Source organism: Nonomuraea sp. NPDC051941 (assembly GCF_044593615.1).
Genome location: NZ_JBIUCF010000002.1, coordinates 1 through 57,420, shown reverse-complemented (window position 1 = coordinate 57,420; position 57,420 = coordinate 1). Strand labels below are relative to the sequence as shown.

51 protein-coding genes and 2 pseudogenes (1 of these 53 only partly in view) are annotated in these 57,420 nt (G+C 68.2%); 32 read left to right on the top strand and 21 right to left on the bottom strand.

Translation table 11 applies throughout. The features are described from left to right. The 4 genes from ACIHFD_RS04235 to ACIHFD_RS04220 form a co-directional block, all read right to left on the bottom strand. Window positions 1–1,423, bottom strand: partial view of a TIGR02677 family protein gene (locus ACIHFD_RS04235; RefSeq protein ID WP_397365527.1) — the 5' portion only. It extends 86 nt beyond the left edge of the window; 1,423 of the gene's 1,509 nt are visible here — the first part of the coding sequence; its start codon is at window positions 1,421–1,423; its stop codon lies off the left edge, out of view. A gap of 20 nt (window positions 1,424–1,443) precedes the next feature. Then, on the bottom strand, window positions 1,444–5,940 hold the full coding sequence (locus ACIHFD_RS04230) for a DEAD/DEAH box helicase (protein ID WP_397365526.1): 4,497 nt from the start codon (window positions 5,938–5,940) through the stop codon (window positions 1,444–1,446). 15 nt (window positions 5,941–5,955) lie between these two features. Further along, window positions 5,956–7,992: a hypothetical protein gene (locus ACIHFD_RS04225; RefSeq protein ID WP_397365525.1), complete on the bottom strand. Its 2,037-nt coding sequence runs from the start codon at window positions 7,990–7,992 to the stop codon at window positions 5,956–5,958. A gap of 1,601 nt (window positions 7,993–9,593) precedes the next feature. Then, window positions 9,594–10,115, bottom strand: a complete 522-nt coding sequence (locus ACIHFD_RS04220) for a TetR/AcrR family transcriptional regulator (RefSeq protein WP_397365524.1) — start codon at window positions 10,113–10,115, stop codon at window positions 9,594–9,596. 174 nt (window positions 10,116–10,289) lie between these two features. On the opposite strand from ACIHFD_RS04220, the gene ACIHFD_RS04215 reads away from it, so the two are divergent. Together ACIHFD_RS04215 and ACIHFD_RS04210 are read left to right on the top strand one after the other, a co-directional pair. Beyond that, entirely contained in the window at window positions 10,290–10,478 is a 189-nt protein-coding gene (locus ACIHFD_RS04215) for an ATP-binding cassette domain-containing protein (RefSeq protein ID WP_397365523.1), read from the top strand. Between the two features lie 148 nt (window positions 10,479–10,626). Continuing rightward, complete coding sequence (locus ACIHFD_RS04210; RefSeq protein ID WP_397365522.1) at window positions 10,627–11,844, top strand: FAD-dependent monooxygenase; 1,218 nt, start codon at window positions 10,627–10,629, stop codon at window positions 11,842–11,844. 592 nt (window positions 11,845–12,436) lie between these two features. Here ACIHFD_RS04210 and ACIHFD_RS04205 read toward each other — a convergent pair. Continuing rightward, a complete protein-coding gene (locus ACIHFD_RS04205) occupies window positions 12,437–13,741 on the bottom strand; it encodes a hypothetical protein (protein ID WP_397365521.1) in 1,305 nt (434 codons plus the stop codon). Between the two features lie 613 nt (window positions 13,742–14,354). Continuing rightward, window positions 14,355–15,389, bottom strand: coding sequence for a PucR family transcriptional regulator (locus ACIHFD_RS04200; RefSeq protein WP_397365520.1), 1,035 nt, complete (start codon window positions 15,387–15,389; stop codon window positions 14,355–14,357). A 96-nt stretch (window positions 15,390–15,485) separates the two neighbouring features. On the opposite strand from ACIHFD_RS04200, the gene ACIHFD_RS04195 reads away from it, so the two are divergent. The 8 genes from ACIHFD_RS04195 (at window position 15,486) to ACIHFD_RS04160 (ending at window position 23,387) form a co-directional block, all read left to right on the top strand. Further along, window positions 15,486–16,382, top strand: a complete 897-nt coding sequence (locus ACIHFD_RS04195; RefSeq protein ID WP_397365519.1) for an alpha/beta hydrolase — start codon at window positions 15,486–15,488, stop codon at window positions 16,380–16,382. Window positions 16,383–16,703: 321 nt separating this feature from the next. Further along, the gene (locus ACIHFD_RS04190) at window positions 16,704–17,582 is read left to right on the top strand and encodes a VOC family protein (RefSeq protein WP_397365518.1); all 879 of its coding nucleotides are present in this window, start codon (window positions 16,704–16,706) and stop codon (window positions 17,580–17,582) included. Window positions 17,583–17,585: 3 nt separating this feature from the next. Further along, a complete protein-coding gene (locus ACIHFD_RS04185; RefSeq protein WP_397365517.1) occupies window positions 17,586–18,818 on the top strand; it encodes a carboxylesterase/lipase family protein in 1,233 nt (410 codons plus the stop codon). Between the two features lie 21 nt (window positions 18,819–18,839). Further along, on the top strand, window positions 18,840–19,820 hold the full coding sequence (locus ACIHFD_RS04180; RefSeq protein WP_397365516.1) for an Lrp/AsnC family transcriptional regulator: 981 nt from the start codon (window positions 18,840–18,842) through the stop codon (window positions 19,818–19,820). A 495-nt stretch (window positions 19,821–20,315) separates the two neighbouring features. Next, window positions 20,316–20,924, top strand: a complete 609-nt coding sequence (locus ACIHFD_RS04175) for a TetR family transcriptional regulator (RefSeq protein ID WP_397365515.1) — start codon at window positions 20,316–20,318, stop codon at window positions 20,922–20,924. Between the two features lie 92 nt (window positions 20,925–21,016). Beyond that, complete coding sequence (locus ACIHFD_RS04170; RefSeq protein WP_397365514.1) at window positions 21,017–21,145, top strand: hypothetical protein; 129 nt, start codon at window positions 21,017–21,019, stop codon at window positions 21,143–21,145. Next, complete coding sequence (locus tag ACIHFD_RS04165; protein ID WP_397365513.1) at window positions 21,142–22,563, top strand: MDR family MFS transporter; 1,422 nt, start codon at window positions 21,142–21,144, stop codon at window positions 22,561–22,563. Before ACIHFD_RS04170 ends, ACIHFD_RS04165 begins: the two co-directional genes overlap by 4 nt. Before the next feature lie 20 nt (window positions 22,564–22,583). Continuing rightward, window positions 22,584–23,387 (top strand): alpha/beta fold hydrolase, encoded by an 804-nt coding sequence (locus ACIHFD_RS04160; RefSeq protein ID WP_397365512.1) that lies wholly within the window; start codon window positions 22,584–22,586, stop codon window positions 23,385–23,387. Between the two features lie 292 nt (window positions 23,388–23,679). Here the strand turns inward: ACIHFD_RS04160 and ACIHFD_RS04155 are convergent, their stop codons facing one another. From ACIHFD_RS04155 to ACIHFD_RS04145, 3 genes are all read right to left on the bottom strand, one after another. Next, window positions 23,680–24,585 (bottom strand): sterol desaturase family protein, encoded by a 906-nt coding sequence (locus ACIHFD_RS04155; RefSeq protein WP_397365511.1) that lies wholly within the window; start codon window positions 24,583–24,585, stop codon window positions 23,680–23,682. A gap of 53 nt (window positions 24,586–24,638) precedes the next feature. After that, window positions 24,639–25,367, bottom strand: coding sequence for a helix-turn-helix transcriptional regulator (locus ACIHFD_RS04150; protein WP_397365510.1), 729 nt, complete (start codon window positions 25,365–25,367; stop codon window positions 24,639–24,641). Window positions 25,368–25,493: 126 nt separating this feature from the next. Next, on the bottom strand, window positions 25,494–26,069 hold the full coding sequence (locus ACIHFD_RS04145; protein ID WP_397365509.1) for a TetR/AcrR family transcriptional regulator: 576 nt from the start codon (window positions 26,067–26,069) through the stop codon (window positions 25,494–25,496). 75 nt (window positions 26,070–26,144) lie between these two features. Here ACIHFD_RS04145 and ACIHFD_RS04140 point away from each other — a divergent pair, with 75 nt between their 5' ends. The 6 genes from ACIHFD_RS04140 to ACIHFD_RS04115 all read left to right on the top strand — a co-directional run bounded on the left by ACIHFD_RS04140 (window position 26,145) and on the right by ACIHFD_RS04115 (window position 33,474). Then, complete coding sequence (locus ACIHFD_RS04140) at window positions 26,145–27,098, top strand: alpha/beta hydrolase (RefSeq protein WP_397365508.1); 954 nt, start codon at window positions 26,145–26,147, stop codon at window positions 27,096–27,098. A gap of 175 nt (window positions 27,099–27,273) precedes the next feature. Next, complete coding sequence (locus ACIHFD_RS04135; protein ID WP_397365507.1) at window positions 27,274–27,759, top strand: hemerythrin domain-containing protein; 486 nt, start codon at window positions 27,274–27,276, stop codon at window positions 27,757–27,759. Window positions 27,760–28,098: 339 nt separating this feature from the next. After that, window positions 28,099–29,325 (top strand): thiolase family protein, encoded by a 1,227-nt coding sequence (locus ACIHFD_RS04130; protein WP_397365506.1) that lies wholly within the window; start codon window positions 28,099–28,101, stop codon window positions 29,323–29,325. 3 nt (window positions 29,326–29,328) lie between these two features. Continuing rightward, entirely contained in the window at window positions 29,329–30,882 is a 1,554-nt protein-coding gene (locus ACIHFD_RS04125; RefSeq protein ID WP_397365505.1) for a class I adenylate-forming enzyme family protein, read from the top strand. Window positions 30,883–30,909: 27 nt separating this feature from the next. Then, a complete protein-coding gene (locus ACIHFD_RS04120) occupies window positions 30,910–31,710 on the top strand; it encodes an SDR family NAD(P)-dependent oxidoreductase (RefSeq protein ID WP_397365504.1) in 801 nt (266 codons plus the stop codon). Window positions 31,711–32,082: 372 nt separating this feature from the next. Beyond that, window positions 32,083–33,474, top strand: coding sequence for an LCP family protein (locus tag ACIHFD_RS04115; protein WP_397365503.1), 1,392 nt, complete (start codon window positions 32,083–32,085; stop codon window positions 33,472–33,474). Window positions 33,475–33,774: 300 nt separating this feature from the next. On the opposite strand, the pseudogene ACIHFD_RS04110 reads toward ACIHFD_RS04115, so the two are convergent. Then, window positions 33,775–33,916, bottom strand: a pseudogene (locus tag ACIHFD_RS04110) (transposase); the annotation flags it as partial. Between the two features lie 203 nt (window positions 33,917–34,119). On the opposite strand from ACIHFD_RS04110, the pseudogene ACIHFD_RS04105 reads away from it, so the two are divergent. The 5 genes and pseudogenes from ACIHFD_RS04105 to ACIHFD_RS04085 all read left to right on the top strand — a co-directional run bounded on the left by ACIHFD_RS04105 (window position 34,120) and on the right by ACIHFD_RS04085 (window position 36,546). Next, window positions 34,120–34,879 (top strand): annotated as a pseudogene (locus tag ACIHFD_RS04105) (transposase family protein). A gap of 16 nt (window positions 34,880–34,895) precedes the next feature. Then, window positions 34,896–35,273: a hypothetical protein gene (locus ACIHFD_RS04100; protein WP_397365502.1), complete on the top strand. Its 378-nt coding sequence runs from the start codon at window positions 34,896–34,898 to the stop codon at window positions 35,271–35,273. Window positions 35,274–35,438: 165 nt separating this feature from the next. Continuing rightward, on the top strand, window positions 35,439–35,858 hold the full coding sequence (locus ACIHFD_RS04095) for an RNA polymerase sigma factor (protein WP_397365501.1): 420 nt from the start codon (window positions 35,439–35,441) through the stop codon (window positions 35,856–35,858). Then, window positions 35,846–35,998: a sigma factor-like helix-turn-helix DNA-binding protein gene (locus ACIHFD_RS04090; protein WP_397365500.1), complete on the top strand. Its 153-nt coding sequence runs from the start codon at window positions 35,846–35,848 to the stop codon at window positions 35,996–35,998. The genes ACIHFD_RS04095 and ACIHFD_RS04090 overlap by 13 nt, the downstream gene beginning before the upstream one ends. Window positions 35,999–36,198: 200 nt before the next feature. Then, complete coding sequence (locus ACIHFD_RS04085; RefSeq protein WP_397365499.1) at window positions 36,199–36,546, top strand: hypothetical protein; 348 nt, start codon at window positions 36,199–36,201, stop codon at window positions 36,544–36,546. Window positions 36,547–36,803: 257 nt separating this feature from the next. On the opposite strand, the gene ACIHFD_RS04080 is transcribed toward ACIHFD_RS04085, so the two are convergent. Further along, window positions 36,804–37,322 carry a GNAT family N-acetyltransferase gene (locus ACIHFD_RS04080; RefSeq protein WP_397365498.1) on the bottom strand — a complete coding sequence of 173 codons (519 nt, stop codon included), beginning with the start codon at window positions 37,320–37,322 and terminating at the stop codon, window positions 36,804–36,806. A 272-nt stretch (window positions 37,323–37,594) separates the two neighbouring features. Beyond that, on the bottom strand, window positions 37,595–38,518 hold the full coding sequence (locus ACIHFD_RS04075) for a LysR substrate-binding domain-containing protein (protein WP_397365497.1): 924 nt from the start codon (window positions 38,516–38,518) through the stop codon (window positions 37,595–37,597). An 84-nt stretch (window positions 38,519–38,602) separates the two neighbouring features. Between ACIHFD_RS04075 and ACIHFD_RS04070 the strand changes: the two genes are divergently transcribed. From ACIHFD_RS04070 to ACIHFD_RS04035, 8 genes are read left to right on the top strand one after another with little or no spacing between them, the layout of a single operon-like run. Further along, window positions 38,603–40,072 carry a 2-hydroxymuconic semialdehyde dehydrogenase gene (locus ACIHFD_RS04070; protein ID WP_397365496.1) on the top strand — a complete coding sequence of 490 codons (1,470 nt, stop codon included), beginning with the start codon at window positions 38,603–38,605 and terminating at the stop codon, window positions 40,070–40,072. Then, on the top strand, window positions 40,069–40,860 hold the full coding sequence (locus ACIHFD_RS04065) for a 2-keto-4-pentenoate hydratase (RefSeq protein ID WP_397365495.1): 792 nt from the start codon (window positions 40,069–40,071) through the stop codon (window positions 40,858–40,860). The genes ACIHFD_RS04070 and ACIHFD_RS04065 overlap by 4 nt, the downstream gene beginning before the upstream one ends. After that, window positions 40,857–41,786, top strand: a complete 930-nt coding sequence (locus tag ACIHFD_RS04060) for an acetaldehyde dehydrogenase (acetylating) (RefSeq protein ID WP_397365494.1) — start codon at window positions 40,857–40,859, stop codon at window positions 41,784–41,786. Before ACIHFD_RS04065 ends, ACIHFD_RS04060 begins: the two co-directional genes overlap by 4 nt. Continuing rightward, entirely contained in the window at window positions 41,780–42,808 is a 1,029-nt protein-coding gene (gene dmpG / locus ACIHFD_RS04055) for a 4-hydroxy-2-oxovalerate aldolase (RefSeq protein ID WP_397365493.1), read from the top strand. The genes ACIHFD_RS04060 and dmpG overlap by 7 nt, the downstream gene beginning before the upstream one ends. Beyond that, on the top strand, window positions 42,805–43,593 hold the full coding sequence (locus ACIHFD_RS04050) for a 2-keto-4-pentenoate hydratase (protein ID WP_397365492.1): 789 nt from the start codon (window positions 42,805–42,807) through the stop codon (window positions 43,591–43,593). Before dmpG ends, ACIHFD_RS04050 begins: the two co-directional genes overlap by 4 nt. Window positions 43,594–43,612: 19 nt before the next feature. Then, entirely contained in the window at window positions 43,613–44,023 is a 411-nt protein-coding gene (locus ACIHFD_RS04045; RefSeq protein ID WP_397365491.1) for a RidA family protein, read from the top strand. Then, window positions 44,020–44,541: a 3-hydroxyanthranilate 3,4-dioxygenase gene (locus tag ACIHFD_RS04040; RefSeq protein ID WP_397365490.1), complete on the top strand. Its 522-nt coding sequence runs from the start codon at window positions 44,020–44,022 to the stop codon at window positions 44,539–44,541. The genes ACIHFD_RS04045 and ACIHFD_RS04040 overlap by 4 nt, the downstream gene beginning before the upstream one ends. A 4-nt stretch (window positions 44,542–44,545) precedes the next feature. Beyond that, complete coding sequence (locus tag ACIHFD_RS04035; protein WP_397365489.1) at window positions 44,546–45,601, top strand: amidohydrolase family protein; 1,056 nt, start codon at window positions 44,546–44,548, stop codon at window positions 45,599–45,601. 523 nt (window positions 45,602–46,124) lie between these two features. Here ACIHFD_RS04035 and ACIHFD_RS04030 read toward each other — a convergent pair. The 3 genes from ACIHFD_RS04030 to ACIHFD_RS04020 all read right to left on the bottom strand — a co-directional run bounded on the left by ACIHFD_RS04030 (window position 46,125) and on the right by ACIHFD_RS04020 (window position 48,672). Then, entirely contained in the window at window positions 46,125–47,096 is a 972-nt protein-coding gene (locus ACIHFD_RS04030) for a CU044_5270 family protein (protein ID WP_397365488.1), read from the bottom strand. Next, the gene (locus ACIHFD_RS04025; protein ID WP_397365487.1) at window positions 47,093–47,683 is read right to left on the bottom strand and encodes an RNA polymerase sigma factor; all 591 of its coding nucleotides are present in this window, start codon (window positions 47,681–47,683) and stop codon (window positions 47,093–47,095) included. Before ACIHFD_RS04025 ends, ACIHFD_RS04030 begins: the two co-directional genes overlap by 4 nt. A gap of 320 nt (window positions 47,684–48,003) precedes the next feature. Further along, window positions 48,004–48,672: a GNAT family N-acetyltransferase gene (locus tag ACIHFD_RS04020; RefSeq protein ID WP_397365486.1), complete on the bottom strand. Its 669-nt coding sequence runs from the start codon at window positions 48,670–48,672 to the stop codon at window positions 48,004–48,006. Between the two features lie 447 nt (window positions 48,673–49,119). Between ACIHFD_RS04020 and ACIHFD_RS04015 the strand changes: the two genes are divergently transcribed. From ACIHFD_RS04015 to ACIHFD_RS04005, 3 genes are all read left to right on the top strand, one after another. Beyond that, complete coding sequence (locus ACIHFD_RS04015; protein ID WP_397365485.1) at window positions 49,120–49,782, top strand: DUF4097 family beta strand repeat-containing protein; 663 nt, start codon at window positions 49,120–49,122, stop codon at window positions 49,780–49,782. 327 nt (window positions 49,783–50,109) lie between these two features. After that, complete coding sequence (locus ACIHFD_RS04010) at window positions 50,110–50,292, top strand: hypothetical protein (RefSeq protein WP_397365484.1); 183 nt, start codon at window positions 50,110–50,112, stop codon at window positions 50,290–50,292. Between the two features lie 153 nt (window positions 50,293–50,445). Further along, the gene (locus ACIHFD_RS04005) at window positions 50,446–51,549 is read left to right on the top strand and encodes a tyrosine-type recombinase/integrase (RefSeq protein WP_397365483.1); all 1,104 of its coding nucleotides are present in this window, start codon (window positions 50,446–50,448) and stop codon (window positions 51,547–51,549) included. A 374-nt stretch (window positions 51,550–51,923) separates the two neighbouring features. Here the strand turns inward: ACIHFD_RS04005 and ACIHFD_RS04000 are convergent, their stop codons facing one another. From ACIHFD_RS04000 to ACIHFD_RS03975, 6 genes are all read right to left on the bottom strand, one after another. After that, window positions 51,924–52,160, bottom strand: coding sequence for a hypothetical protein (locus ACIHFD_RS04000; RefSeq protein ID WP_397365482.1), 237 nt, complete (start codon window positions 52,158–52,160; stop codon window positions 51,924–51,926). A 113-nt stretch (window positions 52,161–52,273) separates the two neighbouring features. Further along, entirely contained in the window at window positions 52,274–52,969 is a 696-nt protein-coding gene (locus ACIHFD_RS03995; protein WP_397365481.1) for a hypothetical protein, read from the bottom strand. Beyond that, the gene (locus ACIHFD_RS03990; RefSeq protein ID WP_397365480.1) at window positions 52,966–53,871 is read right to left on the bottom strand and encodes an ABC transporter ATP-binding protein; all 906 of its coding nucleotides are present in this window, start codon (window positions 53,869–53,871) and stop codon (window positions 52,966–52,968) included. The genes ACIHFD_RS03995 and ACIHFD_RS03990 overlap by 4 nt, the downstream gene beginning before the upstream one ends. Further along, a complete protein-coding gene (locus ACIHFD_RS03985; protein WP_397365479.1) occupies window positions 53,868–54,242 on the bottom strand; it encodes a GntR family transcriptional regulator in 375 nt (124 codons plus the stop codon). The genes ACIHFD_RS03990 and ACIHFD_RS03985 overlap by 4 nt, the downstream gene beginning before the upstream one ends. A 199-nt stretch (window positions 54,243–54,441) precedes the next feature. Next, on the bottom strand, window positions 54,442–56,820 hold the full coding sequence (locus tag ACIHFD_RS03980) for a Tn3 family transposase (protein ID WP_397365478.1): 2,379 nt from the start codon (window positions 56,818–56,820) through the stop codon (window positions 54,442–54,444). Between the two features lie 211 nt (window positions 56,821–57,031). Next, window positions 57,032–57,420 (bottom strand): transposase (locus tag ACIHFD_RS03975; RefSeq protein ID WP_397365477.1); only part of this gene is annotated, 389 nt, incomplete at its 5' end.

Sequence of the window (57,420 nt, the reverse complement as noted above, 5' to 3'; positions counted from 1 at the left end):
GCAGGGTGAGCCGCACGCCGTGCGCCGACCCGCTGGCGGTGACACTCCTGCTCGCCGGGACGCGGGCCGACAGCGCCAGATCGAGCAGGCCCAGCAAGGCCTGCGTCTCCGGCTCGTCCAGCACCCGGTCGTACACGCCGTCGCCGGCCAGCGCGCCGGCGGCGGAGCGGCGCTGCGCCTGAGCCTTGAGCTGCTCGGCCCGCAGCCGCTGGCGCTGGGCGTGGTTGCGCTCGATGCGGCCCACCCCGTGCAGGCCCGGCGTCCGGCCTGACTGCACGAGCGTGCGCGCCACCCGGACCGGCTCGGCGTCCCACCACGACAGCCTGCTGGGGATCAGCTCCGGCTCGTCGTACGGCACCGCCACGTGACGAGGCGAACCCAGATCGAAGGTGACCTGGAACAGCGCGTGCGCGTCGTCGTCGCTCGGGCAGGAGACGAACCACTGGGCCAGATGACGCAACTGGCTCTCCCTGCTCACTCCGCCCCGTCTGGCCTCGGTCACCCGGCGCAGCAGCGCCAGAACCCCGGCGATGGCGGTGACGGTCGCGCCCTGCAACCGCTCGGCCTCGCTCGCGGCGCCGTCGGCGAACCAGTGGGTCAGGCCCGACCAGCGCTGCCGCCAGTCCTCCTCCCGCTCGGCCGGTGTGCGGAACAGCCGCTCGTCCGCCCCGGCCGCGAGAGCGATCAGCCGCTCGACGCCGGTCGCGGCGACCTCCTGGACGGCGGCGGCCAGCAGCGGCTGGTAGCGGGCCAGCTCGGCGGTGAACTCGCGCATGTGGGTCAGCAGCCCGTCCTTGTGCGCCAGGAACACCTCGGGGCTGGTGTCATTGGTGCGGGCCAGGTCACCGAGCATGAGGTAGAAACGGGCGGCCCGCATCGCCATGTCGGACAGCACCCCGTCCAGGCGGCCCAGCTTGCGGTAGATCTCGTCGCCGTCGCCGGTGCGGCCGGCCTCGGCCAGGGCCTTCAGGTCGGCCAGGATGTCGGGGAAGACCAGCCTGGACAGCTGCGCATCCTCCAACCCCGCGCCCAGCACGTCCTCCACCGCGTGGTAGGCCCGGTATCCCGCCTGGGTGAACTGGTAGACGTAGTGACGGTTGCGGTATTCGGCCAGGTTGGCCGCGCGGGTGCCGTCATAGCTGCGGTCGAGCAGCCGCCAGTCGGCCAGCGAGTCGAGCAGCGGCTGCACGTCCTCGATCGCGGGGCAGGACGGATGCTCCTCGCGCAGGGCCTGGAGCAGCTCCCGGGTCTGCGAGGCGTGCAGCAGCACCTGATAGTTGGCGCGGCCGCGGTCGAAGGCGCGCAGCACCCACAGGTATTCGTGCCGCTTCTCGGCCGCCGCGAAATGGAACAGCCGCATCCGGTCGTCGAGCGTGAACGCGTCGATCCCGAACGCCGCAGCCTGCCCGGTGCTCTCATCCATCACGTCTAGCATGCCGTACGTCACCGATGGTTCTCTCCGGAAAGTCCGGAAAGGCGGCGCAGGACGGTCAGGGCGGCGGCCCGGCTGAGCTGGTCGTGATGCGACTCGTTGCGACGGGTGCGCAGACAGCCGTAGCAGGAGGTCTCCTCGCCGCAGTCGCACGAGCCGACCCGGCGCACGGCCGCGTCCACGACGGCGTCCAGCCGGTCGGCGACGCGCAGCACGCTGCCGGCCCCACCCGGCACGGTGTCGAACAGCACGAGCGCGCCGCCGGTCATCGTGCCGTCGACGTCATCCCTGTTGATCTCCAGCCCGTCGGCGGCGCCCTCCAGCAGCGCGTACAGCACGGACCGGGACAGGTTCGGCACGTCGAAACGCAGCTCCAGAATGTCGGTCTCGTAGCCGTGCGCCAGCGAGCGCCAGCGCAACGGGCCTTCGCACGGGCTGCGCCGCAGCGGGTGGGCGTGCGTCTTCGGCGTCCTGCCCAGGTTGGACGCGCCCCAGCCGCACCAGTCGCAGATGAGGAAGCCACTGCCCGCGGGCCCCTCCGAGATCGCCACCAGCCTGCCGCGCGAGCCCGACCGGCACCAGGCCACCGCCTCCGAGGAGGACCGCCAGCGGCGCTCGGCCAGCTCGATCCCGAGCGAGACCACGTGCGTGGCGCCGCCCCAGACGGTCTTCGGCGGGGCCACGGCGGGTTTGGCCGTGCGGTGGTCGGCGACGAAGCCGAACTCCGGCACGTAGTACTGCCTCAGCGGTCCCTGGGCGGCTGCGCCGCAGGCCGGGCAGGCGGCCTCGAGCGACTCATCGCCCTCCCTGTAGTGGTGGCAGGCGCGGCAGACGGTGTAGTGGCGGCTGATCAGCTCACGTCCGGGCAGGCGGTAGAGGCCCGCGGAACGCCAGAGCACGCCGCCCGCGACCACCTCCGCGCCTGGCGCGTACTCGTAGATCGCGGTCGACAGGTCGCGCGACAATTCGAGACGCGCGCCGACCTGGCTGTCGCAGTGCGCGGTACGCAGCTCGACGGTGTCCACGGGGAAGCCGTATTTGGGCAGCACGTTGCGGTTGGCCAGATGGCCGATCAGGGACCGTCTGGTCAGCGTGTTGACCGTGCGCTCGAAACGGGCGGCCAGATCGCTGCGGCGTTGCTCGAAGGCGGCCGTCCTGCGCTCCTCGAACGTCGCCACGTCCTGGGCGAGCTCCAGCCGTACCTTTTCCAGGTGGTCGCAGAGCACCTGCGCCCAGGCGCCGGACTCCACGCCGAGTTCGGCCTGGGCCTGCGGCGGCAGCACTGCCCGCAGCGAGGCCGTGACCTGCGGTGGGACGGGGGAGAGGAAGCGCCGCACCCGCTCGGGACCATCGCCGAGGAAGAAGTCGCCGGCCGTTTTCCACACCGTGCCGGACGTCTCCTTCGCCTGGCGGAAGAAGGCGGCCAGCGCCACCGAGTGCGCGTGCCTGCGATCGATCCGCGCGTTGCCCAGCGGCACGTACGGCGCGCGCACCCGGCCCGCGATCATGGTCTCCGGCTCGGCGTAGCGGGACAGGTCGTGGGAGCGGCGCTGGGCGTAGGTGACCACCAGAGCGGCGGAGTCGGCGCGCCGCCCCGCCCGCCCGGCCCGCTGGATGTAGTTGGCGGTGGTGGGCGGCATGTTGCGCAGCAGCACGGCGCGCAGCTCGCCGACGTCCACGCCGAGCTCGAACGTGGTCGAGCACGACAGCACGTTCACCTCGCCCCTGACGAAGCGTTGCTGGATGTCGGCCGCCTCCAGGCTGGTCCACTGCGCCGTGTGCTCCTTGGCGAGCAACGGAACAGGTGATATTTCCTGATAAAGCCGCCGATAGTGATCGTCTTCCTCGGGTATGGCTGGCCGCAGCCGCCCTGTGCACCCCATGGTCGGGCACACCCCGCGCACCGAAGCGGTGGCCACCCGGCGGCACAGCTCACACCTCAGCAGCGGCGCGTCGGCGGAAAGCGCCAGCCAGGTGTGATCGACCTGGTACACCTGCCCTACCCGGGGCAGCGCCATGGCGGTCAGCCAGCCGTCGGGCAGGGCGGTCAGGAACCGCCAGCACCCGTCCAGCACCGCCCTGGCGTCGGCGTCCGGCCCCAGAACCCTGGCCAGGTAGTCCAGCCGGCGGTTGGACCCCCGCGTGGGCAGCCAGCTGAGCACCTTCAGCTTGGCCTCGGAGCCGTCCCTCCGCACGTGAATGGGCCCGCGCCGGGGATCGAAGATCTCGTCGCGCGGATCCACTTCCTCCGGCATGCTGAGCGTCCCCTGATGCCGGAGCGTGGTGACCAGCTCGCCGAGCAACTGCCAGCACTCCTCGGCCGACAGCCCCAGCTCCAGCAGCGGTGCTGGAGGCCGCCACGCCGGGTCCACGTCGAGGCGTACGCCGAACAGGCCGACGCCCTCCAGCGAGTGCCGGTCATCCAGCGCGACCAGTTCGCGCATCACCCACCGGGCCACCTCCCGCCGGCGTTGCTGCCGTGAGTCGCGCCGCTGGAAGACCCCGGCCTCGGCGGCGGCCCTGACCGTCTCCTCGATCAGGTCGTCGACCGTCGCCGTCGCGTCCCTGGCCGTGGCCCTGCGCAGCCCCTCCAGCATCAGCCCGCGCCGCTGGACGGTGGCGTGACTGGACTCCAGGTACGGGGCGAAGAATGCGGCTGCCTGCCGGGAGTCACTGAACGCCAGCAGCTTCCTGCCCCCACCAGGACGCCCTGCCTGCGCCTCGTCGGCTGGCAGCGCCTGGTAGAGCGTGGTCGCCAGCACGGCGGCGGCGGCCTCGTTGCCGCTCTCGAACTGCCGGATCATCCCCGCGCCTCGTGCGCCGCAGGCGGCGCAGCCGGACGGGACGCTCGCCTTGGTCCGCAGATGGAGCACCGGGCGGCGGTCGGTCGCGCCGCATCCGCACCGGCCGAGCGCGCCGCACCGCCCGCACAGCAGCGCCCGCTCGGCCGTCGCCTCGGGAACGTCGCCCAGCACCACGTCGTCCTCGTCGCTCGCCTGGTCGGGATCGCCCAGCAGCAGCCACACCCGCGACTGCGCCGCGGTCACCCGGGGTGAGAACACCTCCTCATCACCCGCTCCCGACACGGCGCCGACCAGGTGTACCGCGCCGCACCGTTTGCAGGCGCCGAACTCGAACATCGCCCCGGAACACTCCTGGCACCGCTCGCGGCGGCCAAGCGACACGTGCGGGCCGAGCAGGCATACGAAGGCGCCCTCGGTGGCGCGTACGAACAGGTGATAGCGGGCCGACAGCACCGGCCTGTCGTCGTCGCGCAGGCGCGCGCCCAGATCGACCAGCGCGGTCAGCGCCCGCTCGTCTCCCTCGAAGAGCATCGCGGCCAGCTCGGAGAACGCGCGCGGGCCCGCCGACAGCAGCCCGCGCAGCCTGGCCATCGTGTGCTCGCGTGCCAGCGCGGCCCCGGCGGAGGCGAACTCGCCGCCCGCGCGAGCCAGCAGCTCCTTCTCCGGATCCGCGCAGGAGGTCAGCTCGGCGTAGTCGGGCAAAGGTCCCCAGAACGGGCCTTCCGGCACGGCGACCCGGCTGGCCGTGACCAGGTCCTGGCGAGCCGGATCACCCTCTACCCACTCGAACGTCGCGTCGAACAGCTTGCTCGCGAACTCCATCACCGCCTGCGGCCGGTCGCCCACGGTGGCGCTGGTGGCCGTGTACCGCAGCGGTCGCCCGTGCGCTACCCGCTCGCGCAGCCGTCGCAGCAGCATGCCAAGTTCCTCGGCCTTGGCCCCGTCGTAGACATGCGCCTCGTCCAGCGCCACGAACCGCCAGGTCTCGCCCTCGAACAGCTCCAGGTCCGCCGGGCGCAGGAGAAGGTACTCCAGCATCGCGTAGTTGGTGATCAGCAGGTGCGGCGGGGTGCGGCGCATCTCCTCGCGACTGAGCAGTTCGCCGGGCAACCGCCCGGCCCCGGGATGGAGCTCCTCGAACAGGGCCAGGCCCTGTGCCTCTCGCTCGGGCGTGTCTCCGGTGTAGCGGCCGAAGGTGAGGTACGGCGCCGCCGCCAGCAACTCGCGTAGCCGTTTGAGCTGGTCGTTGGCCAGCGCGTTCATCGGATAGAGCAACAGTGCCCGCACGCCTGGCCCCAGTGTCCCCGACGTTCGCTCGGCGGCCAGGTCGTTCAGTATCGGCAGCAGGAAGCTCTCGGTCTTGCCCGACCCGGTGCCCGTCGCCACCACCAGGTTGCGCCCGGCCGCGCTCTTGCGCAGCGCCTGCTCCTGATGGGCGTAGAGCGGCCGGTCCAGGGGCAGCGCCGGACCGGCGAGCCGGGCGAAGGCCGGATCGAGCACGCCCTCCGCCAGCAGATCGCGCAGCGTCGCGCCGCTGTGGTACGGCGGCGCCGCCTCCAGCAGCGGACCCTTGCTGAGCAGCGGGCTGGTGACGATCTGCGCTGCCAGCGCGGCGGCGATCGCCGGGTCACGCACCGGCAGCAGCGAGGCCAGGTAGCGTCGGTACGCGCCAGTGATGAGTGCGCTGGTGGCAAGGGGGTCCACAGGGCTCCGTCTCTTTCAGCGGAAGGTTCGCTCGCCGGCCAGCACGCCGTCCGGCCAGCGCGTTCCGGTCCAGGGATCTGGCAGGGCCAGCCGTACCAGCACTCGATCCGCCTCGGCCAGTGGCGGCGGCAGGGCCAGCACTCCCTGCTCAGGCACGGGCAGCACCTCCCTTCGGTCTCCAGCCCGGACCTCGGCGACCAGGCCGTCCAGCCAGACCAGCCCCCGCAGGACGAGCCGGTCCCCGAGGTGCTCGACGGCCGAGGCGGTGCCCGCCGGGCGGACGAAGGCGACCGGCACGTCAGGTGGATACACCAGGTCGGCTCCGGCATGGGCGGCGATGGTGTCGAGCAGGCGGCGAGGGCTGAACAGCCCTCGCGCGGAAGGCGGCAACTCCTGGACGGCCTGGCCGCCCGCCCGCACCTCCAGCGGCCGAGGCGGCAGGCCGTCGATTCGCAACCAGTCCATCGTGCCCAACTCCTCGACCGCCAGTCGCAACGGGCGGGCCCGCGGCGCGTGCCGGTCGGTACTCACCCGCATGTGCGGCGGGCTAAGGGTCAGCCGTGCGCCGCGGTGCTCGAAGACTCGTTCGGTCTCCTCGGCCGTGAAGACCGGCAGCCGGTCCGCACCCACGCGTACCGTCGCCCGCTGGAGCCCGTCCGCGGTGAGCAGCCGCAACTCCGGTTCGTGCGAGACACTCAGTCCCGAGGCCACGAAGACGGTCCTGCGCGCACCCTTGCCGATGGGGCCGCGCACCACCACCGTCACCGCGCCCACGCCCTGCCAGATCTGAGGGATCGTGACGGGCTCGCTGGGCGTGCGGCTCTCGCGTAGCACGGACCTGCCGGCTTGCCGTACCTCCACCGACCAGGTGAAACCGTCTCCAGGCAGCCAGACCGACACGCTTGCGGTCACGGGCATCCCGCTCGGGGCAGTGACGCCCGGGAGCGGCGGTCCCGTGAGCACCTGGGGGCGGTCTTTGCCGCGGACCTGGCGTCGGCGGCCGCCGACGAGGCCGACCCAGGTGGCCTGGCCTGGCGAGAGCTGTGCCAGCCGCCAGCCGGGCCAGCAGGCGGACTCGGCGACCACACGCGGCGGGGGGTCGCCGGTGAGTTCGCGGTCGGCAGGAAAGACGGCCCAGAAGCCGTCCGAGGGCAGGGCGCGCTCGGTGGGCAGCCGGTGGCCGTCCTCCTTGAAGATCAGCAAGGGATCCGCCGGATCGATCACGCGGACCGCGTGGCCGTTCACCGAGAGGGACTGGTCCGGGGCCGTGATGGGGACGTGGCCGTCGGGGTCGACCTGCGCGTGCTTCCCGTCGACCAGGACGTCCGCCGAGCCGGGCGGGCGCAGCCGAACGCCCCCACCGAACGGTTCGAGGGTGATCTCCGGGCGCTCGGCGGCGGGTATGGGGTCGATGACACCCGCGCGGACCAGGGCGATGGTCTGGTCGACGATCCTGCGAGGCAGGCCGAGATCGTCGGTCTCCTGGTCGGGAGCGCGTAGGCGCTCCAACAAGTCGAGGCACCGCTCGGCCAGCTCGCCCGCGAAGTCGTCGCCGTGTTCGACCAGCCGGCGCATCGGCTCGTCCAACTCCTCGGCGCGGCCCTCCAACAGGTAGCGCAGGAACCCCTCCAGGCAGGAGTCCGGCACGCCCGCGTGCAGCAAGATCGGGCCGAGATGCCGGTTCGGGGCGTCCTGCCCGGGCAGGCCCAGGCGGTCGAGCGCCGCGGCGAACGCCTCGCCGTACTGCTGGGCGTCCGCCGCGCGGCCCCGGCGTCCTGTCGTCGCCCACCAGGCCGGCCAGAACGACCCTGAACGGTAGCCCTCCGCCGCTACGGCGGACAAGGCGACCACCACGCAGGCGGGCCAGCGCTCGGCCAGCTCCAGGTGGCCGCCACGGCGTAACCCACGATGCACCTCGCCCAGCGCGGCGGCGGCCGCGCGCACCATGATGGGGTCCGCGTCCGCCTCCGCGGCCAGCGACACGCGGCGCAGCCGGTGGGCCCACGTGCGTTCGAGGAGATCCAGGAGGGAAACTGCGTGACGGGTGAGCATGGGGTGTTTCTCTGGAGAATCGGACGGGGCCAAGGACACAGGCAACAACGAGCTGTGCGTACTCCCTACGGTCTCATAAGGGCAGGTATGACCGTGGAGGGATTCGTGACGGTCTACGGGGCGGCGAGCCGAACGGAGGCAGGCCGCGACCCCTGTGGCGCTGAGGCATCGCAATTCCGATCACATGGCGCAGATCCTGATCAACGCACCTCGCAAGCACCCTGCTGCTCGCCATGATGGGTTCGCGGGACGTCCCCGTGCTCCGTACGTGCTCGTACGCCCCGTCACACGCCGTCAGGACCCGGCACCGCCTGACACGCAAAACGCGCTGAGGCGGCACGAACCATCACCCAACGGCACAGGGCGGCACTAAAAGATCTTGCTTCTAATCCGATGGTCGCAGTGCTCGCAACTCCGATGTCTGCGCTTTTGAGACGAGTCGAGACGAAGCTTGATCTCGTCTTTACGTTCGATCGCGTTTGCAGCCAACGCTTGATTTATCGAAAGCAGCGCGTTGCCAATGATTTGCTGAACATGTACAGAATGCCTTGTCTCAAACTTCGGTAGGGCTCGCGCACGAGTTCTGGGGACTTCGACTGCCTAATCCGACGGTCGCAGCTTCGAATCCTACAGGGGCGCGCTTTGATCATGGTCTGACCTGCGGTTGTGCGGGATCGGATGCGTTCTAGAATTTTCGTCTAGCGCTTGCGTGCTCCATGCGTGCTCGCGCGCACCACACCCGCACACACTATGATCAACATCATCGCTCTGGGACTACCTTGGCAAAGGAAACGGCCCCATCCCTGTACGACTCTGCTGGTAACTCGCGCGGTGGCTTCTGCCCTTGATCGCGCTCGTGGGAGCAGCCGTCGTCTTTGTCCTGGCTGCGGGATGGACAGAGGTGGCCGTGTCGATGCAGCCGATGCCGTGGCCGGAGCCGGCGCCTGAGGTCGCCGCGGCGATCCGGATGTCCCCAGATCGGGTTCTCCCGCGCCGGGCGCAGTCACTAGGTCCCGGATCTCCCTGACTCGTCCTCGGGCGGCCGAGCCGGCTTGGATACGTTCACCGGCGTCGGACCAGGCGGCGGTGCCAGGCTGGCAGGGTGCCCGACGTCACCAGCCGATGAACTGCAAGCCGGGCGGCAGGAGTCGCGCCAGCGCGGCGAGGACCGCTCGATCGGCCCAGTCCTGCTTCGGCCCGGACGACCTGGCGCCGCAGCACCGCTACCTCATGCCGCAGCATCATGATCTCGACGTCCTTGACCGCCTCACCTCGGCCTAGGAGTACCGTCCAGCCAAACGCCCGGATCACGAGTAGGTAGAGAAGACGGAGAGACATAAGAACCGATCTTGCCTGAGCCGCGTCTCAGGTCGACTCCCAGGTCAAGCGCCTTGCGACGACTTCTGCAGCGGTGCAGGCAGGCTCAGCGAAGTCCTCTACAAGTATTAACATGCCGCTTGACCTGCATGGGCGGAGTTTTCTGCGGGCGCAGACTCCGCTGACATACCGACCAGCCGAGCCCGCTCAGCTTCAGGCAGCCGGATCTCCACACTTAGCCGACAGCGGGACGGCCATCTCATACGCCCCAACGGCCAAGATCTTCAGGACGGTCCTGAGCGACGTGCCTCCCCGCTGCGGAGGCGCAGTGTGCTTTCCAAGCAGAGCGCCTCTGCTTCGTGGGTGGTGAGGCGCCCGGTGGCGACTTGTGCCGCGGCGGTGTGCTGGAGCCCGAGGACGGCGGCGGCGAGCCAGGCCGCGGGGAGTGATGGGTCGGAGTCGCCCGTGTGCTGGCCTCGCTGGATGAGCCGTTCGAGTCGTGGGGGCACGGCGTCATGGGGGTCGCTGTCGGGTCGCGGGATCTGGGCCGCAGTGGTGTTCAGCAGAAGGGGATAGCGGTCGAGAAACCGCCAGCCGGCGCCGAGGAACTGGGTCAGCGCGTCGGCGGGTGGGACGGTGTCGAGGCCTGCGTCGTCGAGCAGGGCGGCGTATTCGGCGGCCGCGGCCTTGACGAGGGCGGCTACTAGGGCATCGCGTGAAGGGAAGTGCGCATAGACGGTCTGGCGAGTGAGGCCGGCCGTGGCGGCGATGTCCTCCGTGCTCGCGTCGGGGCGCTCGCCGAGCACGATGCGCCGCGTTGAGGATGGCGTCGATGCTGCGCCGGGCGTCGGACCGGCGGCGGCGTGGCGGCGTGGCGGTGTCGTGCGAGTCGACCATTCCTAGAAGGTACGCGTTCGGCCATAACCTTGACAAGCTGTAAGAGATAGATAAGTCTTACGGCATGTCAAAGAAAAGCTTGGGTGGAGATCATCCGACGATCGAGGTGCGGTCTGGTCAAGGTCTACGGAGAGAACCAGGCGCTGGACGGGATCGACCTGACGGTCCGGAGCGGCCAGGTGTTCGGGTTCCTCGGCCCCAACGGGGCGGGCAAAACCACCCTGTTGCGCGGCTGTACGGCGGCGCGCGCATCCTCGGCCACGACGTGCTGACCGAGGCGGACGCGATCCGGGGCCCGGGTGGCGGTGACCGGTCTCGGATACATGCCGGCACTCCAGGACCCGCCGTGGACCGTCACCCCCTCCTGGCCTTCACCGCGATCCACGCCGCGCGGGGGACTGAATGACAAGGAGGGGTGGCATGCGGATTCTCATCTCCGGCGCCAGCATCGCTGGTCCGGTCCTGGCGTACTGGCTCACCAGATACGGCTTCGAGGTCACAGTCGTGGAACGGGCCCCGGTGCTGCGCAAGACGGGCGGGCATGCGGTCGGCCTGTTCCGTCCCGCCATGGACATCGTCGAGAAGATGGGCCTGATCGACCGGGTTCACGCGAAGCGGACCGGCACCGAGCGGCTCACGATGTACCGGGAGGGCCGGAAGGGGAGCATCGAGCTGGAGATCGGCCGGCTGGTGAGGGCGATCTCCGACCGGCACGTCGAGATCATGCGCGACGACCTGAGCGAGATCTTCTACGACGCCACCCGCGACGCCGTCGACTACGTCTTCGACGATTCCATCACGTCGATCTCGGACGACGGCGAGGTCACGTTCGAGCGCGGGCCCGCTGGGCGGTTCGACCTCGTCGTCGGCGCCGACGGGCTGCACTCGAACGTGCGCCGCCTCGTCTTCGGCCCCGAGTCGAGCTACGCGAGCTGGATCGGCGCCTACCTCGCCGTCATGTCGGTCCCCAACCACCTGGGGCTCGACGGTCGCATGGAGAGCATCTTGGGCGTCGGCCTCATGGTGGGCATGTACGGCACGGCGCACATGGACGACGCGCGGGCTTTGTTCCTGTTCAGGACGCCGCGGCCGCTCGACTACCACCACCGCGACGTCGCCCGGCAGAAGGAGCTGCTGCGTGCCCGGTTCGAGGGCGTGGGCTGGGAGGTGCCACGTCTGCTGGCCCAGCTCGACAGCACCCCGGCGTTCTATTTCGACTCCATCACCCAGTTGCGCCTCGACACCTGGTCGCGGGGCCGGGTGACGCTGGTCGGAGACGCGGGCCACTGCCCCGGGCCCGCGGTGGGAGGCAGCACCAGCCTCGCGGTCGTCGGGGCATACGTGCTGGCGGGCGAGCTGGCGGCGGCGGGCGGCGACTACGAGCGCGCGCTGCGTGCTTACGCTGCCGAGATCGGTGACTACGTACGGGGTGCCCGCGCGCTCGCCGTCAGCGCCGCCAAGCGGCTCGTGCCCGGCAGCGCGTTCGACCTGTGGACGCTCGCGCAGGGGGCGCGGCTCGTCGGCCACCTGCCGACCGGGCTGGTCAGGGCAGCGTCCAGGCTCGGTGGTCAAGGCGTCCGGGTGCACGACTCGATCACGCTGAAGGACTACTCGGCGTACGAGGTCGCCTGGACATGACCTGTGCGGTCCTGTTGGGGATGGCGTGCGCGGTGCGCCTGGAGATGGCCTGCGCGGTTCACCCGGGAATGAGCCGAGACAGGCGAGATAAGCGGAGATGAGGGGCGAGGCGCGCCGCTGGACTGCGCGCCGTGCGTGCGGCTGGTCTTCTTCGCCAGTTCCGCCGCAGTTGTTCGTAACGGGCGACCGCACCCCCGATCCGGCAGGGTTGATGTTCGCCAGTCCTGACCGCACCCAGCCGCCACGCGGGCGGACGCCGCTCACCTCGGCCAACGACCTGTCTCTGGTTGATGCCAAAGCCCTTGAGTCGATGACTGCGGTCGCTTCTCACGAACGAAACCAAGCGGCCTTGTGTCCCTCCTGTACGCCACCTATCCGCGAGACGTCGGCCGGCTCGGCCGGACGCTCGAAATCCATTGCCGGCCGGCGCTCGCGGACTGACAAGGGACGGCGTGACGGCTCGCGGTTCGTGTCGAGGCCGGCCGACGGGCCCAGGACGCCGATCCCGGACGGACGTGAACGCCCCGCTCGGCATCAACCGGCGGGGGTTGTTCACGTCATCCGGATCGACACCACGAGTGTCGTGGCCGCATCAGTTCAGCGGCATGGAGATGGAGGAGTCCCAGGCCTTCACTCCGGCCAGCTTGGTGTAGAGGGAGTGGCAGCCGCCGTACCCGGTGATGATGCCCATCGCGCGCACCATGGTGCTTCCGCTCACACCTTGGTAGACCGCGCCACCCGAATCCCCCGGCTGGATGGTCGTGCAGTCGTACTGCCCGTCGTTGTCCTGGTCGGACTGGATCAACGCCAGCTGGCGCATGTACAACCCGCCGACGTACCCCTCATAGTTGGCGTCGGTCACGATGTGCCGGCAGATCTGGCCTGTCGTGCGGCCGCTGGTGCAGACGGAGGTTCCGTTCGCGGGAGTCGACCAGCTCACGGCCCCCACCAGCAGGGACGAGCAACTGCCCGAGAGATTGGCGCAGTTGTAGACGGCGTTGACGTACGTGGAGCCCTGCAGCAGGGAGAAGTCTCCGTAGAGGTCCTGGTTGCCGTCCGTGTAGGCTCCCAGCTCTCCACCGACAGTGGTGGTCACCTTGGCCCCGAAGTAGTAGCTCGTCGAGGGCGGGGTGGCGCTGGTGAAGGTGGCGGCCCAGGCGCGAGGATAGTTGGTCGCGCCCGGCATGCAGTGGCCGGCCGTCAACATGTGGCGGACGCCGTCCTTGACCACGGGGAATGACGTCGAGCAAAGGCCTGCTTCTCCGGTGTGGGGCTCGTTCCACAGGCGATATCCGGCCCCGGCGTAGTGCGGCGCCGAGTCCCGTGACCGGTCGCGCTCGGCGACCTTCATCCCATCCGCGAGCCGGAACACCACCGAATCCCCGAAGCGCTGCTTGAGGTTGATCCTGGCGGCGTCCGAATCGCTGGTGGCGTAAGCCACCGCGATCCCGCGCGCAGGGTCGAGGCCCACGCCGATGACCTTGTCCTGGTACGTGCCTGCTCTGATGAGCTCACCGATCTCGGCCTTGGTGCGCCGGGCGTCCGCCAGGCTGCGGTTGCCTTCCTCGACCTTGATGGACACGGGCCGGGTCCCAACGGCCCGCTTCGCGCCGCCTCTGACGGTGACGGAACGCTGCTCGAAGTCGGGCCCCGGGGGGAGGACCACTGTCACCGCGTCGGGGCCGGTGATCCGAACGCCGGTGTACTTCTCGGGCGACGCCTCGACCAGCGCGTTGATCTCGTTGGCCGCTTCCTCGGTCTCCGGCGAGACAAGGCCGGGCCCGGGCGGCGCTGGCTCGAACGCGGGGGCGGGTTGGTCGGCTGACGCGGGGACGATCGGCGTCAGGGCGAGGATGAGTGCGGATAAGGAGACGGTGACGCTTTTGACCAGTCGCATGTGACCTCCCAGGTGGGCTGTGGGAACGACGGCGCATGCCGGAGCAACGCAGATGGCATGGCCGAATAAGGGATAGGACCGTAAAGTTCATGGGCTCCGCCAGTTGAACGTGGAACCCATCGAAACTTCGCTACGGGAGCGGTTGCATCGTCCTGTGGGCGCCCGTTAACGCTCGCTAGTGTGATCTTTTGTGCAAATTCCGTCAAGCCCCATGGATGATCGGTGTCTTGGTCGGCAGTCCGGGTCGACTCTTTACGTTCAGCGTGTATGGTTACGGTCGGGGCCGAAAATGAGTCGCGATCCCATGACGTCCAGCGCGGCAAGCTCACCCTTGAGTACCAGCCCTCGCGCTAAGCCGATGCAGCAGGGCGGCCGGAACGGTTGCGCATGCGGTGACCAGGTACGTGTCCCTGTGAATGGGGCATCACGGAAGGCTGGGCATCACCGGTCGTCCGAACGCATTTCGCTAGCTGGGTCTCTGTCCGGCGGCAGACGGACTGCCATCACCTGGCAGCCGATCTGACACGGTTCGCGGGCCTGCAGGCCGCACCCGCGCCACGGGTCACGTTCGGAAGAACATCGCCGAGCAGTTGGGGAGCGAGGCGGATCTTCCTCAGTCGTCGAGCAGCCGCCATGTGGTGAGGGCGAGTCTGGCCCGTGCCAGTCCGGTGGGTTCGGTGAGGTCGATGTCCAGGGTCTTTGCGATCTGTTCGAGCCGGCGAGCGACGCTGCTGTGGTGCAGGTGGAGAAGGTCGGCGGCCTGTCGTAGGGAGCCGGTGGCGCAGTAGGCGTCCAGAGTCTCCAGATCTTCTGCGCTGTCGGCCATCCGGATGATCGCGGCGACGTCGGCGTTGTCTCGCGCGGCGTCGGGGGGTATCTCGGCCAGAAGGGCCAGCGCGCCCAGGTCGCCGTAGTGGACGACCGGCTGGCGCGGGGCGGTGAAGCGGAGGGCGGTGCGGGCTTGCCGCCAGGATCGCTCGGAGCTGTCGGCGGCGCCGATGCCCGCGCGTACGCTCGCCGGGAACTGGGCCAGGTCCACGGTGGTGGCCAGGATGACGCCCACGTCGGCGAGCGGTGCCGCCTTCACTGGGCGGTTCGGGCAGATCAGGCTGCCGACCTGGTCGAGCGGAAGCTGCGACCGCACGGCGAGGACGCGGACGGGCAGGTCGGGGGCGAACCCCAGCAGCCGTAACGCCCGGGCTCTGGCCGCCTCGTCGCTGCCGGAGCTGATTACCAGCTCGACCAGGGCGGGGTCGGCCATCGTGGTGCGGGCCGGGCCGTACCTCTCGACGACGGCCGCGGCGGCAATGGCGAGCCGGTCCAGCAGGACCTCGTCGAGCGGGCTCGGCGGGCTGAGGCGTTCCAGCCACACCGTGCCGATCTCTTCCTCATCCAGGGTGATCGGCGCTGTGCTGGACGCGGGTGACGGCGGGGCGGAGGCTTGCCTGCCGTCGGGCAACATGCGGATCAGCTGCCCCGTGCCGTGGAGCCGAATCCCGGCCACGCATTCGGCCAGGCCCGCCGAGGCCCGGGCGAGCGCCGGCAGATCCACCCGTCGGCGCATCAGCGTGTCGTAGCAGGCGACGACGCGGATCGCGCCTTCGACGTGCGAATCCAGGTGTGACAGCCGTACGGCCAGGGCCTCCATGGCGAAGAGGATATGCGCCGATCGGTGCATGATCGGGGTGGGATCACCGACGGATGGCGGATGATCCCGGGAAGGGCGACCGGAAGGATGGCCGACATGAATCCCGAACTGGAAGCATTCCTCCCGTTTGTCCCCCAGGTCGATCTGACCGACCCGGTCGCCGCGCGCAAGAACTACACCGAGGCGGCCGCCGCGCGGCCGGCACCGGACACCACGGGCCTGGAGATCGAGGACCGCATGGTGCCCGCCGATCCGGACGTGGCAGTGCGGATCTATCGCCCGCATCAGGCCCAAAGTGCCGTCGTCTGGCTGCACGGCGGCGGATTCGTCATGGGCGATCTGGATACCGAGCACCTCTGGGCCGCCCGGCTCGCGGACGGCTCCGGCGCGGTGGTGATCTCGGTGGATTACCGCCGGGCTCCCGAGCATCGGTTCCCGGCCGCCCGGGACGACGTCTACGCCGTGCTGACCTGGGCGGCCGAGCACGCAGCCGAGCTCGGCATCGACCCGGGACGGATCGCCGTCGGCGGTCACAGTGCCGGCGCGGGGCTCGCAGCCCAGGTGGCGTTGCGGGCGCGCGATGAGCAGGGGCCGCCGATCCGCTTCCAACTGCTCAACGAGCCCGAGCTCGACGACCGGCAGGAGACGTGGTCGCAGCGGAACTTCACCGATACGCCCTGGTTAGATCGCGACGTGGTCGCCGCATCGTGGCGGCACTACCTGGGTTCCGTGCCCGCCACGCTCTACGCCGCGCCGGCGCGGGCCACCGACCTGTCCGGCCTGCCACCCGCCTACATCGCTACCGCGGAGTTCGACCCGAACCGCGACGAGGCCATGACCTACGGGCTGCGCCTGCTGCAAGCGGGCGTGTCGGTCGAGCTGCACCAGTGGCCCGGCACCTTCCACGGATCGCAGGCGATCCTGTCCGCCGAGATCTCGCAGCGGCAGGTCACCGCACTCGGCGCCGTCCTGCGCCGCGCCCTGACTGAGTGAGGTCATAGCGGCGGACCAGGCCGGCCACCCCCGAGGCCTGGCCGCGAGCGAGGCGGAGCGAGACCCGTCGGTGGATCAGCTGAGGTGACAGGGCCTCTCCGGCATCCCGCACCGCCACCACCGCCGACCACTCCCGACCAACCGCCTTCGGCGACCATTTGATCGCCCTTCACGAAGACGGCGGGCACCGCCGACTCGACATGAGTCGGCGCCGCACCGATCTGCGACGGATTCCAACACTGCCCGCCGTGCTATGTCGGAATCCATCAATCAGACCTCGGTGGCTGGAATGAACTTCAGCTCAAAAGCAGTCTGTGCGGCATGACCGATCGCGACATCGACAGGATCGACCACTCCGTTCTCTACACCACTGACATGGACGCCACCGCGAGGACGTACGAGCGGCTCGGCTTCACGCTCAGCCCGCTGTCCATGCACATGGGCTCCGATCGCCCCGGCGGCGAGCGCAAGCCGATGGGAGCGGGCAACCGGTGCGCGCTGTTCGGCCGGACCTACCTGGAACTGCTCGGCCTGTTCGGGGACGGCTCGGTCGATCCGTGGAACATCCGCCCGCTGATCGCCCAGTACGAGGGCCTGCACGGGTGTTCGTTCGGCTGTGGTGACGCCGAGACCGTCGAGAGGCGGCTGCGCGAGACGGGGCTGTCGTCGTCCGGGGTGCTGCCGTTGCAACGGGACGTGGAGACCCCTGACGGGGTGGCGACGGCGCGGTTCCATGCGGTTCACCTCGACCGCGCGCTCACCCCCGAAGGCCTGATTCACATAGCGCGCCACCTGACGCCCGAGCTGATCCACCAGCCCCGCTACCTGGAGCACGCCAACGGCGCCACCAACCTGCACAGTGTGCTGCTCGTCGTGGACGACGCCGAACTGGAGGCCACCGTCGCCCGCTACGCCCGCACCCTGGGCACCGGGCCGGTCGCCGAGGGGCCCCGGCACATCCTTCCCCTCACGGTGGGCCAGATGGAGATCGTCGCGGCCTCCGCTTTCGGGGAGGTCCTGCCCGGCGAGCCTGTGCCCGCGCTGCCGTACTTTGCAGGGCAGGCCGTCGCTGTCAAGGACGTCAGTACGGCCCGTGCCCTGGTGGAAGGCAACGGCTTCACCGTCCACGAGCTGCCGGACGGGTTCTTCGTCGGTGCCCGCGAGGCCCGCGGCGCGGCAATCGCCTTCCTGGAGGTCTGACAGATGACCATCCTCGTTCATGCGCCCGCGGGCGCACTGAGCGGTGTTTCCACCGGCACGGTCACGGCATTTCTCGGTATCCCGTACGGCAGCGCCGCGCGATTCACCTCGCCGCGACCAGCCCCTGCTTGGGAGGAGGTGCGGGACGCCGGCCATCCGGGGCCGGCGGCCCCGCAGCCGCCCTCCCGGCTGGAACGGGTCATGGGGCCGGGCAGCGATCTGGCCCAGGACGAGGACTGCCTGTCCTTGAACGTCTGGACTCCAGGCGGCAGCGGGCTGCCGGTGCTGGTCTGGCTGCACGGCGGCGGCTTCTCCAGCGGTTCGGGTGCGGAAGCCTGGTATGACGGCGCCCTGCTGGCCGAGCGCGGCCGGATGGTGGTCGTCACGGTCAACTACCGGCTGGGCGCCCTGGGATATCTGTACCTGTCACCGGAGTTCGGCCCGGCCAACCTCGGCCTGCTCGACCAGATCGCCGCGTTGAGCTGGGTGCAGGAGAACATCGCCGCGTTCGGCGGCGACCCCGCTCGCGTCACGCTGGCCGGTCAGTCCGCCGGAGCGCTGTCCACGCTCGCGCTGCTGCGCCATCCCGCCGGTCCCGGCCTGTTCCAGCAGGTCATCCTGCAGAGCACCCCGACCGGAGTCCGACCGTACGGCCCGCGGGAAGCGGCCGGGATCGGCCGACGGCTGCTGGAGATCCTCGGACTGCACCCCGACGAAGCGGAGCAACTGCGGACCATGCCCGTTCCCCGCCTGCTGGCCGCCCAAGGAGAGCTCGCACGGCGCATGGCCGCGCCGTTCACCGTGACCCCACCCTTCCAACTGGTCGCCGACGGCGGCGTACCCGACGACCTGCTCACCGACGTCCCCGACGACATTCCCATGCTGATCGGCACGACTCGCGACGAGGCCTGGGCGTTCTTCCCCGGCGCTCCGGCGGACCTGACCGCGCGGCTCTTCGGCGACGGCAGTCTGCGACTGGCCCAGCAGGCCCGTTCGGCCTTCGCCTTCCAGTTCGGGTGGTCGCCGCCCGGCAGCGCCTTCGGCGCCTGCCACTGTATAGAACTGCCGTTCGTGTTCGGCGGCCTGGGCGCCTGGCATGCAGCACCGATGCTGGCCGGCGCTGACCCCGGCGGCCTGCGGCGGCTGATGGAAGAGGTGCAGCAGGCCTGGACGGACTTCGTCCACACTGCCTCACTCGGCTGGCCATCGTTCCCGCACATCAGGCACTTCGCCTAGGGCCCGATTACCCTGACGCGGGTGAGTTCCCTGGTCCTGGACGAGCTCGACCGCTCGATCGTCCACGCACTGCACATCGACGGGCGCGCGCCCTTCAGCCGCATCGCGTCTGTGTTGAGCGTGTCCGATCAGACGGTCGCACGGCGCTACCGCAGACTTCGATCTGCCGGATCACTCAAGGTGGTCGGCCTGCCGAACGCCCGACGGCTGGGCTGGGTGGAATGGTTCGTCCGGATCCAGGCGACACCCGACGCGGCGGTGCCCGTCGCCGACGCACTGGCTCGCAGGCCGGACACCTCCTGGGTCTGCCTCACCTCCGGCGGAACGGAGATCGTCTGTGTCACCCGGGCGCGCAGTGCCCACGAACGCGACGCACTGCTGCTCGGACAACTGCCCAGGACACCGCGAGTCACCGGCGTCACGGCGCACTGCCTGCTACGCACGTTCGCAGGCGGCCCCTCCGGCTGGCACGGCAGAGCCGACTCGCTCACCCCCGAGCAGGCCGGCGCCCTCGCCCCTGAACCACCTCATTACCCACAGGAACGGGTCGTCCTGCAGGAAGGTGATGAACAGCTGCTGGCCACCCTGGCCCGCGACGGCCGCGCAACCTACCCCGATATCGCCAAAGCGACCGGTTGGTCGGAGATGACGGCCAAACGCAGGCTGGCACAGCTACGCCGACACGGCGCACTCTTCTTCGACGTGGACATCGATCCGCTGCTGCTGGGATTCGAGACGCTCGCCATACTCTGGCTGACCGTCGATCCGGCCCAGATGCGCCCGACAGCCGAGGCCATTGCCGCGCACCCCGAAGCGGCCTTCGCCGCCGCCACCACCGGCCCGACCAACCTGCTGGTCTTCGTCGCCTGCCGCGACGTGGATGCCCTGTACGACCTCCTCGAGCGCGGAATAGGAAGCCTGCCGGGAATCCGCCAGTTGGAGAGCGCACCCGTCATCCGCAACAGCAAGCGTGTCGGTGCGGCCCAGACACCCGGTCCATGAGCCAGAAACGCCGCGTCCCCCGCCATTCTCCGCCCACGACGGGCAAGCCAATGACTCCGCAGTGTTGAGCCGGTGCCGCATGCGCCAGGGGCCCGGACCGCGACCCCAGGTCAGGTCCCCGCTCCGATGCGCGCTGCTACGGAAGACGGGCACCGCGAGCTCGCAGCCACGCTGCACGCCGTCTCAGCCACTGTGCTGCTCGGGATACGTCAGCCTGCCGTTTGACCCTCGCGGGCGGGAGGCGCAGGCCCGACGCACCGGTATGGGGGCGGTACGCGTCGGTGGCTCGACTACCACGCAACACGATTCACCGACCAAGAGCGCGCATTCCCATGACGGGGGACTCGCCGAAGGTCGAGACCCCAGCCGCATTCGCATAGGTCAAGGCGATATGCGGCCATGGTTTCGCCAGGGACGGCGACATGCCGGGGCATCGGAGTATTTTTTCTGATCGCGCATCTTTTCTCGTTGCGCAAGATTGGCTATGCTTGTCGTATGGGGTTGAGAGAGCAGAAGAAGCGCGACACCCGGATCGCCCTCAGCTGGGCGGCGATCAGGCTCACTGTCGACCGCGGCTTCGACAACGTCAAAGTGGACGACATCGCCGCGGAGGTCGGCGTCTCGCCCCGCACGTTCAACAACTACTTCTCCAGCAAGGCCGAGGCGATCGCCGCCCGTCACTTCGAACGCGCGGCACGAATCGCGGACGAGCTGCGTGCCCGCCCGTCCGGAGAGCCTCTTTGGGAGGCGATCAGCAACGCGGTGCTCATCGGGGCACCGCTGGACACCAAGGCCGAGGACTCCCAGCCCGACGCCCGTTGGGTGAAAGGGGTCCGGCTGATGACCGAGCACCCGGCGCTGCGGGGTGAGTTCCTCAGGGCGGCCATGGCAGCCGAGGAGGAGCTGGCCGGCGCCGTGGCTGAGCGCACCGGCACCGACGTCGATCGCGACCTCTATCCCCGGTTGGTGGCGGGGACGGTCAGCACCGCCATCTCCGCCTCGACAGATCTGTGGTTGCGCATCAGCCCTCCCACGTCATACAGCGAGCTGCTCCGGGACGCGCTCGATCAAGTGACGAGGGGCCTTCCCGCTCCTACCGCCTAACAGCTCGACATCCACCTGACCAACCGGCGCGCTGCTGGTGGATCAGCCATGCGCAAATTCCCTGATTTTCCGATCTCTAATAAAGGATGGCCATGCCTGCCTACGTGATGTTCGCCGACAGCCCGACACACCTTCCCCAGTTCCGCACCGCGACCCTGGCCGCCTGCGTGGCTCCGCCCGCCGCCACCCGGCTGCTGACGAGGAAGAAGAGGAACTCATGAGAGCGTCCCAGAAGGACACGGCATCCCCGCGTGGTCTGACCGGGCTCATGGCTGCGGTGGTTCTCGGGGCGATCATGATGCAGCTGGACGCGACCATGACCAACATCGCGTACAACACGCTGCTCGGCGAGTTCCACACCTCGCTGTTGACCCTGCAGTGGATCGGCACCGGATACCTGCTGTCCATGACGGTGGTCATGGCGCTATCCGGATGGGCCTTGGACCGCTACGGCGGGCGGGTGATGTGGACCTTCTGCATCGCCGTGTTCCTCGCCGGGTCGGTGTTGTGCGGCATTGCGTGGTCGGCCGAGAGCTTGATTGTGTTCCGGGTCATCCAGGGACTCGGGGCCGGCATGGTCCTGCCGCTCGGTATGGCGCTGCTGGCTACGGCGGCGGGCCCCGATCGGCTTGGCAGGGCCATGGGCGTCATGGGAGTCCCCGCCGCTCTGGGACCGGTGCTCGGACCGGTGGCCGGCGGATTCCTCGTCAGTAACCTGGACTGGCGGTGGATCTTCTTCATCAACGTCCCGATCTGTGTGGCGGCCATCGTCGTCGCATGGAGGGTCGTACCGACGGACCGGTCCGCCCACCCAGCCCCGCTGGACGTGCTCGGCTTGTTGCTGCTCTCGCCTGCGTGCGCGGTCCTCGTCTACGGCCTCACCGAGGCCGGCCGGTACGGCGGTTTCACCAACCCGCGGGCCGCCCTTCCGCTCGCCGCGGGCGTCGTCCTGCTGGGCGGTTTCGTCGCGCACGCGCTGCGCCTGCGTGGTGAACCGATCCTCGACCTACGTCTGCTACGCATACGCAGCTTTCTGTCCTCCTCACTCGTACTGTTCCTCGGCGGCGTCGCGTTGTTCGGAGCCAGCGCGTTGCTTCCGCTCTACTTCCAGCAGGCGCGCGGGTACGACGCGATGGGGGCCGGCCTGCTGCTGATCCCTCAGGGCGTCGGTATGGGTCTCTCACTGTTCCTGTCCGGACGGCTGTCCGAGCGATTCAGCCCTCGCGTGCTGGTACTTGTCGGACTCACCCTCACCATCGCGGGCAGCTTCATCCTCACCCAACTCGACCCGCACACCGGCGAGTTCGTGATTGGTGCCGCGCTGCTGTTCAGCGGCGGCGGAATCGGGGCGGTGATGGCGCCGGCGATGACCGCCGCACTGCGCGACATCGAAGGCGTGGACATTTCCCGCGCCAGCGCAGCCAACCGGATCCTCATGCAGCTCGGCGCCTCCTTCGGCAGCGCGGTGCTGCTGATCGCCCTGCAAGACAACCTCAATCAGCTCGCGGGAGCAGCCAACCCAGACCCGGCCGGCGCCTACGCGCACGCCTTCTGGTGGATTCTCGCGTTCGCCGCCGCCGCCATGCCGTTCGCCTTCGCCATGCCGGGGCGCACCCGGGACCGGCAGCTTCTCCGCTAATTCCAGAAAGGACATCACAGATGGACATCGCTACCAGCACCGTGCACACCGAGGGCGCGGACATCGTCTACGACTACCAGGGCAACGGTCCCCTGCTGCTGCTGATCCCCGGCGGTGGCGGACACGCGACCCAGTACCACCGTCTGATGAACGTGCTGGCCGATCGGTACACCGTGGTCACTTACGACCGGAGAGGCAATTCCCGCAGCGTCGCCGACACCGAAGCCGACCTGGACATGGCGCAGCAGGCGCGGGACGCAGCCGCGGTCATCAAAGCCATGGGAGACGACAAGGCCCTCATGTTCGGCAACAGCGGCGGCGCCAACATCGCCCTGGAACTCGCCGCCAACCATCCGGAGATGATCGAGGCGTTGGTGGTGCACGAGGGGCCGACCCTGCTCATTTTGCCGGACGCGGACACGTGTCTGGCCTGGGCCGAGCGAGCACACAAGACCTACCTCACCGACGGCGCCGTGGCGGCGATGGAGGTCTTCAACGAGTGCCTGGTCGGCTTCGACCCGCTCCCTCCCACGAACGCCATGCCCAACGCGGACTTCTTCATGGCGAGGGAGTATCTGCAGATCAGCACCTATCGGCCGAACTTCGACGCCATCCGCCGCAGCCGGATACCGGTGGCCGCCGCGGCCGGACACGACAGCGGGAACGCCTACTACGCGCGTGCCGCCCGCCTCCACGCCGACCTTCTCGGCTGCGAGTACGTCGAGTTCCCGGGCAACCATCTGGCCTTCGTCTTCGACCCGCCGGCCTTCGCCGCCGCCCTCACCGACCTGCTGCACAAGCTGGTGAGCGGCCGGGTCGAGTAGTCCCGTCCGCATGGTTGCGGCCGACGCCGGACACTGCGGCCGGCCGCAACCAGGGTGGGCATCGACACCGCCGGACGCACTCGCCACGGTTTCATCGGCCAGCCTGTACCGGCTACGTTCACCGATGAACGGGCGCCGAGATCGTCTTCGACGCCATGGGCGGGCCGGTCCCGCACGAGCTGGCACTGGCGGTAGCGTCGGCGGTCGACGGCGGGAATCGAGGCTGTCGGTGGCGGGACTTGGGTCCACGGCCATCCTGGAGGGCAGGACGCCCCTCAACTCGTGGACGCGATCACCTTACCGGTTGCTCCTGGGCCTCGGGCTCGTGGTTGACGGGCGGGGCGTGGCAGGCGCCGGAAGCCTTGAACGGCTCCGCCAGCTGGGCCAGGTAGTTGACCGGGTAGTCGGGCTTGGCGGCCATGCCGAGCACCTCCGAGGTGAAGCGCCGTTCCGGGTCGTAGGAGTACGTGCCGAGCAGGTGGTCCCAGACGAGTGTGAACAGCCCGAAGTTGACGTCGCCGACGCCCGCCCACTTCAGGTGGTGGAAGCGGTGCCCCTCGTTGAGCGCGAGCACGCGCGTGAGCGGACCGACCCGGTAGTCGGCGTTGGAGTGCTGCAGCAGGAGTTGGACGGCTACGGCCAGGGCGAGTACGGAGGCGACCTGGACGGGCATGCCGATCAGCAGCAAGGGAGCGACACCGGCGCTCATCTCCAGGGTCTGGTGCAAGGGGTGCTTCATCAGCCCGTTCAGGCCGTAGAAGCGCTTGACGGAGTGATGGACGGCGTGGAAACGCCACAGCAAGCCGATCTTGTGGCTGACGTAGTGCACCAGCGTGATCCCGGCGTCGGCGATGAAGACGGCCAGCAGGACCTGGGTGACGAACGGCCAGGTGCCGGGCCACAGTCCGGCCGCCGGGACAAGAGCGGCCAGCAGCGGGATGATCGCCACGCTGACCAGGATGAGGCTTTCGTTGACGAAGCTGTGGGCGGCGTCGCGGCCGACGTCGCCCTGGGAGGCGCTCCACGAGGCCTCGTACGGCAGGACACGCTCGGCGGCGAACGAGCAGCTGACCGCCACCAGAAGCAGGCCCAGCAGCCAGAGCTTGGACGCGCCGACGGCGGTCAGCCAGACGGCGGTCCCGTTGACGCCGACAAGCATGAACGGCGCGTAACCGTATCGGATCAAGATGCGGTGCATGCCCCAAGCGTCGCGGGACGCGTCCCTCCGTGGCTTGGACGGATCCGCTGACCTCAGTGCTGTCGCACGGCCTGCACCAGGCGGGAAGGCGCCAGCCCGAACATCTCATGGCAGACCCGGGTCAGGTGGGAGCTGTCGGCGAAGCCGGCGCCGTGCGCGGCTTCGGTGAGGTTGGCACCGTCACGTGCGAGTTCCATGGCCCGGCGCAGCCGCGTCCAGCGCAGATAGGTGGGGAAGGACAAGCCGAGCTCGGCGGTGAACAGATGTCCCAGCCGGCTGGGCGACAGACCGGCTGCCACGGCCAGGTCGGTGAGCCGGACCGGGCCGGGGATCATCCGTGGCAGCACTTCCAATGCGGCTGTCAGTCCGGGGTTGGGCCGAGTGGGGGAGACGCCCCAGCCCTCGACGAGCGCTGCCGGTGCTTCCGTCCGCGGCATGTCATGGGCGGCGGCGATCCAGGTGTCCAGCCGTTCGCGCCGGGCGCCAGAGAGCCTGGCTGCCAGGTGGCGACCTGGAGCGCTGTCCGGGTCGAGATAGATCATGGTGGCGAGGGCACCCGCATCGCCGTGCAGGGCGTGCGGGGTGCGGGTGGGGATGATCGCGGTCCGGACCGGCCGGCGGATGCCGCGGGCGTCGTACAGTTCGACGCGGCCCGCGATGACGATGAGGACCTGCACTGCCGCGTGGGCGTGGGCGCCGGTGGTGCCCACCGTGCCGGTGAAGGCGAGCCAGCCGGGTTGCAGCATGGTGCTGCCCCGCCACGTGTCGGTGGGCGTGGTCACGGTAGCGCTTCGCCGGAGGTGGCTTGCGGCGGCTTGGTCGCCTGCTCGATGGTCACGTGATCCAGGCTGCCGTACTACCCGGGAGCTGCTGTTCCCGGGCTCGGGACCGTCGGTTCGACAGGCGGTCTAGGTCTGACCGGCACCGTCGGAGAAGTACGCCAGAACCATCTCGACCAGTGCATCGACGTCGGCGTCGACCATCGGCTCGCCGGTCATGCCCATCCGGTGGAGCAAGGTTCCGACGACGACGTCGATGAAGAAGAGGACTCGGCTCTCCGGCTCGCCGAGCGCTTCCTGGAGCGCGATCCGATACGGGTCCTGCAACCGCCTGGACAGCACTTCGCGCAGGTCCGGATCGCTGACGGCGTCACTGAACACTCCTGCGAACGCGTCGCCCACCCCGGGCTCGCCGATCTTCGCCGCGATCCAGCGGACCGCTGACGACATGAGCTCAGTTCGGCTGGAGCCCTCCAGCGGCACCGGGCCGAACGCGTCAAGCAGGCAGTCCACGATCAGCGCGCCCTTCGACGGCCAGCGGCGGTAGATCGTCGTCTTCGCGACGCCGGCCGCGGCGGCGATGCGGTCGACGGTGGCACGCGCGTAGCCGAGCTCGTGGACCGTGCTCAGTGTCGTGGCGAAGACCACGTCGTTGACGCCGGAGCGCGGGCGACCGGGTGGTCTGGCGGATGTGGTCGAGGTCATGCCCACACGATACCCATTTGCGCTACCTTAGGTATCGATACTTCAGGTAGTGAAACTGTCTGACGAGGAGAAGACATGAGTGAGGTCACCGATACGGAGTCGCGGCAGGCCCGGGGCGGGGAGCCGGACTGGTTGGCGATGACAGCCGAGGAACTGATCGCTTACCGCGACGCGGAGAATCGCAGACGGGCGTCCCCTGAGGCGCAGGCGATCACCGGGGTTCCGGATCCCGGCGCCGCGATCCAGTGGCAGGAGGTGGCGCTGCCCGGCCGCGAGCTTCCGGTCCGGGTGTACCGGCCGTCATCCGGGCGCGACGACCTGCCACTGGTGCTCCACGTGCACGGAGGCGGATTCGTGGGCACGGCGGTGCAGTGCGACTGGGTCAACAGCCATCTCGCCGCCCAACTGCCCGCGGTCGTCGTCTCGGTCGAGCACCGCCTCCTCGACCAGGAGACCCCGCTGTCGGCGGCCGTCGACGACGGCTGGGACGTCCTCCAGCACGTGGTTCAGCACGCCGTACAGTGGGGAGTCAACCCGGCGCGGACCGCGGTCTTCGGCGAGAGTTGCGGGGCGTTGATCAATGCCCTGGCCGCGATCCGGGCCAAGGAGGCCGGTCTGCACCTGCGGGCGCAGGTGCTGGTCAATCCCGCTGTCGATGTGACCGAGACGATGTTCGACCACGACTCGTTCACCGAGCACGCCCATACCCCGACCCTGACCGTGCCGGTGTTGCGACTGTTCCAGCGGCTCGCCGTTCCACCGGGAACCGTCACGCGCGCGCTCTCGCCGCTGTATGCCGACAACCTGACCGGGCTGGCCCCAGCGCTGGTGGTGGTGCCGACCCACGACCCGGTGGCCGATCACGGCCGCGCTTACGCCGAACGACTGCGAGCGGCCGGGACGCCCGCGCGGCTCACCGAATATCCCGGAGCTGGGCACGCGTTCCTCAGCATGCCGGGCGTGGCGCCCCAGGCTGAGGCCGCGCGGACGGAGATCCTCGTGTACCTCCGAGGGGCCCTCTCCGAGTGACGACTCCCGGCCTGCCGGTTTGTGTTCGACATCGTTGCCGCCACGCGAGCTAACCCCGGGTTGATCGACACAGCCGGTGGGCCGACCCGGGAATGGTCATTTGCTCCACTATGGGCGCCCACTCAGCCACCTCCGAAACCGAAACCAACCCACCTACAACGTAAGGAACCCTCCGATGCCCAACCAGTCGCACACCGCCACCACCGCCGACCACTCCCGGCTGACCGCCTTCGGCGACCATCTGATCGCCCTTCACGACGATCTTCGCCGCGACATCGCCGCCCTGCGGGAGGACGCATCACGGCTGCCTGCCGACGGCGATAGTCCCGACCCGCTTGTCCTGCCCGAGCGGCTTCACAGCCACTGCCTGTCCTTCTGCGAGGCCCTGGACGCCCACCACACCACGGAAGATCAGTCGATCTTCCCCTTCCTGGCCCAGGAACATCCCGAACTGTCCGAGGTGCTGGACCGCCTGACCTCCGACCACCGCACCATGGCGACCCTCCTGACCGACCTCCGCAAGGTCGCCGCAACCCCCTCCGCCCCCGACTTCCACGCCAATCTGGAACGCCTGTCGGTCGAACTCCTCACCCACCTCGACCGGGAGGAGCACTACCTCGTCCCGACCCTCAACTCCCTGACGCACTTTCCCGAACACTGACGTGCCCCCGGCTCGCCGCACGGCTGCAGCAGCCCCTACATGAGCAAGCTCAGGCCAGGATGAAGCGAGGTCTCGCGAGACGTCCCGCCATCCGCCCACATCGCCACCGCAAGAGTTCAACCCGGTCTGCGACAAAGCCACCGACTACGCGCTGCGCCTGCTGCAGGGGAGCGCATCGAGCCAGTTCCAGCCAGTGGCGCGGCGCCTTCCACGAGTCACAGGCGATCCCTGTCCGCCGACGTGTCCCAGCGCCAGATCGCCGAACCTGCCGCCCCACGCCGCACCCCGACCGACCAGGAGTCTGCCGGACGGCAACTCCCAGAACTGATGAGGAAGACCATGACAACCCCCGTCTGGATCGCCGGTGTCGGAATGACGCCGTTCGGCAGGCATTCCGGAAGGAGCGTCAGCGACCTCACTCGCTGGGCCATCACCGATGCGCTGCGGGACTGCGGCGCCACCGTCGGTGCCTTGGACGCCGCGTTCTTCGGCACCGCCACCCAAGGCGCGCTCGAAGGCCAGCACATGATCTCGGGGCAGATCGCTCTGCGTGCGATGGGCATCCAGGGGATCCCGGTCGTGAACGTCGAGAACGCCTGTGCCACCGGCGCCTCCGCGTTCGCGCTCGCCGTGAACCAGATCCGGGCCGGAGCCGCCGAGATCGCGCTGGCGATCGGGGTAGAACGGATGAACGTCGATGACCCCGAGCGGACCATGTCGGTCTTCGACGGCGCCTACGACGTGGCCGATCCCGCCGCTCTCACGCGGACCTTGCTGGACCTCGGCGGTGAGGTCGATGAACCGGGCCTTGGGCATCGCTCGATCTTCATGGACATCTACGCCGCGGTCGCGCGCAACCACATGCGCCTCTTCGGCACGACCCAGGAGCAGATCGCGGCGGTCGCGGCCAAGAACCACGATCACGCGGCCGCGAACCCGCGAGCGCACTACCGCAAGCCGATGACGGTGGCGGGCGTGCTGGCGGCGCGGAGGCTGTCGTACCCGCTCACCGTCCCGATGTGCGCGCCGATCACCGACGGGGCCGCCGCGGTCATCGTGTGCAGCGAGGCCGGGCTCCGGCGGTTGGGTGCGCCGAAACGGGTCGAGGTTCTCGCCAGCGTGATCGGCACCGGGACGGATCGGGACACGGGCACCTTCGAGGGGCACCTGAGCCGCTCGGTCTCCGCACGTGCCTACGAACAGGCGGGAGTCGGCCCGGACGACATCGACGTGGCCGAGGTCCACGACGCCACGGCCTTCGGCGAGGTCCTCCAAACCGAGATGCTCGGCCTCGTTCCACCCGGCGAGGGCGGTCCGGCGGCCCTGCGGGGCGAGACCACCCTCGGCGGCAGGATCCCGGTGAACCCCTCCGGCGGCCTGGAGTCCAAGGGGCACCCCATCGGAGCGAGCGGGCTCGGCCAGCTCTTCGAGCTCACCGAACAGCTGCGCGAGACCGCCGGTCCCCGCCAGGTGGACGGGGCCCGGATCGCCCTCGCCGAGAACGGCGGGGGTTTCCACCGCGGCGAGGAGGCCGTCACCTCCGTGATCATCCTCGGGAGGGCCTGAGCAATGGCCGTCATCGACTTCTTCGACCGTGGTCGGGCGATCAACCCGACCGGCGTCGCCTACCAGGCCGGCGGCGAGGTGTGGACCTTTGACGACGCCGGCGCGCTGTCGTGCCGGATCGCTCACGCGCTGCTGAGCGCGGGAGTGCGGCGTGAGTCGAAGATCGCCGTTCTGTCCCCGAACGCCCCGCTGGCATGGATCTGCGTGCTCGGGGCATGGCGCGCCGGCGCGGCGTGGGTCCCCTTGAACCCTGCCAACCCGGTGCGGGAGAACATCCGGCTGCTGCAGCGCTTCGACGTGGAGGTCCTCTTCTACCACCCCGATCTCGCCCACCAGGTAGCGGAGATGAAGTCCGCGTCGTCGGGGGTCGGCCTCTACGTGGCCCTGGCAGCGGGGACTGACGACGCCGCCCTGCAGGACTGGACCGCCGACCAGCCGGACACGCCACCGTCTGTCCCGTTCGCCATGGACGACGTGGTCGCCGTGACGCCGACCGGCGGTACGACCGGGGAGCCGAAGGGGGTGATGAACACCCACCGCAGCCTGTCAGTGATGGTCGCCCACCAGATGATGGCGCTGACCTATCCCGCAGGCGCACCCGTCGTCAACCTCGCCGCGGCACCGATGACACACACGGCCGGACTTCTCAGCCTGCAGACCACCGCGCGTGGCGGCACGGTCGTCATCGTCTCGCGCGCGACGCCGGATAGCGTCCTCGACGCCATCGAACGCCATGGGATCACGGAACTGTTCCTCCCCCCAACAGTGATCTACCGCCTCCTCGAGGCGCTGGAGCACCGGACCGCGGACACCTCGTCCCTGCGCTACCTGGTGTACGGCGCGGCACCGATGTCGACCGAGAAGCTCCGCGCCGGCATCGACCGGCTCGGGCCGGTCCTCCTGGGAGGCTACGGACAGACGGAGGCCATCGCGGCGATCTCGTTCTTGCGGCCCGACGAGCACCTGATCGACGGCGAGGTGGCGCCGGAGGAGCGGCTGAGCTCGTGCGGACGCCCCTACCCGCTGGTCACGGTGGCGATCCTCGACGAGGACGGTGCGAAGGTGCCGCAGGGGCGGACGGGCGAGATCTGCGTCCGGGGCGACCTGGTGATGAAGGGCTACTACAAGGATCCCGAGCGCACCGCGGAGACCGTCATCGACGGATGGCTGCACACCGGCGATCTCGGGCATCTCGACGCCGAGGGCTACCTCCACATCACCGACCGGAAGAAGGACCTCATCATCTCGGGCGGCTTCAACGTCTACCCCAGCGAGGTCGAGCAGGTGATCTGGAGCCATTTCGCGGTGCAGGACTGCGCTGTGGTCGGCGCTCCCCATCCCGACTGGGGCGAGGCCGTGACGGCCGTGGTCGAGCTCAAGGCTGGACAGCACGTCGGGGAAGCAGAGCTGATCGCCCTCTGCCGCGACCAACTCGGCCCGATCCGGGCGCCCAAGAAGGTCGTCTTCACTGACCAGCTCCCGCGCAGCAGCAACGGCAAGGTCCTGAAGCGGGAGGTCCGCGAAGCGTTCTGGGCGGACGCCCGCAAGAGAATTTGAGACACCATGAAAGAACTGAGGAGCACCATGACCGAACTGACGGGCAAGGTCGCACTCGTCGTCGGCGCGGGCTGCGTCGGCGAAGGGATAGGCAACGGCCGCGCGACTGCGCTGACGTTCGCCCGCGAGGGCGCCACCGTGATCTGCGCCGACATCAACCTCTCATCGGCCCATGAGACCGTCCGTCTGATCCGGGCCGAGGGCGGTGCCGCCGACGCATTGGAGCTCGACGTCACCAAGGAGTCGCAGGTCCGCGCCGTCGTCGATGCCGTCGTCAAGGAACACGGGCGCCTCGACGTGCTCGACAACAACGTCGGCATCGGAACCGTCGGCGGCGTCACCCAACTCGACGAGGCCGACTGGGACCGGGTCCTGGCGGTCAACCTCAAGGGCGCGTTCCTGACGATGAAGCACGTCATCCCCCAGATGGTCGATCAGGGTGGCGGCTCCATAGTCAACATCTCCTCGGTCACCGGGATCCGCTGGAGCGGCGTGCCGTACGCGAGCTACTACGCCAGCAAGGCCGGGCTCAACCACCTGACCCGGATGACTGCGAGGGAGTTCGCCCACCACCAGGTCCGGGTGAACGCGGTGCTCCCCGGCCTGATGAAAACGCCGATGGTGGCCACCGCGATGCTCGCCGACGCGTACAACAGCGCTGACATCGAGGCCATGTGGGCAAAGCGGGACGCCCAGGTACCGATGGGCCACATGGGCACGGCGTGGGACGTGGCGGAGGCAGCCCTGTTCCTGGCCGGCGACCGGTCGAAGTACATCACCGGGATCGAGCTCGTCGTAGACGGAGGGATCGCGCTCGGCTTCGCATGAGCTGTGGCCCTCGGCCGCAGAGGTCCATCCACCGGTGGGCGGAAGGTGGTGGGCACCACCGACATGGACGCCACCATCATGACCCGATGCGTGCCATTAGGTTAGTTCACCCCTTCCGCCAGGAGCGCAACCCATGACCTGGGCAAACATATCCACCCTGCCCTCGAAATCCACATTATCGGTCGAAATAGGCAAGGGCGCCGCGACCGCCCGGTTGCTTTGCTACGTATCGGGCGATCCGATCGCATTAGTATGCGTCGGGGGCTGAGCATGGGCAACCGGGGGCATGGCACCCACGGTAAGATCGGCACCCAAAGTGTGGCGTCGGCGTCGCGCATCCACTGGGCGTACTGGGCTTCTAGTGTCGTTACGGTGATCGTGGTGCTGGCCGCGCTGGCGGCCTACTTCTACTATCGGTCGCTGGAGTCTGGGCTGCGCCGCGAGGATGTCACCGCTGCGTTAGGCGAGGAGAGGCCGCCGGAGACGGGTGCGCTGAACGTGCTGTTGGTCGGCTCGGACTCGCGCAACGGTGACAACCGCAAGTATGGCGCGACCACCGTCGGTGCGGGAGAACGCAGCGACACGCTGATGCTGCTGCATATCTCGCCCGACCGGGACAAAGCCACCATCATTAGCTTCCCCCGCGACCTGATGGCCACTATCCCGGCTTGCGATCGTCGGAATGGTCCAATCGCCTCCGGGCTGCGGCAGATCAACTCCGCCTTCAACGACGGGGGCATCGCCTGCGCAATGCGGACGGTGGAGTCGCTGACCAGGCTGCGCATGGACCACTTCGTCAAGGTCGATTTCACCGGGTTCAAGGCCATCATCGACGCCCTCGAGGGCATCCCAATCTGCCTGCCCAAGCCGGTCAACGACCCCAAAGCAAAGTTCGTGCTGGGCGCTGGAAAGCATGTCGTGAACGGCGAGCAGGCCCTGGGGTATGTGCGTGCGCGATACAGCCTTGGCGATGGCAGCGACCTGTCCCGGATCAAGCGACAGCAGATCTTCCTGACGCAGGTGGCCAAGAAGGTGACCGACGGCGGCCTGCTCACTGATCCAGGCAAGCTGAACGCTTTCCTGCAGGCCGCAGTCAAGGCCATCACAGTGGACAAGGAGCTGACCTTGGACGAGATGCTGGAGATCGGCCGCAGCGTCAAGGGCATGAGCCTAAGTGCACTGAAAGGCATCACCGTGCCAGTGACTGCCTACACCGAGGACAAGAACCGCGTGCAGTTGGCCCAACCGGCGGCAGAAGCTCTCTTCGCCCGGCTGCGCGCTGACGTTGAAGTCTCCAACACATCCCCATCTGGCGTCGCTGCAGCCAGGCCGACGGCGCCCGTCCTGGCCCATGACCAGATCCGGCTTCAGGTGCTCAACGGCTCCGGCAAGGTGGGGATGGCCAAGCAAGCGGCAGACGAACTGGCCACCCAGGGTTTCTCCGTAATCTCCACCGGTAACGCACCTCAGGTCGTCGTCACCCAGATCCGTTACGGCAAGCGCGTCGATCAGGGCGCGGCGGCGGCCGAACAGGTGGCGGCCCGGCTGAGCAAGGACAAGCGCACTCCGATAGCGGGCCCGGTCAAGCCGACCAGCAGCGAGCCGTACCGGATGGCAACGCCGCCCCCGGGGGAGGCCAAGGCCGGGCCGCTGGTCCAACTGGTGATCGGCGCCGACTGGCCGGGGGTGCGGGTGGTCTCGGTGGTTCCGGACTCGATGAAGGACAAGACGGTCAGCTCGGCAACCAGCCCATGCACAAGCTGATCATGATCACCCATCACGAAGTCACGAGTTGATCAAGCCTGGAATCCAAGGTTGGATCTTGTCGGTACTTCTGGCGAAAGACCTGCTTCGTGCGGATATGTCACTAGTACGCAAGGAGAGGCGCGATTGGGGCGGAAGCGTACCGTCGTCGCCGCAGGGGTTCTGGCCGAGCTGGGGTCGCATCCAGGATCGTGGTGCATGGGATTTGCCTAAATCCTCTTCGACTAGCAATAGCATCATTAGTCACATTGACGTCACCAGCGTCTTCTCGTGCTTTCTCGGCGGCTTTGCGGCAGTCGACGAGGATTTCCGGGCCGAGAGGACGCCGGCCTTCGGTCCACTCGTCGTGCTGCTTGGCCAGCACCACGCCGACCAGCCGGATGATGGCATCGCCGTGCGGGAAGACGCCGACCACGTCGGTGCGGCGGCGGATCCCCTTGTTCGGCTTCAACTCAGCAGAGCTTCACGCGAGAGCCGTTTTGCACCACGCCGGGGGGACATAACGCCTGGCGGGGCCACTGAGTGTTTTCCAACCTGAAACCGCAGGTCGAGGGTATGCCGTGCAGGAGAACTTGATCGACAAGTAGAGGAGCCCCTGATAGAAGGGTTGTCGACCAAGATCAACCTTTATCCAGGGGCTCCGAGTTGCTCTTCTACCGTGCCGCGCTGCCGTTGTCACCTCAGACCCTGTCCTACCTGTCCGGCATCCTGCGCCGGCATCGTAAGGTGATCGGCTCGCCATGGCGCCGCCTCAACCCCGGCCAGCAGGCCCTGTTCGTCCTCGTCCACCTGCGCAAAGGCGAGACGCTGGCGGAGGCCGCGGCGGGCTTCGGTGTCGGCATCGCGACTGCCTGGCGCTACATCCGCGAGGCCATCTCCCGCTCGCCCGCCGCTCGCCCCGCCTGGATGTGGTCTTACGTGCGGCCAAGCGCGCGGGCTACCCCTATCTGGTACTGGCACCCTCATCGCGATCGACCGAGTGGCCGCCGACCGGCCCTACTACTCCGGCAAGCACAAGAAGCACGGCATGAACATCCAGGTCCTGGCCACACCCGACGGCGCACCCTTGAGGACTTCCGGTTCCCTGCCCGGCTCGGTCCACGACCTCGCAGCCGCCCGGATCTGGGGCATCCTGCGCCGTCTGAAGGCTGCCGATCTGTTCACTCTGGCCGACAAGGGTTACGTCGGTGCTGGTGAGCACGTGCGCGTGCCGTACAAGGGCCGTAACAAGCCCGCCTCACAGAAGGCCGCCAACGCCGCCCACGCCAAGCTCCGCGGACCAGGCGAACGGGCCAATGCGCAGTTGAAGACCTGGCGTATTCTGCGCAAACTCCGCTGCTGCCCTCTTCTGGCAGGTCAGCTCGTCAAAGCGATCCTTGTGCTTCAGGTCCGCGAAGTGGGATGAAGTGCCAGATAAAGACATGACCACCAACAAGGTGCTGGATGACGCGGTGCTCGCCGTACAGCGCGACATGGACGCGACCGGTATGGCCGGACGGCTCGGCTTCGACACCCCGGAGTGGGACGACCACGGATACCTGCGCGTCGAGTACAAGGGGCGATACTCCAGCCACGGATTGCATGCCAGCGAAGAACATGAACCGGTTGCCACCCTTGCGCTGATCGCTGATCTCGCCCAGGCAGTGATCGCCGAGCAGGATTGGAAAGCCTGGCCGATCTGCCCGGCACACTCCCTTGGGTTGTATCCAGAACAGACGGGTGGGGCGGCGCTCTGGAGATGCAAAGGTGGTGGCGGGCACACGGTAGCCGCGATCGGGGAGCTGAAGCGATGGGTTTGACCACCCCGGCGCGCGCCTGATCACCTGCGCCATCAGGGTGGAAAAGCCTCACTCTACGAACAACGCGGGCCCCGATCGAGCGCAGCCGTGAGGACAGGAGCCGCGAACACTCTTGGAACGATCGGCAAAAAAGGCGCGATAGATTTGCGCCGGGGAAGGCGACCGATGACACCCAACGCGATGGCGAGAGAGACTGACACCGCGCTCATCGAATGCTCCTTACAACAGCCGGAATGCTTCGCCGCGCTGTTCCACCGCCATAATTCGCCGATTCACGGCTACGCCGAGCGGCGACTGTCGCGCCCGCTGGTCGATGACATTGCCGCTGAGACGTACCTGATCGCGTTCGACCGCCGCGATACCTGTGACCTGTCCCGGTCGGACGTCCGGCCCTGGCTGTACGGGATCGCCTCGAACCTGACCTCTCACCACCATCGAACCGAGATCCGGCCCCGGACGTTGGCCAGGATGCGAGGGAAGCCGGTGAGGACCGCGCCGAGCGGGTTGAGGACTCGCTTGACGCCTTCGCCGCTCGAGGTCGGCCGGCTGAGTCGCCGGTCGGGGACCGGGACGTGCTGCTGCTGATCGCCTGGGCCGAGCGGACCTCCGACGAAGGCGGCAGGGCGCTCGGTGTCACGGCGGGTACGGTCCGTTCGCGGCTGCACCGTGCCCGCACGAGGATCCGCGCCGTGCTGGATCCGGTGCTCACCAGGAAGGAGTGTTGATCACGGGCGAATACCCGCAGGCTGATCTGGGGGCGCTGCGTCAGGCAAGGCCACAGCCCGCCCCGCCATCGCCTGATTCCCATACCGCCGCCGGGGACGCGCTTCTCCGGCGGGCCGCGGCGACGGCGGCACGGCGAGCCGGTCGCGTTCGCCTGCCCAGGGCGGGCCGGCGGGCTGTCACGATCGGCATGCTCGCTGCCATGATCTCCGCGGTCACGCTGTTGATCAACCCCGCAGGAGTCGAGGCGCCGCGCCCTGTCGTGCCCGGAATGGCGATGCCGGCCGGCAATGCGCGGGCGTTGCTCGGCCGGGCGGCCGAGGCAGCTGGGAACCGGGCGTTCACCGCCCCCCGGCCTGGCCAGTGGGCCTACATCGAAATGCGCATGCAGGGCGTCGGGACCACACTCATCATGACCGTCCCGTCCCGTAGCAGGCTGTACTACCAGCAGCTCCCCGCCAAGATCGGGACCGCCAACCCCGGCACTGACCCCATCTTCGTCACCACCGACGACCTTGTCCAGCCACAACAGGTACGTCACCCAGCATGACTGGCAGGCCATCCCTGGATGCGGCAGGTCTTCATCCCGGTCGGCGTCTGCCGGCTCAACCTGCATGAGGCCTGGTGACGCATCTCCCGACGGCGCGTCATCGCCGGGCGCTGCTTCGTCGGCCCCGACGACATCGACCACGCCATCCGCATCGCCACCATCGAGTTCAACGCCCAGGCCAAGCCCTGGGGCCGAGGGCGTCCACCGCCGCCACTGCGGCGCCGCCGTTTCTTCCACTTCCTTTGAGGAACGCAGCGCTAAGGCTTCTCGTCGAGATCCGAGCGGATCATGCTGTAGAGCACGCCGTCATGCCACTGGCCGGCGCGGAAGCCACAGCCGCGCAGGACGCCCTCTCGCGTGAACCCTGACTTCTCCAGCGCCCGCTGCTCCGCCAGGTTGGTGATCTCCGTGGACGCCTCGATCCTGTTGGCCACCGAGTGGTCGAACAAGTAGCGCACGAGCAGTCGGTGCGCCTGGGTGCCATGCCCCTGGCCGCGTTGCTCCGGCGCCACGATCAGCCCCATCGACCAGTAGTAGCTGGCACGGTTGGCGACCTGCTTGCCCCACGACACGAAGCCGACTCTGTCGTCGCCGTTCGCGATGATCAGAATGCCGCCGTCGTCGCTCAGCATCCCGTTGTCCTGCCAGCGCTCGCGCATGCGGTGGGGATTTTGGAAGCCGTACCACTGGAACTCGCCCGTACTGTCGGGATCGCTCGTGAGCCGGTGAAGGAAGGGCAGATCGTCCTCTTCGACCGAGCGTAGGCGTGCTGTCATGATCGGGACACTAGCCGATGTATGGACCGCTTGAGGCGGGGTCCCTGGAGCGGCGGATCCTCACCGGGTCCAGCCGAGATGATGACAGACCAGCCATGTGTCGATCGCGAAAAGAAGGCGATGCCGACCATCTCACCGATGAGAGGCATCTACACGGATGCCTTGGTGACGGTGAGACCTGCGCGGCGCTGACCGCTCGAGATCTGCGGCGGAAGCCCGATCTCGAGCGGTGCCGGCGATGGTATGGGGTGATCGTACGGGTGCGGCGCGTGTCAGTGTTCCAGGTCCCTGGCTGCATAGCGCAGGTGCTGGAGCAAGGTTCCCGCAGCGGGAACGAGAGGAAGGCCGGCAAGCACCGTGACCCCGATGGATCTACTGATCGACCCCAGGCCGGTATCGAGAAGGGCGAGCCGGTCGTCGCTCTTCGCGATCAGGGAGGGCAGCGCGGCGATCCGGTCCGTCGACATGAGCAGTTCGCGGACGAGGGGCATCGAGGTGCACTCCACGATGTCCTGCGGCACGGCGGCGCCGTCATGGAGGAACGCCTCCTCCAATTCGGCACGCAGGGCAGTCTGTTCCACCGGCAGGATCCACGGGAACTTGGTCAGATCCGCCAGTCGCGGGCGGCTGAGGTTCTGTGCCGGGTGCCCTGTGCGGGTGACGAGCAGGATCGGCTCGACATACAGCCGCTCCTGGTGCAGCCCAGCCGGTGCCGTCGCCCGGAGCCGGCCGACGGCCATGTCGGTCTCGCCGGCGAGCAGGGCGTTGTAGAGGAGATCGGGCGTCGCCTCCTGCACCTCGACGGTGAGTCTCGGGTGCTCCGCCTTGAGGCTCGTGATCGCATGCGGGAGCAGGACATTGGACCCGGCGAGGTGGGTCCCGACCCGAACCCTCCCGACATCCGCGTGGATCAGCAGGTCGATCTGGCCGCCGGCCTGGCGCAGTTGGGCGAGGATCGTGCGCGCGTGCGTGACGAAACTGCTCCCATAGATCGTCGGGGTAACGCCTCGCGGGCCACGCTGGAACAACGACACCCCGAGAATCTCCTCCACCTCTCGCAGTCCTCGCGTGATCACCGGCTGGGTGACATGCAGCGCCTTGGACGCGGAGATGAGGGTGCCGTGGTCAGCGATGGTCGTCACCAAGGTGAGATGACGGATCTTGAGCCGGCCGTCCAGAAGCTTGTCAGAGAGCATGCCAGCAAGATATGCGCATATAGACATAGCGAAGGTGACAACTGGCATTAGACGGGCATAGGTCGCGGACCTAACGTCGAGGCTATGCCAACCACTCGGCCGCCGGAGCTGTTGTGCTTCGTCGACGGCACGTTCGTATCCGGTACGGCGTCGTTCGACAAGATCGACCCGGTAGACGGCTCACTCGCCGCCACGGTGCATGAGGCGGGACGGGACACGGTCGACGCTGCCGTAGCCGCTGCGCGCAAGGCGATGCAGGGCGCGTGGGGCCAGACCTCGGTCAGCGCGCGCGTCCAACTGCTGCGGCGAATTGCCGATCGCATCGAGGACCGCTTCGACGACCTGGTGGCCGCCGAGGTACGCGACACCGGCAAGCCCGAGTCACTGGTCCGCGAACTCGATGTCGCCCGCGCGGCGATGAACTTCCGGGCATTCGCGGACGTAGTGGGATCGTCCGGCATCGAATCCTTCCTCACCGATGTTCCCGGCGGGCGTAAGGCGCTCAACTACGCGATCAACAAGCCCCTTGGCGTGGTCGCCGTGATAGTGCCGTGGAACCTTCCGCTCTTGCTGCTGACCTGGAAGGTCGCCCCGGCACTCGCATGCGGGAACGCCGTGGTGGTCAAGCCGTCGGAGGAAACCCCATCCAGCGCGACCCTGCTGGCCGAAATCATGATCGAGGCGGGAGCGCCCGACGGCGTCTACAACGTCGTCCACGGGTTCGGCCCCGGGTCGGTCGGTGAGTATCTCACTACTCACCCCGGCATCGACGGCGTGACCTTTACCGGCGAAACCGCCACCGGGTCGGCCATCATGCGCGCCGTATCCCCACATGTGCGCCCGGTCTCCTTCGAACTGGGCGGCAAGAACGCCGCCGTGGTCTTCGCCGACGCAGATCTCGAAGCCGCCATCGCCGGGTTGTCGCGCTCGGTGTTCCTCAACACCGGCCAGGTCTGTCTGTGCACCGAGCGGGTCTACGTCGAGCGTTCGGTGTTCGACGACGTCGCCTCCGGCCTCGCCCAGCAGGCTCGTGCCCTGAAGCTGGGCCGACCGGCGGACCCCGAGACGACGACCGGACCCCTGATCTCCCACGCTCACCGGCAGAAGGTCCGCTCCTACCTCGACCTCGCGGTCCAGGAAGGCGCAGAGGTGGTGGCCGGCGGCGGGGTCCCGGATCTGGGGGCCGAGCTCTCGGGTGGCGCTTGGATCGAGCCGACGCTGTGGACCGGGCTCGACAACACCCATCGCGTCCTCCGAGAGGAGGTCTTCGGCCCAGTGGCCGCTCTTGTCCCCTTCGACACCGAACAAGAGGCGATCCGGCTGGCGAACGACACGGCTTACGGTCTCGCGGCCAGCTTGTGGACGCAGAACATCGAGCGCGGACACCGGGTCGCGCAAGCGATGCGGGTCGGAATGGCCTGGGTCAACACGTGGTACCTGCGGGACCTTCGCTCACCGTTCGGGGGTATCGGTCTGTCGGGGATCGGCCGCGAGGGCGGGGTGCACTCGCTGCACTTCTACACCGAGCCGACGAATGTGTGCGTTCAGTTGTGAACGCTTTCCAGACTGCTGCCGAGCGGCTCATCCAGGCGGATGCCTCGCACACCCCCTGCGAGCCCCTTCGCGACCTGATCGGAGAGGCCGACCAGATCGCCGCCTACCGCGTGCAGGAGATGGTCACCCAGGCCCGGCTCGATGCGGGTCGCCGCATCGTCGGCCGTAAGATCGGCTTGACCTCCCGCGCAGTGCAGGCCCAGCTCGGAGTGGGAAGCCCCGACCACGGTGCCCTCCTCGACGACATGGCCTACGCCGATCGGGAACCCATCCCGCTCAGTCGTTTCCTCCAGCCCCGAGTGGAGGCCGAGGTCGCCTTCGTACTCGATCGCGACCTCGACGTCGAGATGGCCAACGTCGCAGACGTGATTCGTGCGACCGCTTTCGTCCTTCCCGCGATAGAGGTGGTGGATTCGCGCATCACTGACTGGGACATCAGGGTCACGGACACGATCGCCGACAACGCCTCGGGGGGAGCCTTCGTGCTCGGCACGACCCCGCGGGCGCTGAGCGAGGTCGATCTGCCCGCCATCGGCATGGCGATCGAGACGGCTGATCAGGTGGTTTCCACCGGAGCCGGCGTGGCCTGCCTCGGCAGCCCGGTCGCCGCAGTGGTGTGGCTGGCCCGAGCGCTGGCCACCCAGGAGACGCCGCTCCGGGCGGGCGACGTGATCCTGTCCGGAGCCCTCGGCCCGGTCGTGCCTGTCACGACACCGGGAAGTTTCTGCGCGCGGCTGTCCGGTCTGGGACAGGTCAGCGCCGTCTTTACACAAGGAGAAGACGCATGACGGTCGCAGTGGCCATCATCGGCTCCGGCAACATCGGCTCGGACCTCATGGTCAAAGTCAGTCGCCTGTCCAAGGAGTTGCACGTCGCCGCGATGGCCGGCATCGACGAGGCCTCCGACGGCCTGGCCCGGGCCCGGCGGCTCGGGATCGCGACCACGCACGAAGGCGTCGACGGTCTGGCGCGGATGCCGGAGTTCGAAGAGGTCAAGATTGTTTTCGACGCGACCTCGGCAGGCGCGCACAAGCACAACTACGAGGTCGTACGGGCGCACGGCAAGACCATGATCGACCTTACCCCTGCCGCAATCGGCCCGTACGTCGTGCCCCCGGTCAACCTGGACATGAACCTCGAGGCCGACAACCTCAACATGGTGACCTGCGGTGGACAGGCGACGGTGCCCATCGTCGCCGCGGTTTCCGCCACGACTCCGGTGGCGTACGGGGAGATCGTCGCGTCCATCGCCTCGAGGTCGGCCGGACCGGGCACACGGGCCAACATCGACGAGTTCACCGAGACCACATCGGCCGCGATCGAGAAGATCGGCGGGGCCGAACGCGGCAAAGCGATCATCGTGCTCAACCCGGCGGAACCGCCGCTGGTCATGCGCGACACGGTGTTCTGCCTGGTCGAGGAGGCTGACGAGCGGGCGATCAGCGAGTCTGTCGAGGCGATGGTCGCCGAAGTGCAGACCTACGTTCCCGGCTACCGGCTCAAACGGGCGGTGCAATTCGACGCCGTGGAACACGCATTCGTGCCCGCGCTGGGCCGCCCTTTCAAGGGCACGAGAGTGTCGGTGTTTCTCGAGGTCGCCGGAGCCGGCCACTATCTTCCCGACTACGCGGGCAACCTCGACATCATGACCTCGGCCGCGATGCGGACCGCGGAGCATCTGGTATCGCGACGGAGGAAGGCAAGGGCGTGGTGACCAGCCGGAAGGATGTCTACATCCAGGATGTCACCTTGCGTGATGGCATGCATGCTGTAGGCCATCAGTACTCGGTGGAACAGCTTGCGGCGACCGCGGCGGCACTCGACGCCGCCGGCGTCGATGCGATAGAGGTGGCGCACGGCGACGGGCTCGGTGGATCGTCCGTGGTCTACGGCCATGGTGCTCACACCGACTGGGAGTGGATCGAGGCTGCTGCCGGCGTCGTGCGGAATGCCAGGCTGACCAGCCTGTTGTTGCCGGGAATCGGACGGATAGAGGATCTCAAGCGCGCCCGCGACCTGGGCGTCGTCAGCGTCCGCGTCGCCACGCACTGCACGGAGGCGGATGTCGCCGCCCAGCACATCGCCTGGGCCCGTGAGCATGACATGGATGTCTCCGGCTTTCTGATGATGAGCCATCTCAATTCGCCCGAAGGCCTGGCTCAGCAGGCGAAACTCATGGAGTCCTACGGCGCCCACTGTGTCTATGTCACCGATTCCGGCGGCCGACTCACGACGGCTGACATGGCCGATCGCGTGCGTGCGTATCGGGACGTCCTGCTCCCGGAGACCGAGATCGGGGTCCATGCCCACGAGAACCTCTCACTGAGCGTCGCGAACAGCGTGGCCGCCGTCGAGAACGGCGCGGTACGGGTCGACACCTCGCTGGCCGGGCAGGGAGCGGGCGCGGGCAACTGCCCTCTCGAGGCGTTCGTCGCGGTGGCCGATCTCCTGAACTGGGAGCACGGGTGCGATCTGTTCGCACTGCAGGACGCCGCGGAGGGTCTCGTCCGGCCGCTCCAGGCTCGTCCGGTCCGCGTCGACCGCGAGACTCTGACCTTGGGCTATGCCGGTGCGTACTCCAGCTTCCTGCTCCACGCCGAAAGGGCCGCCGAACGCTATGGTCTCGACGCCCGCGCAATCCTGCTGGAGGTCGGTCGCCGTCAGTTGGTCGGCGGCCAGGAAGACATGATCACGGATGTGGCGCTCGACCTGCTCGCGAAGGAGTCCGTGTCGTGACGATCCCACTACAGGACCTGGCGGCCCGCCTGGACGACGCCGTGCTGAACGCTACCGCCATCCGTCAGCTGACCACCGATGTCGAGCTTACCCTCGAGGAGGCCTACGCCGTGCAGCGGGCCGGCGTCGCCCTGCGCGCCGAGCGCGCCGACTGCCCGGTCGGTGTCAAGCTCGGGTTCACCAGCAAGGCCAAAGCGGCGCAAATGGGCGTCTCAGACGTGATCCTCGGCACGCTCACGGAGTCCATGCAGGTGGAGGACGGAGGCACTCTCGACTGCGCACGTCTGATCCACCCGCGGATCGAGCCCGAGGTCGCGTTCCGGCTCGGCCGTGATGTCGATCCCGACGACCCGGCATCGGACCCGCTCATCGCCACGACAGAGGTCGCACCGGCTGTGGAGGTCATTGACAGCCGCTATCGGAACTTCACCTTCAGCCTCCAGGACGTCGTCGCGGACAACGCCTCTGCCGCGGGTTTCGCCCTCGGCCCCTGGCGCACCCTGCATGAAGTGCGTGACGACCTTGCGAACACGGCAGTCGTACTCGAGATCGACGGTCACATCGCGGAGACCGGCTCCACAGCCGCGATCCTCGGCGATCCGCTCCGAGCGCTGGCAGCCGTGAAACGCCTCGCCCGCCGACACCGGCTGGCCCTGCCAGCGGGGACGATCATCCTGGCCGGTGCGGCCACGGCAGCGGCCCCGCTGCAGGCCGGCTCCGTCATCCGGGCAACCGTTGCCGGCTTGGGGCAAGTGACCATGAGAACGGACAAGCGCCTTGGTTGAGTCGAAGGTGGTTGCGGGCATGGCGACGCCGCGCGGCAGGTTCCCTCACGTCAAGGTGGCAGGCGACCTCGTCTTCGTCTCCGGCACCAGCAGCAGGCGACCGGACGACACCTTCGTCGGGGTGGACATCGACGAATGGGGCGTCACGAGGCTTGACATCAAAGCCCAAACCCGAGCCGTGATCGAGAACATCCGCGTCATCCTCGGCTCCGTCGGCGCTTCGCTGGACGATCTCGTGCAGCTCACGACGTACCTCGTCAACATGAACGACTTCCACGACTACAACACGACATACGCCGAGTACTTCGACGGGTCAGGGCCGACCCGGACCACCGTGGCGGTGCACCAGTTGCCGCACCCGCACCTGCTCATCGAGGTCCAGGCTGTCGCCTACCTGAACAACGCATCGGACCAGGAGGTAACACGATGACCGTCCCTCCCGTCGTCAACTTTCAGGCGTGGATCGACGAGAACAGGCACCTGCTCAAGCCGCCGGTCAACAACAAGCAGGTATGGATGCCGATGGGCGACTTCATCGTCCAGGTGATCGGCGGGCCCAACCAGCGGACGGACTTCCACATCGACCCGTACGAAGAGTGGTTCTACCAGTACAAGGGCAACATGCACGTCAATCTGATGACCGACAACGGGCCCGAGCGGATAGACATCCACGAAGGCGAGATGTGGATGTTGCCCCGCAACATCCCCCACTCGCCGCAGCGCCCGGAGGAGGGCTCGATCGGCGTGGTCATCGAGCGCATCCGCGAAGAGGGAACGCTGGAGAAGTTCGTCTGGTTCTGCCCTCGATGCAACCACCAGGTGCACGAGGCAGAGCTCCAGGTTCGCGACATCGTCGCCGATCTCCCTCCAGTGTTCGAGCAGTTCTACGGCGACGAGAAAGCCCGCACCTGCGACCATTGCGGTGCCCTCCACCCGGGCAAGGGCTGACCGCATGCCGGACAGTCACGGCATCATCGACATCCACTCGCACGCTGTTCCGCGCAGCTGGCCTTATCTGGGAGAAGGGCGGCCATGGCTTCGCGTCGACTCCGAGCGGGAAGCGATGATCATGGTCGGGGCGGAAGAGTTCCGGCGCGTCAGGTCGAACTGCTGGGACCCCCAGGCTCGCCTCGCGGACATGGACGACGACGGAGTCTCGATCCAGGTGGTCTCGCCGACTCCCGTCTTCTTCGGCTATGACCTGCCGGGCGCGGAAGCCGAAAAGGTAGCCCGTATCTTCAACGACCTGACGCTCGAGATCTGCGCCCCCGGCCAGGGCAGGCTCCTGCCCTTCGCGCAGGTCCCGCTGCAGGATCCGGATGCCGCCTGCCGCGAACTTGACCGATGCGTGGCCGCCGGGCACCGGGGTGTGGAGATCGGCAACCACGTCGGCGACCGGGACCTCGACGACGCAGGCGTGGTGACCTTCCTGCAGCATGCCGCGGAACTCGGTGTCCCCGTGTTCGTCCACCCCTGGGACATGCCCGCATCGCCCCGCCTGGACCGTTGGATGGGGCAATGGCTGGCCGGCATGCCCATGGAGACCCATTTGTCGATCATCGCCATGATCCTCGGCGGGACGTTTGACAAGGTGCCGGACACGTTGCGGATCTGCTTCGCGCACGGCGGTGGGTCGTTCGCGTTCTGGCTCGGCCGGTTCGAAAATGCCTGGCGTCAGCGCCACGACATCATCGCCACTTCTCGGGAGCCGCCGTCGGCGTACCTGAGACGCTTCAGCGTCGACTCCGTGATCTTCGAACCCGCCGCGCTCCGCATGCTCATGGACACTCTCGGCGCCTCTCAGGTCATGGTGGGAAGCGACTACCCCTACCCGCTCGGGGAACGCCCGGTGGGCGATGTCGTACGCCGATCCGACTTCCTCTCATGCGACCAACGTGAGGCGATTCTGTGGGGCAACGCGAGCAGATTTCTAGGGCTGCCCGATGGCTGCTTGCAGGCGACGGTCGAGGAAGAGTCTCATCGGGTCCGCTCGCCTTGCCGGGCATGAAACTGCCTGCGAGGGGACATGGGTAATGTCCGGCGAACCCACCCCGGATCGGGACGACGGTGATGATGGGCTTCACGGTGGGAGACGTGGAGACGCCGGGTGGGTCCGCGCGCTGGAGGCGGGCCAGCACCGCCAGCAGGCCGAACAAGCACAGCACCAATCGCTGGACAAGCGAGAACACCACCTCGCGATGGCCGGGTCACGTCCACGGACGTGGTGTATGAATCGATCTTCGCGTGATCCTGTCTCAGGGTGAGAACGGGAACCGTGCCTCACCCTGAGCATGTGGGATGTCGGTACGCGAGGATTCGGATGGGGCCGCCGCGTACCTCATTCCCGCGGCGCAGGCTTGTCGTCGATCCAGCCAATGGCCTCGTATGAAGGGCGTTCACGAGTGCACTTGAGCTGGGGCTTATGAGGAAGCGGAAAGATCGCTTCCAACTCTGCGATGTTGTGCGATCAGACGGCGAAGCGCGGCATTTTTTGCATTCTCCGTGTCCTCACCGGCGTAGCCGAACACGCTCTACGGCCGGTCCCCCGGCCTATCGACAACCTGGCTCTCCATCTTCGCGGTCCACTCTGTAGGCGTGCCTGCCCTAACCGTCATCTTGCTGATGGGGAACGTGCGATCGGCGACGCTCTCGCCATACGTCCCCAAGAACCGGTAGTCCTGCGCACTCACAATGATCTCGAAGCGCTCCCAGGCTCCCGTGTAGTCGAACGCGACCCCGCGGCGGCCTGCCGCGTCGATCGCGTCCTGCTTGACCGAAACCCCCTGGATCATGGGCAGCGCCCGGAACAACGCGGCCCGCACGTCGGCGACCAACGGCTGCTCGCCCAGCAACTGGGAGATCGTCCGGAAGATCCGCTCCTGCCTGGTCGCGTCGGCGTCGTGGCCCTCCTTCACGGGAGTCGCATCGACGCTCGCCCCGATCCTGGCGATCATTTCCTCGGGGGTGACCGGCGCCCTGGCCAGGTCCGCGCCCGTGAGGCCGGGGCCGTACTCCTCCGTGACGAGCTTGCCCCGTCCGTCGTCCAACGCCAGCTGCTTGCCGTCCAAGCTGTGCCACGTCTCAAGAGTCATGCGCTTGTCGCGATCCACCTCGGGTTCCGGCTCCTTGCGGAGCGGAGCGATCGTCTGCTTCACGTACAGCCAGCGGCCCGGCGACCGAGTGATCTTGTACGGATCGGTCTCGGCGCTCCTGGCCGCCTTGTCGCCGAGCTCCTGAACGCCGGCGACTGGGATGATGGCAGGTTGTTCATCGCCGCGTACCGCGAGGAGGCCCGCGCCGACGGCCAGCGCGACCGACGCGGCCAGCGCCAGACGCCAGGCCAGGCGCGGTCTGCGCCGCCTCGGCGGGGACATCGGCGGGGGCATCGGCGACATGGGGACCGGCTCACGGATGGCCTGCAGCAACCGGCTGCGCGCCGCCGCCTTCGCCTCGCCGGTGATTGCCGGGGTGGCCTCGAGGAACCGTCCGAACTCGTCCATCATGCGTCCTCTCTCGTGTGATAGCCGGTGCCGAGGGCGGCCCGCGCCTGTTTGCGGGCCCGGTGCAGGCGCGAGCGCACGGTCCCGATCGGGATGTCGAGCGCCTGCGCCACCTCGTCGTAGGCCAGTTCTGCCAACGCCACCAGCAGCAGCACGTCGCGATCACCGCTGGCCAGGCCCGTCAGCGCCCCTGCTAGCCGACGGTCCTCGGCCTGCGCGGCCACGCGCCCGATCACCGCGTCGGCCATCGACTCAGGCGGCGGCTCCGCACCGGTACGCGTCAGCGCCCGCAGGAACCGCTCCTCATCGCGCCGCTGCCTGGCGATGAGGTTGGTCGCGATGCCGTACAGCCACGGCCTGGCCAGCGGCTGCGCGTGATCGTAGGAGGCGCGGCAGCGGAAGGCGGTCAGGAACGTCTCCGCCGCGATGTCGTCGGCGGCCTGCACGCCCAGCCTCCGCGCGACGTAGCGGTGGATCTGCTCGACATACCGGTCGAACACGCCGGCGAACTGCTCCGGGTCGTCGATTGACCGGCGGATGAGCTCGGCGTCGTCCGCCTCGACCATCTCCTCCGGTGGGGTTCGTGTCATGCCTGCTGTTTCCCGATGGGGCGAATCGAGTTCTCGACGGCCATGAGCCCGGTGCGTGAACCCGTCCAGGGCCTGCGGGCAACAGCAGGCCAGACGATCTTCCCGCGCCCGAGAGGCTCACGATGACTGTTGCCGGTTACTCAAGATGGTGATGAACGCGACATTCGCAGTGGTGATGCAGCTGCGTGAAAAGACTCCGCTGGACGTGTCCGGCGGGGTCTTGGTGTGCAGGCTGACGGCTTGATGTGCATCTTGCCGGGCGAATGGTCATTGTTGGGCGGCGGGGCGTAACCCGGCCAGGCGGAGAAGATCCGACGAACTCACCTTGAGAACCGTTGGTCATCCATGTTCTGTAGCGGCTTGATCAGGAACCGGCATGGGTTGGCGACTTCTTGTCTGATGCCGTGGTCATCGATACGGTGGTAGCGGTCAAGGTATCGGCAGCCGGTTTCCTGGTGGCCGAGCCGTAAGTAGAGCGTGGCCGCGCGGTGGTTCTTGTCATCGACTCCCAGGCCGATGTGGCGATAGCCGCGTTGAGCTGCTAGAGCCTCGGTTGCATGGATGATGGCGGTGCCGATGCCGTGAGACTGTCGTTGTGGCGGCCAGACGGATAGGCCGTTGAGTTCGGGGCAGTCGGGGTAGCGTTCATGTGCTTCAGCCGCCGCGCATCCGCGCCACCGAACCTCTCCGAATCCTACTGGGACATCGTCGATCCAGGCGGTCTGGAATGTGCTGAGTCCCTGCTGTTGACGGTGGAAGTGGACTTCGTGAGTGCGGTTGCGACCGGATGGGATGTGGAGCTCCAGCAAGGGAAGGTCGCTCTCGCGACACTCTCGGATGATCATCGTTAGGCCCTTCCCCAAATGATGTTGATCGTGACATGCCGGACAGTCCTTGTGCATCACGTTTGCGGCGCCGGGATATCCACGACGGTCGCGACTCGGCATGGCTGCAGCATGTGAGGAAATGACGTTCTGGTGATCTTTCATTCGGCAGCGATGACTTCGTTGATCGCGGCGCGGGCGGCCGATTCGTCGACGATGGTCATGTCCGCGATGAACGTGGCCAACAGGGGTCCCGGTAGTAATGGCGCTGGATCCAACGGATATGCCGCTGACCTGCGCCTATGGAGAGGCCTCGGGCTGGTGGGCCAGACCTGAGGCCGGCCCGTCCATGCAGGCCAGAGGCATATGTGTTGGATTTTCGGCCGAAGCTACGGGGACCCCGAAGAAGAAGACGGCGTGGGTTCGGTACGTGATGCCGGTGATGGTCGGCCACCCCGACACCACTGGCGAGGGCCAGGCGCCGGCCTCGCCCTGAACGCACGCAAGAGGCCCGCCGGATGTCAGCGGCGGCGTCAGGACGGCGACAGCCCGGTATCAGAGCGGTCGGCGATCGTTGGGGCATCGAAAGAAACGCCGCACAAGGAGCACACGATGCAGAAGTTCGACACCCCCGCCCCGATCGCCGCCGTCCTGCACATCCCCGCGGGACGCGTCCGGCTCATCGCCGCCGACCAGGCCGACACCGCGGTCGAGGTCCGGCCCACGAACCCCTCCAAGAGCCGTGACGTGAAGGCGGCCGAGGAGACCACGGTGGCCTACGCCGACGGCGTCCTGCGGATCGAGACCTCGGTGAAGAACCAGTACCTCGGCCCGTCCGGATCCATCGACGTGACCGTCAAGCTGCCCGCCGGCTCCCGCATCGAGGCGAAGGCGGCCGCCGCCGAACTCCGGACCGTCGGCCGCCTCGGCGAGGTCGCCTTCGACGGCGCGTACCGCCAGATCACGCTCGAGGAGATCGCGAGCCTGCGCCTGACCGCGACCGACGGCGACGTCGAGGTCGGCCGGCTGGGCGGCCCCGCGGAGATCAGCACCGCACGGGGCGACATCCGCATCGCCGAGGCCGGCGGCGGCAAGGTCGTGCTCCGCACCCAGTCCGGCGACATCGCGATCGCCGCCGCCGCCGGGGTCTCGGCCGCGCTGGACGCCGGCACCACCTACGGCCGTATCACCAACGCCCTCAAGAACGACGGCACCGCCGAACTCGACATCCACGCCACCACCTCCAACGGCGACATCTCCGCCCGCAGCTTGTGACCCGCAGCCTGTGACCCGCAGCCTCCCAAGGAGAGGCAGACCAAGCCCGCCGACGACGAACGGCCCCGGTCCATGCATGTGGACTGGGGGCCGTTCCAGGCCCTCCGCTCGGGTTCGTGGTCCGGAGAACCCAGGGAAACCGAACGGTCACCACTGCGCCTGCCGAAAACTCAATCCATGCAGTTCAAGCCGCATGTGAGTGCTCGTGGAGGACGCCGCCGAGCCTGTCTCGTCGGCGTATGTTCAGGTCGATGATTCGTTCGGGTCTGTGATCGGGTCCGGGGTGGGACGCAGTGGGGCTGCTTGGTTCAGGGCTTGATGTGCTCGGTGTTGGTTGTAGAAGCGTTCGTACTCGCGCAGGGCGTGCCGAAGATGGCGTTCGTTCCATACGAGGCAGCGGTCGAGAAGCTCGTGACGGCACGACTGCACCCTGTAGGGCTCGAATATTTGATTCATGCGCTGACCTGCAGGGCCTTGGCAGGCTTGCAGCTCTTGATCGTTACCGTCTGAGCGGTTGCTCAAAACCGGTTGAGCGACTGCTCGAACCGGGGGAGCTGGAGATCCAGCGTGTCTACGAACCCGCAGGTCGGACGCTGTGGCTGAATATTCGAGCCGCACACCCTGCTCGTCGGGCAGGATCACGCCAAAATCACTTCACGAAAGGTGATCGGGATTCCCGAACGCCTCGATCCGGCCGACGACAGCCTCCCAGTCTGGACGGAGCGCTACCTCGATCTCGCCGTGCGCGGAGTCCGCTCAGCTGAGGTCACCGCCAAGATCTCCCGGCACCTGGAGCGCTTCGGTGCCTGGATCACCGGCGGCCTCGGGCACGACCGGCTCTCGGCCGTCACCCCGCGCGAGATCACAGCCTGGCGCGACCACCTGGCCGCCGCCGGCAACCGCGGCCGCGACAACATGCCCGCGCCGATGGCGCCCGCGACCGTCAACAACCACCTCGCGCACCTGTCAGCGCTGTTCACCTGGATCACCGCGCACGCCCCCGAAGGGCTGCTGCGCCACGGCGACCCGACCAAGAAAGTCCCCCCGCTACCACTGCCCGCCCCGCAGCCGCGAGCGCTGGCCGCCGCCCAGGTGCGCACCGTCAAGAACGTCGTGGACCGGATCGAGACCTTCCACGAGCTCAAAGGCCGCCGTCACCGCGGCGCCGCCACGCCCCGGGTGCACGCCCACGCTCGCCCGCTGCGCGACCGGGCCATCATCTACCTGTTGTTCGGCACCGGGCTGCGCCGCGCGGAGCTGGTCGGCCTGGACCTGGACCAGCTGGAGCCGGCCGCCCCCGAGCGGCTGCGCCAGGCCAAGAAGGCGCGCCTTGTCGGCGTGCGCGGCAAGGGCCGCACCAGCCGCACCGTGTTCCTGGGCCGCGACGCCCGCCAGGCGCTGGCCGACTACCTCGACCAGGAGCGGCCCGGCGACGCCGCCGCCAGCGCCGGCCCGGCCGCGCTGCTGCTGTCGGCCGCCTCCATCGCCGCCCGCCGCCCCGACGGCCGCCTCTCGGCCCGCTCCATCAACACCATCGTCGGCGAGGTCGGCCGCCTGCACGACGCCCAGATGCCCGACCCCGACCGCAAGCTCGGCGCCCTGCGCCCGCACGACGCCCGGCACACCTTCGCCTTCGGTCTGTCGCAGGCCTCCGGCCACAACCGCGCCGAACTCGAGCGCCGCCTCGGCCACGCCAACGACCGCTACCTGCGCCTGTACACCAACCCACCCGACGACATCGCCGCCGGCTACGTCGAAGACCTATGACCGCGAGACCTGGACACCTCAACACGACGGGCAGCGTAGCCATCCGCCCAGTCGACGATCCGGTCGGCGAGTGCTATGACGGCAGCCGCGACGCCGGGAGCGCCTGGACCACCGGCTGCGTCGATGACGCTGAGTGTGAGCCGAGTATGGAACACCGCTTGGCCTGGCGTCGGTTCGACCAAGCTGTACCGATACCACATCGCCATGGTGGTGGCGCGCTCCGCGCCGGCTGCTGATCCAACTCAACCGCCACCAGATCTCGGCCCGCCGGGGCGCGATCATCTGACGCGGCCACCATCGCCAGCGCCGTTGCGTTGCTTGCTGGACTTCCCGGTGGCGCCTACGACCCCGTAGCCGATACTCGGGTTCGACGTTCAGGAGTCGCGGCGGGCATTCCTTCGCGGCGCGATGAAGACGGCCCAGGCGGCCACACCCAGGCCCGGACCGATGGACGAACCTAGCCCGACACCGTAAGTGAAGTTGTCGAAAAAACCCCCGACGACGACGCCGACGAGGAGGCCGAAGGCAGCGCCAAATGCGATCCAGATCCCGAGATTTGCCCAGATCCCGAGACCTGCGGCGGGCGGGGGCGTGTTGTTGTTGTTCGTCATTGCATCTCTCCCAAGGACGCGGGCGGACAGGGCTGACAATCTGGCGGCCCATCACGGGCGGATGTTGGTGTTCGCGTTGTCCGGTGTCCGGAGCGGCCGAGTGCCCGCCGCGCCTACGCCGTGGCACGGCGGATGAGCCTGTACCCGCCGACCGCGAACGCGGCGGCCACCAGGACCGGCCAGCCGGCGAGCAGCGCCGTGGGGGACTGGTCGAGCAACCAGCGGCCGATCGCGTGCCATTGCCGGGTCCACGTGATCAGCGCGGCGGCCAGCCCGAGCGCTGTGAACGCCAGGGTGAGGCTGGCCAGGACGCCGGTGGTGCCCCAGCGCAGGTACAACGTGCCGAGCAGGATCCCGAGGTGGGTCACGACCAGCATGGGTACCGCGTACCCGAGCAGGAGCAGCACCGGGTGGGCGTCATCCATGAACGGCAGGCCGAAGAAGCGCATCCCCACCCCCCAGTAGCCGGTGGCCTGTTCCACGGCGCGCAGCAGGCAGAGCACCAGCGCGTAGAGCACCGACTGGACGACCGCGAGCAGCGACCAGGCCAGGTAGAACTCCCGGCGGGTCACGCTCATGCCCAGCGCGTACGGGAAGATCTGGGTGACCGAGACGACGGCCATCCCGATCGCGACGCCGCACAGGCTGACCAGGCCGCCGGTGTTCGTCACGCCGTCGCCCGGGTCGTAGTTCGCCATGAAGGCCAACAGGTTGATGCCGAACGCGACGGCCGTCATGCCCCACGTCCAGCCCAGGATCTGCGGCCAGGCCGGCATCTGGAGACGAGCCACCTGGCGGATGCGGTTCATCGGGCGGCCTCCCGGTCCGCCGGCGCCGTTGCCGTCGGCGGTACGGTCAGGCGGACCACGAGTTGCTGCAACGACAGCGGCTCCAGCTCGACGTTCAGCGCCTGCGCGAGCGTCTTCGCGTGCGGTCCGAGCCCACCGAGGATGGTCGACCGGACCTGGCCGCTCAACCGCTCGCGGTGCAACTCGGTGCGTCCGGCGGCGAACCCGTCCACGGCCTCCGCCCGTCCGGTGGCCGCCACCGCCCGCCCGCGCAGGTCGTCGGCGTCCTCGTCGAGCAGCAGTCGGCCACGGTCGATGAGCAGCACCCGCTCGACCAGATCGCTCACCTCGTCGATGAGGTGGGTGGACAGCACCACGGTGCGGGGATGCCCGGCGTAGTCGGCGAGCAGGCGGTCGTAGAAAAGCTGCCGGGCGGCCGGGTCGAGCCCGAGGTACGGCTCGTCGAAGAACGTCAGGGGCGCCCGCGCGGCCAGCCCGACGGTCACGCCGAGGGCCGACAGCATGCCCCGCGAGAGCCTGCGGACCAGCCGCCCGGCCGGCAGCTGGAAGTCCGCGGCGAGGCCGTGCGCGAACGTGTCGTCCCAGTTCGCAAACAGCCGTCGTGCGGTGCGAAAGACGTGGCGCACGGTGTAGACGTGGGGGTAGCGCTGGCTCTCCCGGACGAAACAGACCTTCGACAGGACGGCCGGGTTCTCCACCGGTGGCGCGTCGAAGACCGACACGTTCCCCGACGACGCGAACGCCTGCCCGGTGAGGATCTGCATCAGGGTGGTCTTGCCCGCCCCGTTGCGCCCGAGCAGGCCGTAGATCGTGTGCTCGGCCAGCGCGAAGCTCACGTCGTCGAGCGCCGTGACGTCACCAAAGCGCTTGGTCACCCCGTGTGCGGTTACCACCGCCGTCATCCCAGCTCCCTCCCGACAACCGCACCGAATGAATCGATCATCTTCATCAGCTCGTCGTGGCCGATGCCGAGCTTGCGCGCCTCGGCGAGCAGGGGTTCCACGTACTGTTCGGTGAACCGTTCCCGTCGCCGCTCGCGCAGCCTGGCCCGGGCGCCACCGGCGACGAACATGCCGATGCCGCGTCGCTTGTAGAGCGTTCCCTCCGACACGAGTTGGTTGACGCCCTTGGCCGCGGTGGCCGGGTTGATCCGGTGAAAGGCGGCAAGCTCGTTGGTGGACGGGACCTGGGCCTCCTCCACCAGCGACCCGTCGATGATCGAGTTCTCGATCAGCTCGGCGATCTGAAGGAAGATCGGTCGGTCGTCGTCCATCGTTGGCTTAGCCGCCCAACTGGTTAGCTACATGTGTACGTAACCATGCAACCTTGCGCCGCGGCTGTCAAGCCGCCCGGGCGTCCCGCAGCGTCAAGGTCAAGCCCACAGGGCAGATTCGATTCGTCTGCGTACGCCGATCGTCCGGAACCCGGCGCCGTCCTGCCAGGGGCGCGCACGCCCTACCACGATCATGAAGCTAGTCCGGGTTGCCCGCCTCCGGAGCTTGCGCAGCGCCGCCGAGCGGCAGGCGCTTGGCCACATCCAGCCGTACCTCGCCGTAGGGCTGGACGTGCTGCCAGAACAGCGGGGTCAGCCCGCGCTGGTCGGCGGGTTTGAGCATGGTGGCCCATTCGAGGTCGGCCAGGACATCTTGGAGCATCAGGGTGTTGATGTACACGAGTGCGGCCTGCAGGATGCGCAGGCACAACACGCTCATCTCCAACTCCTCGCGCCGGTTGGTGGCGATGTCGCCGCCCTTGCCGTAGAAGATGACCGAGTTCGCTCCGTTGGAGGACTCCACCACGTTGAGCCCTTCCTGGATCTCCCGCTGCAGCTCGCGCAGGCGCAGATAGCGGGCAACGAAGATGGTCTTCTGCGCCCTGCCGACCTCCAGCATGGCCTGGTAGGTCGGGTGGGAGGCGGACTCGGTGAAGCGGCGCAGGATCGCCTCGGTGGAGGCGGTGCCCTGCTTGATCGCGGTCGCGTACTTGATCATTTGGTCGTAGTTCTGCTCGATCAGGTCCCACCGGATCGGCCGGGTCATCGCCGGCGTCAGCCGCGGGTACAGCTCGCTCTCGCCGCTCTCGATCCGGTACAGCTTGACCTTGTTGATCTGCTTGATGCGCGGCAGCAGGTCAAAGCCCAAGAGCCGGGTCACGCCGAACCCGATTTCGGTCTGGCCGTGGGAGTCGACGTAGTTGCCCTCGACCTTCATGGTGGTGCCGTGCCGGACCGCGCCCTCGATCATGGCGTGCACCTCCGAGGCCGAGGCGCGCAGGGTCTGGGAGTGCACGACCATGGACCCGCGTTCGATGTGCCAGTAGATGAGGATGCCGCGGCCGTACCGCGAATGCCACTCAGTGAAAATATTCTGATCGTAGGCGCGCACATGCGTGGAGTCAGAGGCGACCGTGGTCGTCCCCTCGCCCCACAGCGCCACGTCCCGGGCGGTGAAGGTGGCGTTCGCGATGGCGATCGCGATGTCGGTGGCGACCTGCGGGGTCAGGTAGCGGCGCCGGACGTAGCGGATGTCGTCCTCGCTGTGGGCGTGACCGCCGGAGGCCACGGCCCAGATCCCGGTATTGGTGCCGTACCCGAAGATCGCGAGCATCAGCCGCTCGGCCAGGACCTCGGGCTTGAGGCTGGAGCCGCCCGCCACCGAGGTGACCGCCTTCAGGCAGCCGGTGCGCAGCACCGCCTCCTTCAGCATGTCGATCAGCGGGACCGAACCCCAGCGCCGCCCCACCTCATTCTTGATCCGGCGCAAGTTCCGCGGCTCATCCGCCGGGCCGAGCTTCGTCAGCTTGATCGCGCCGGACTTACGCTCGGAGATCGCCAACCAGTCCAGCTTCGGCAGCGCGGTGTCGAGCGCCTCCAGCTCGGCGCGCATCTCGGCCTTCAACTCGGCGATGAAGTCCTTCGGGTCCAGCGGCTTGCGCAGCTCGGCGTAGTTCTCCACGCGGCGGGCGGCGAAATCCTTGGGCAGGTCCTCCTCCGGGTCGCGGAAGGAATGAGCGCCGACCACCCAGATCTCCTTGCACCGCAGGGCCTCGCGCAGTGCCTGGAAGGTGACGATCTCATACACCATCCGCACCACCCGCCGACGCCCGCGCTTGTCGTTCTTGAACACCAGGTCCTCCCACTCACCGGCGGTGCCGCGGTGCTCGGGCACCACCTCGCCGCGCGGGTAGTAGGTGGTGTTGCCCGCCTTGGCGTAGCGGCGGATCAACTTCAGCGCCTCGATCACCGGCTGGAAGGCGGTGTTGTTGCTCTTGAACTCCAGGGTGTCCAGCAGCGCGATCAGGCCGCGCCGGTAGTGGTTGGTGTAGGAGGCACGCAGTGTCGTCTGCACCGTGGTTCGGTAGGCCGGCCCCTTGGTCTTGAACTCGTGCACCAGATCGCGCAGCGTCTGCTCGCCACCGCTGACAGCCGGGAAGATGACCTGGCGGACCGAATCGTCGGGCTGGCCGAGCGCGGCGTCGGCGACCTTGAACAGGATGTTCTCCTTGCCGGTCACCCGCTTGAACGCGTTGATCAGCTCTTTGGTCACCTTGCTGTCGGCCCGCGCCTTGATCCGATGCACGGTGGCGATCAGCAGTTCCACCAGCGCGTCGGTGATCTCCCGCTCCCGCTCCTGGACCAGCGCCGCCAGCAGCAGCAACGTCAGCTCGCGCGGATGCGTGCGCATGTGGGAGGGCGCTTCCACCGCCGCCCGGGCCCGCCAGGCGGCCAGCACCTTGGGCGCCACGTCGGCGAACAACCCGGGCGGCAGTTCGATCGAGCGAGCCGCCGCCAGCTTGCGGATCTCGGTCATGATCGACTCCAGGCTCACGTTGCCCGGCGCGGACTTGATCAACGCCAGGAGGCCGGAGTCGATGTCGTCATCGTCCTCGGCAGGCGCCTCACCCGTGGGTTCCTGACGGTCACCGGCCCCTTCGCCTACCGCGCGGCTCGCATCGTCGATGCCGACCAGCGCGTAGATCCGCTGCGTGGTCTCGGTGTAAGTTCCGGCGGTAAATGGGTCTGTCGCACTTGGCGGGGAGTGATCACGTTCGGTGATCCTGGGCTCAGTTCAGCAGGGCCATTTTCCGGAGGAGATCGTAGCTTGCCCGGCCGAACATGAGCCGTTTCAGGAATTTGATCTTGCAGACTTTGCCTTCGACGACACCGGAGGAGTAGGGCAGGGTGAGTCCGGCCACGACGGCGGCGTGGTCACGTTCGAGACCGTTGACGAAGGTATGCAGGTGGGGCAGGTCATCGCTGCGGACGCTGGCGATCCAGCCGTTGAGGCGGTCGCCTTGTCGTCTGGTGAGGATCTTGGCGAACTCCTCGACGTGGCCGCGCAGCGCGTCCAGATCTGGGCAAGCCGCACGTACCTCCTTGAGTCTGACCTGCTCGTCGGCATCAAGCTTGTCGGGGCGGCGGCGGATCCAACTGGTGATGTGGCGGACCTTCG

Bases quoted from the DNA above. Each gene is read 5' to 3' on its own strand.
- ACIHFD_RS04080 (WP_397365498.1), bottom strand. From the start codon at position 37,322: ATGACAGCACGCCTACGCTCGGTCGAAGAGGACGATCTGCCCTTCCTT.
- ACIHFD_RS04025 (WP_397365487.1), bottom strand. From the start codon at position 47,683: ATGACACGAACCCCACCGGAGGAGATGGTCGAGGCGGACGACGCCGAG.
- ACIHFD_RS04170 (WP_397365514.1), top strand. From the start codon at position 21,017: ATGCCTGCCTACGTGATGTTCGCCGACAGCCCGACACACCTTCCCCAG.
- ACIHFD_RS04135 (WP_397365507.1), top strand. From the start codon at position 27,274: ATGCCCAACCAGTCGCACACCGCCACCACCGCCGACCACTCCCGGCTG.
- ACIHFD_RS04085 (WP_397365499.1), top strand. From the start codon at position 36,199: ATGATCTCCGCGGTCACGCTGTTGATCAACCCCGCAGGAGTCGAGGCG.
- ACIHFD_RS04075 (WP_397365497.1), bottom strand. From the start codon at position 38,518: ATGCTCTCTGACAAGCTTCTGGACGGCCGGCTCAAGATCCGTCATCTC.
- ACIHFD_RS04100 (WP_397365502.1), top strand. From the start codon at position 34,896: ATGACCACCAACAAGGTGCTGGATGACGCGGTGCTCGCCGTACAGCGC.
- ACIHFD_RS04060 (WP_397365494.1), top strand. From the start codon at position 40,857: ATGACGGTCGCAGTGGCCATCATCGGCTCCGGCAACATCGGCTCGGAC.
- ACIHFD_RS04195 (WP_397365519.1), top strand. From the start codon at position 15,486: ATGAATCCCGAACTGGAAGCATTCCTCCCGTTTGTCCCCCAGGTCGAT.
- ACIHFD_RS04130 (WP_397365506.1), top strand. From the start codon at position 28,099: ATGACAACCCCCGTCTGGATCGCCGGTGTCGGAATGACGCCGTTCGGC.
- ACIHFD_RS04000 (WP_397365482.1), bottom strand. From the start codon at position 52,160: ATGACGAACAACAACAACACGCCCCCGCCCGCCGCAGGTCTCGGGATC.
- ACIHFD_RS04030 (WP_397365488.1), bottom strand. From the start codon at position 47,096: ATGATGGACGAGTTCGGACGGTTCCTCGAGGCCACCCCGGCAATCACC.
- ACIHFD_RS04225 (WP_397365525.1), bottom strand. From the start codon at position 7,992: ATGCTCACCCGTCACGCAGTTTCCCTCCTGGATCTCCTCGAACGCACG.
- ACIHFD_RS04035 (WP_397365489.1), top strand. From the start codon at position 44,546: ATGCCGGACAGTCACGGCATCATCGACATCCACTCGCACGCTGTTCCG.
- ACIHFD_RS04145 (WP_397365509.1), bottom strand. From the start codon at position 26,069: ATGACCTCGACCACATCCGCCAGACCACCCGGTCGCCCGCGCTCCGGC.
- ACIHFD_RS04185 (WP_397365517.1), top strand. From the start codon at position 17,586: ATGACCATCCTCGTTCATGCGCCCGCGGGCGCACTGAGCGGTGTTTCC.
- ACIHFD_RS04125 (WP_397365505.1), top strand. From the start codon at position 29,329: ATGGCCGTCATCGACTTCTTCGACCGTGGTCGGGCGATCAACCCGACC.
- ACIHFD_RS03990 (WP_397365480.1), bottom strand. From the start codon at position 53,871: ATGACGGCGGTGGTAACCGCACACGGGGTGACCAAGCGCTTTGGTGAC.
- ACIHFD_RS03995 (WP_397365481.1), bottom strand. From the start codon at position 52,969: ATGAACCGCATCCGCCAGGTGGCTCGTCTCCAGATGCCGGCCTGGCCG.
- ACIHFD_RS04045 (WP_397365491.1), top strand. From the start codon at position 43,613: ATGGCGACGCCGCGCGGCAGGTTCCCTCACGTCAAGGTGGCAGGCGAC.
- ACIHFD_RS04200 (WP_397365520.1), bottom strand. From the start codon at position 15,389: ATGGAGGCCCTGGCCGTACGGCTGTCACACCTGGATTCGCACGTCGAA.
- ACIHFD_RS04210 (WP_397365522.1), top strand. From the start codon at position 10,627: ATGCGGATTCTCATCTCCGGCGCCAGCATCGCTGGTCCGGTCCTGGCG.
- ACIHFD_RS04120 (WP_397365504.1), top strand. From the start codon at position 30,910: ATGACCGAACTGACGGGCAAGGTCGCACTCGTCGTCGGCGCGGGCTGC.
- ACIHFD_RS04140 (WP_397365508.1), top strand. From the start codon at position 26,145: ATGAGTGAGGTCACCGATACGGAGTCGCGGCAGGCCCGGGGCGGGGAG.
- ACIHFD_RS04190 (WP_397365518.1), top strand. From the start codon at position 16,704: ATGACCGATCGCGACATCGACAGGATCGACCACTCCGTTCTCTACACC.
- ACIHFD_RS04015 (WP_397365485.1), top strand. From the start codon at position 49,120: ATGCAGAAGTTCGACACCCCCGCCCCGATCGCCGCCGTCCTGCACATC.
- ACIHFD_RS04175 (WP_397365515.1), top strand. From the start codon at position 20,316: ATGGGGTTGAGAGAGCAGAAGAAGCGCGACACCCGGATCGCCCTCAGC.
- ACIHFD_RS04205 (WP_397365521.1), bottom strand. From the start codon at position 13,741: ATGCGACTGGTCAAAAGCGTCACCGTCTCCTTATCCGCACTCATCCTC.
- ACIHFD_RS04040 (WP_397365490.1), top strand. From the start codon at position 44,020: ATGACCGTCCCTCCCGTCGTCAACTTTCAGGCGTGGATCGACGAGAAC.
- ACIHFD_RS04155 (WP_397365511.1), bottom strand. From the start codon at position 24,585: ATGCACCGCATCTTGATCCGATACGGTTACGCGCCGTTCATGCTTGTC.
- ACIHFD_RS04095 (WP_397365501.1), top strand. From the start codon at position 35,439: ATGACACCCAACGCGATGGCGAGAGAGACTGACACCGCGCTCATCGAA.
- ACIHFD_RS04160 (WP_397365512.1), top strand. From the start codon at position 22,584: ATGGACATCGCTACCAGCACCGTGCACACCGAGGGCGCGGACATCGTC.
- ACIHFD_RS03985 (WP_397365479.1), bottom strand. From the start codon at position 54,242: ATGGACGACGACCGACCGATCTTCCTTCAGATCGCCGAGCTGATCGAG.
- ACIHFD_RS04165 (WP_397365513.1), top strand. From the start codon at position 21,142: ATGAGAGCGTCCCAGAAGGACACGGCATCCCCGCGTGGTCTGACCGGG.
- ACIHFD_RS04070 (WP_397365496.1), top strand. From the start codon at position 38,603: ATGCCAACCACTCGGCCGCCGGAGCTGTTGTGCTTCGTCGACGGCACG.
- ACIHFD_RS04020 (WP_397365486.1), bottom strand. From the start codon at position 48,672: ATGAAAGATCACCAGAACGTCATTTCCTCACATGCTGCAGCCATGCCG.